At 50.8% G+C, this 42,288-nt stretch carries 59 protein-coding genes and 1 pseudogene; 28 read left to right on the top strand and 32 right to left on the bottom strand.

What is annotated here, in order from left to right; all coding sequences use genetic code 11:
- Nucleotides 1-238: 238 nt before the first annotated feature.
- The gene (locus tag NB069_RS22190) at nucleotides 239-1,120 is read right to left on the bottom strand and encodes a replication protein RepA (protein WP_139581395.1); all 882 of its coding nucleotides are present in this window, start codon (nucleotides 1,118-1,120) and stop codon (nucleotides 239-241) included.
- A 2-nt stretch (nucleotides 1,121-1,122) separates the two neighbouring features.
- The gene (locus NB069_RS22195) at nucleotides 1,123-1,722 is read right to left on the bottom strand and encodes a recombinase family protein (RefSeq protein ID WP_237833223.1); all 600 of its coding nucleotides are present in this window, start codon (nucleotides 1,720-1,722) and stop codon (nucleotides 1,123-1,125) included.
- Nucleotides 1,723-2,363: 641 nt separating this feature from the next.
- Here NB069_RS22195 and NB069_RS22200 point away from each other — a divergent pair.
- From NB069_RS22200 to NB069_RS22225, 6 genes and pseudogenes are all read left to right on the top strand, one after another.
- Entirely contained in the window at nucleotides 2,364-2,609 is a 246-nt protein-coding gene (locus NB069_RS22200) for an AbrB/MazE/SpoVT family DNA-binding domain-containing protein (protein WP_250589577.1), read from the top strand.
- Complete coding sequence (locus NB069_RS22205) at nucleotides 2,606-2,980, top strand: hypothetical protein (protein ID WP_250589578.1); 375 nt, start codon at nucleotides 2,606-2,608, stop codon at nucleotides 2,978-2,980. The genes NB069_RS22200 and NB069_RS22205 overlap by 4 nt, the downstream gene beginning before the upstream one ends.
- Before the next feature lie 9 nt (nucleotides 2,981-2,989).
- Entirely contained in the window at nucleotides 2,990-3,316 is a 327-nt protein-coding gene (mazF, locus tag NB069_RS22210; protein WP_250589579.1) for an endoribonuclease MazF, read from the top strand.
- Between the two features lies 1 nt (nucleotide 3,317).
- Nucleotides 3,318-3,656 (top strand): hypothetical protein, encoded by a 339-nt coding sequence (locus NB069_RS22215; RefSeq protein WP_250589580.1) that lies wholly within the window; start codon nucleotides 3,318-3,320, stop codon nucleotides 3,654-3,656.
- 91 nt (nucleotides 3,657-3,747) lie between these two features.
- A complete protein-coding gene (locus NB069_RS22220; RefSeq protein ID WP_250589581.1) occupies nucleotides 3,748-3,999 on the top strand; it encodes a hypothetical protein in 252 nt (83 codons plus the stop codon).
- A gap of 80 nt (nucleotides 4,000-4,079) precedes the next feature.
- Nucleotides 4,080-4,247 (top strand): annotated as a pseudogene (locus tag NB069_RS22225) (antirestriction protein ArdR); the annotation flags it as partial.
- 279 nt (nucleotides 4,248-4,526) lie between these two features.
- On the opposite strand, the gene NB069_RS22230 reads toward NB069_RS22225, so the two are convergent.
- Genes NB069_RS22230 through NB069_RS22250 form a run of 5 tightly spaced genes read right to left on the bottom strand, consistent with a single transcriptional unit; the run spans nucleotide 4,527 to nucleotide 6,482 of the window.
- The gene (locus NB069_RS22230; RefSeq protein WP_250589582.1) at nucleotides 4,527-5,099 is read right to left on the bottom strand and encodes a restriction endonuclease; all 573 of its coding nucleotides are present in this window, start codon (nucleotides 5,097-5,099) and stop codon (nucleotides 4,527-4,529) included.
- Nucleotides 5,100-5,148: 49 nt separating this feature from the next.
- Nucleotides 5,149-5,460, bottom strand: a complete 312-nt coding sequence (locus NB069_RS22235; RefSeq protein ID WP_113458006.1) for a hypothetical protein — start codon at nucleotides 5,458-5,460, stop codon at nucleotides 5,149-5,151.
- A gap of 45 nt (nucleotides 5,461-5,505) precedes the next feature.
- Nucleotides 5,506-5,820, bottom strand: a complete 315-nt coding sequence (locus NB069_RS22240) for a TrbM/KikA/MpfK family conjugal transfer protein (RefSeq protein WP_113458007.1) — start codon at nucleotides 5,818-5,820, stop codon at nucleotides 5,506-5,508.
- The gene (locus NB069_RS22245; protein ID WP_250589583.1) at nucleotides 5,817-6,161 is read right to left on the bottom strand and encodes a hypothetical protein; all 345 of its coding nucleotides are present in this window, start codon (nucleotides 6,159-6,161) and stop codon (nucleotides 5,817-5,819) included. The genes NB069_RS22240 and NB069_RS22245 overlap by 4 nt, the downstream gene beginning before the upstream one ends.
- A 15-nt stretch (nucleotides 6,162-6,176) precedes the next feature.
- A complete protein-coding gene (locus tag NB069_RS22250; protein ID WP_249541702.1) occupies nucleotides 6,177-6,482 on the bottom strand; it encodes an H-NS family nucleoid-associated regulatory protein in 306 nt (101 codons plus the stop codon).
- Nucleotides 6,483-6,590: 108 nt separating this feature from the next.
- Between NB069_RS22250 and NB069_RS22255 the strand changes: the two genes are divergently transcribed.
- The 15 genes from NB069_RS22255 (at nucleotide 6,591) to NB069_RS22320 (ending at nucleotide 17,762) form a co-directional block, all read left to right on the top strand.
- Nucleotides 6,591-7,325 carry a lytic transglycosylase domain-containing protein gene (locus NB069_RS22255; RefSeq protein ID WP_033558688.1) on the top strand — a complete coding sequence of 245 codons (735 nt, stop codon included), beginning with the start codon at nucleotides 6,591-6,593 and terminating at the stop codon, nucleotides 7,323-7,325.
- An 8-nt stretch (nucleotides 7,326-7,333) separates the two neighbouring features.
- Nucleotides 7,334-7,615, top strand: coding sequence for a transcriptional repressor KorA (gene korA, locus NB069_RS22260; protein WP_032734186.1), 282 nt, complete (start codon nucleotides 7,334-7,336; stop codon nucleotides 7,613-7,615).
- A 9-nt stretch (nucleotides 7,616-7,624) separates the two neighbouring features.
- Complete coding sequence (locus NB069_RS22265) at nucleotides 7,625-7,918, top strand: TrbC/VirB2 family protein (protein WP_033558690.1); 294 nt, start codon at nucleotides 7,625-7,627, stop codon at nucleotides 7,916-7,918.
- A 52-nt stretch (nucleotides 7,919-7,970) separates the two neighbouring features.
- The gene (locus NB069_RS22270; protein ID WP_115719271.1) at nucleotides 7,971-8,288 is read left to right on the top strand and encodes a VirB3 family type IV secretion system protein; all 318 of its coding nucleotides are present in this window, start codon (nucleotides 7,971-7,973) and stop codon (nucleotides 8,286-8,288) included.
- A complete protein-coding gene (locus NB069_RS22275; protein ID WP_129753800.1) occupies nucleotides 8,288-10,888 on the top strand; it encodes a VirB4 family type IV secretion/conjugal transfer ATPase in 2,601 nt (866 codons plus the stop codon). Before NB069_RS22270 ends, NB069_RS22275 begins: the two co-directional genes overlap by 1 nt.
- Before the next feature lie 17 nt (nucleotides 10,889-10,905).
- Entirely contained in the window at nucleotides 10,906-11,619 is a 714-nt protein-coding gene (locus tag NB069_RS22280) for a type IV secretion system protein (protein ID WP_250589584.1), read from the top strand.
- A 7-nt stretch (nucleotides 11,620-11,626) separates the two neighbouring features.
- Nucleotides 11,627-11,854, top strand: coding sequence for an IncN-type entry exclusion lipoprotein EexN (gene eexN, locus NB069_RS22285; protein WP_250589585.1), 228 nt, complete (start codon nucleotides 11,627-11,629; stop codon nucleotides 11,852-11,854).
- 15 nt (nucleotides 11,855-11,869) lie between these two features.
- Nucleotides 11,870-12,919, top strand: coding sequence for a type IV secretion system protein (locus NB069_RS22290; protein ID WP_113458009.1), 1,050 nt, complete (start codon nucleotides 11,870-11,872; stop codon nucleotides 12,917-12,919).
- A gap of 100 nt (nucleotides 12,920-13,019) precedes the next feature.
- Complete coding sequence (locus NB069_RS22590; RefSeq protein WP_071882546.1) at nucleotides 13,020-13,148, top strand: conjugal transfer protein TraN; 129 nt, start codon at nucleotides 13,020-13,022, stop codon at nucleotides 13,146-13,148.
- Entirely contained in the window at nucleotides 13,138-13,836 is a 699-nt protein-coding gene (locus NB069_RS22295) for a virB8 family protein (RefSeq protein ID WP_033558695.1), read from the top strand. Before NB069_RS22590 ends, NB069_RS22295 begins: the two co-directional genes overlap by 11 nt.
- Nucleotides 13,837-13,846: 10 nt before the next feature.
- Nucleotides 13,847-14,731 (top strand): TrbG/VirB9 family P-type conjugative transfer protein, encoded by an 885-nt coding sequence (locus tag NB069_RS22300; RefSeq protein WP_033558696.1) that lies wholly within the window; start codon nucleotides 13,847-13,849, stop codon nucleotides 14,729-14,731.
- Entirely contained in the window at nucleotides 14,731-15,891 is a 1,161-nt protein-coding gene (virB10, locus tag NB069_RS22305; RefSeq protein ID WP_033558697.1) for a type IV secretion system protein VirB10, read from the top strand. The genes NB069_RS22300 and virB10 overlap by 1 nt, the downstream gene beginning before the upstream one ends.
- A gap of 42 nt (nucleotides 15,892-15,933) precedes the next feature.
- Nucleotides 15,934-16,929 (top strand): P-type DNA transfer ATPase VirB11, encoded by a 996-nt coding sequence (gene virB11, locus NB069_RS22310; RefSeq protein ID WP_250589586.1) that lies wholly within the window; start codon nucleotides 15,934-15,936, stop codon nucleotides 16,927-16,929.
- A complete protein-coding gene (locus NB069_RS22315) occupies nucleotides 16,929-17,462 on the top strand; it encodes a phospholipase D family protein (protein ID WP_113458011.1) in 534 nt (177 codons plus the stop codon). Before virB11 ends, NB069_RS22315 begins: the two co-directional genes overlap by 1 nt.
- A 57-nt stretch (nucleotides 17,463-17,519) precedes the next feature.
- Nucleotides 17,520-17,762 carry a hypothetical protein gene (locus tag NB069_RS22320; protein ID WP_250589587.1) on the top strand — a complete coding sequence of 81 codons (243 nt, stop codon included), beginning with the start codon at nucleotides 17,520-17,522 and terminating at the stop codon, nucleotides 17,760-17,762.
- Between the two features lie 186 nt (nucleotides 17,763-17,948).
- Here the strand turns inward: NB069_RS22320 and vapB are convergent, their stop codons facing one another.
- From vapB to NB069_RS22345, 5 genes are read right to left on the bottom strand one after another with little or no spacing between them, the layout of a single operon-like run.
- Entirely contained in the window at nucleotides 17,949-18,179 is a 231-nt protein-coding gene (gene vapB / locus NB069_RS22325) for a type II toxin-antitoxin system VapB family antitoxin (protein ID WP_129753790.1), read from the bottom strand.
- 17 nt (nucleotides 18,180-18,196) lie between these two features.
- On the bottom strand, nucleotides 18,197-18,817 hold the full coding sequence (locus NB069_RS22330; RefSeq protein ID WP_250589588.1) for a DUF6710 family protein: 621 nt from the start codon (nucleotides 18,815-18,817) through the stop codon (nucleotides 18,197-18,199).
- Entirely contained in the window at nucleotides 18,817-22,053 is a 3,237-nt protein-coding gene (gene mobF / locus NB069_RS22335; RefSeq protein ID WP_129753792.1) for a MobF family relaxase, read from the bottom strand. The genes NB069_RS22330 and mobF overlap by 1 nt, the downstream gene beginning before the upstream one ends.
- The gene (locus NB069_RS22340; RefSeq protein WP_115719258.1) at nucleotides 22,053-23,582 is read right to left on the bottom strand and encodes a type IV secretion system DNA-binding domain-containing protein; all 1,530 of its coding nucleotides are present in this window, start codon (nucleotides 23,580-23,582) and stop codon (nucleotides 22,053-22,055) included. Before NB069_RS22340 ends, mobF begins: the two co-directional genes overlap by 1 nt.
- Nucleotide 23,583: 1 nt before the next feature.
- A complete protein-coding gene (locus NB069_RS22345) occupies nucleotides 23,584-24,000 on the bottom strand; it encodes a traK protein (RefSeq protein ID WP_115719256.1) in 417 nt (138 codons plus the stop codon).
- A 524-nt stretch (nucleotides 24,001-24,524) separates the two neighbouring features.
- On the opposite strand from NB069_RS22345, the gene stbA reads away from it, so the two are divergent.
- The 4 genes from stbA (at nucleotide 24,525) to NB069_RS22365 (ending at nucleotide 26,598) form a co-directional block, all read left to right on the top strand.
- Nucleotides 24,525-24,959, top strand: a complete 435-nt coding sequence (stbA, locus tag NB069_RS22350; protein WP_129753794.1) for a plasmid stabilization protein StbA — start codon at nucleotides 24,525-24,527, stop codon at nucleotides 24,957-24,959.
- A gap of 8 nt (nucleotides 24,960-24,967) precedes the next feature.
- Nucleotides 24,968-25,684 carry a StbB family protein gene (stbB, locus tag NB069_RS22355; protein ID WP_032734204.1) on the top strand — a complete coding sequence of 239 codons (717 nt, stop codon included), beginning with the start codon at nucleotides 24,968-24,970 and terminating at the stop codon, nucleotides 25,682-25,684.
- Nucleotide 25,685: 1 nt separating this feature from the next.
- Nucleotides 25,686-26,054: a plasmid stabilization protein StbC gene (gene stbC, locus NB069_RS22360; RefSeq protein ID WP_113458019.1), complete on the top strand. Its 369-nt coding sequence runs from the start codon at nucleotides 25,686-25,688 to the stop codon at nucleotides 26,052-26,054.
- 199 nt (nucleotides 26,055-26,253) lie between these two features.
- Nucleotides 26,254-26,598: a hypothetical protein gene (locus tag NB069_RS22365; RefSeq protein ID WP_250589567.1), complete on the top strand. Its 345-nt coding sequence runs from the start codon at nucleotides 26,254-26,256 to the stop codon at nucleotides 26,596-26,598.
- Nucleotides 26,599-26,710: 112 nt separating this feature from the next.
- Here NB069_RS22365 and NB069_RS22370 read toward each other — a convergent pair whose 3' ends face one another.
- From NB069_RS22370 to NB069_RS22455, 18 genes are all read right to left on the bottom strand, one after another.
- Nucleotides 26,711-27,028 (bottom strand): CcgAII protein, encoded by a 318-nt coding sequence (locus NB069_RS22370; protein WP_250589568.1) that lies wholly within the window; start codon nucleotides 27,026-27,028, stop codon nucleotides 26,711-26,713.
- A 54-nt stretch (nucleotides 27,029-27,082) separates the two neighbouring features.
- Nucleotides 27,083-27,262 carry a cobalamin biosynthesis protein CbiX gene (locus NB069_RS22375; RefSeq protein WP_115719248.1) on the bottom strand — a complete coding sequence of 60 codons (180 nt, stop codon included), beginning with the start codon at nucleotides 27,260-27,262 and terminating at the stop codon, nucleotides 27,083-27,085.
- 1,325 nt (nucleotides 27,263-28,587) lie between these two features.
- Nucleotides 28,588-28,788, bottom strand: a complete 201-nt coding sequence (locus tag NB069_RS22380) for a hypothetical protein (protein WP_250589569.1) — start codon at nucleotides 28,786-28,788, stop codon at nucleotides 28,588-28,590.
- 42 nt (nucleotides 28,789-28,830) lie between these two features.
- A complete protein-coding gene (locus NB069_RS22385) occupies nucleotides 28,831-29,163 on the bottom strand; it encodes a hypothetical protein (RefSeq protein WP_250589570.1) in 333 nt (110 codons plus the stop codon).
- Nucleotides 29,164-29,259: 96 nt separating this feature from the next.
- Nucleotides 29,260-29,769 carry an antirestriction protein ArdA gene (locus tag NB069_RS22390; protein WP_250589571.1) on the bottom strand — a complete coding sequence of 170 codons (510 nt, stop codon included), beginning with the start codon at nucleotides 29,767-29,769 and terminating at the stop codon, nucleotides 29,260-29,262.
- Nucleotides 29,770-30,323: 554 nt separating this feature from the next.
- Nucleotides 30,324-30,512: an Hha/YmoA family nucleoid-associated regulatory protein gene (locus tag NB069_RS22395; RefSeq protein WP_227502153.1), complete on the bottom strand. Its 189-nt coding sequence runs from the start codon at nucleotides 30,510-30,512 to the stop codon at nucleotides 30,324-30,326.
- A gap of 178 nt (nucleotides 30,513-30,690) precedes the next feature.
- On the bottom strand, nucleotides 30,691-30,975 hold the full coding sequence (locus tag NB069_RS22400; protein WP_033558639.1) for a cobalamin biosynthesis protein CbiX: 285 nt from the start codon (nucleotides 30,973-30,975) through the stop codon (nucleotides 30,691-30,693).
- 152 nt (nucleotides 30,976-31,127) lie between these two features.
- Entirely contained in the window at nucleotides 31,128-31,925 is a 798-nt protein-coding gene (locus NB069_RS22405; protein WP_250589572.1) for an LPD29 domain-containing protein, read from the bottom strand.
- A gap of 446 nt (nucleotides 31,926-32,371) precedes the next feature.
- Nucleotides 32,372-32,596 carry a hypothetical protein gene (locus tag NB069_RS22410; protein ID WP_250589573.1) on the bottom strand — a complete coding sequence of 75 codons (225 nt, stop codon included), beginning with the start codon at nucleotides 32,594-32,596 and terminating at the stop codon, nucleotides 32,372-32,374.
- Between the two features lie 54 nt (nucleotides 32,597-32,650).
- Entirely contained in the window at nucleotides 32,651-32,863 is a 213-nt protein-coding gene (locus NB069_RS22415; RefSeq protein ID WP_250589574.1) for a DUF905 family protein, read from the bottom strand.
- A 184-nt stretch (nucleotides 32,864-33,047) separates the two neighbouring features.
- Entirely contained in the window at nucleotides 33,048-33,389 is a 342-nt protein-coding gene (locus NB069_RS22420; protein ID WP_244446412.1) for a hypothetical protein, read from the bottom strand.
- 10 nt (nucleotides 33,390-33,399) lie between these two features.
- Complete coding sequence (gene ccgD, locus NB069_RS22425; RefSeq protein WP_113458038.1) at nucleotides 33,400-33,702, bottom strand: protein CcgD; 303 nt, start codon at nucleotides 33,700-33,702, stop codon at nucleotides 33,400-33,402.
- Nucleotides 33,703-34,319: 617 nt separating this feature from the next.
- A complete protein-coding gene (locus NB069_RS22430) occupies nucleotides 34,320-34,544 on the bottom strand; it encodes a hypothetical protein (protein WP_113458036.1) in 225 nt (74 codons plus the stop codon).
- A gap of 10 nt (nucleotides 34,545-34,554) precedes the next feature.
- Nucleotides 34,555-34,809, bottom strand: a complete 255-nt coding sequence (locus NB069_RS22435) for a cobalamin biosynthesis protein CbiX (protein WP_113458035.1) — start codon at nucleotides 34,807-34,809, stop codon at nucleotides 34,555-34,557.
- A 13-nt stretch (nucleotides 34,810-34,822) separates the two neighbouring features.
- Nucleotides 34,823-35,197 (bottom strand): antirestriction protein ArdR, encoded by a 375-nt coding sequence (locus tag NB069_RS22440; RefSeq protein WP_250379510.1) that lies wholly within the window; start codon nucleotides 35,195-35,197, stop codon nucleotides 34,823-34,825.
- Nucleotides 35,198-35,254: 57 nt separating this feature from the next.
- Nucleotides 35,255-35,680, bottom strand: a complete 426-nt coding sequence (gene ardB / locus NB069_RS22445) for an antirestriction protein ArdB (RefSeq protein WP_113458034.1) — start codon at nucleotides 35,678-35,680, stop codon at nucleotides 35,255-35,257.
- A gap of 152 nt (nucleotides 35,681-35,832) precedes the next feature.
- On the bottom strand, nucleotides 35,833-37,110 hold the full coding sequence (locus NB069_RS22450; protein ID WP_113458033.1) for a DGQHR domain-containing protein: 1,278 nt from the start codon (nucleotides 37,108-37,110) through the stop codon (nucleotides 35,833-35,835).
- Between the two features lie 51 nt (nucleotides 37,111-37,161).
- A complete protein-coding gene (locus tag NB069_RS22455) occupies nucleotides 37,162-37,539 on the bottom strand; it encodes a hypothetical protein (RefSeq protein WP_139581396.1) in 378 nt (125 codons plus the stop codon).
- Nucleotides 37,540-38,077: 538 nt separating this feature from the next.
- Between NB069_RS22455 and mucA the strand changes: the two genes are divergently transcribed.
- The 3 genes from mucA (at nucleotide 38,078) to NB069_RS22470 (ending at nucleotide 40,707) form a co-directional block, all read left to right on the top strand.
- The gene (mucA, locus tag NB069_RS22460) at nucleotides 38,078-38,518 is read left to right on the top strand and encodes a translesion error-prone DNA polymerase V autoproteolytic subunit MucA (protein ID WP_032734220.1); all 441 of its coding nucleotides are present in this window, start codon (nucleotides 38,078-38,080) and stop codon (nucleotides 38,516-38,518) included.
- Nucleotides 38,506-39,771, top strand: coding sequence for a translesion error-prone DNA polymerase V subunit MucB (gene mucB / locus NB069_RS22465; RefSeq protein WP_250589575.1), 1,266 nt, complete (start codon nucleotides 38,506-38,508; stop codon nucleotides 39,769-39,771). Before mucA ends, mucB begins: the two co-directional genes overlap by 13 nt.
- A gap of 150 nt (nucleotides 39,772-39,921) precedes the next feature.
- Nucleotides 39,922-40,707, top strand: a complete 786-nt coding sequence (locus NB069_RS22470; RefSeq protein ID WP_113458030.1) for a SprT-like domain-containing protein — start codon at nucleotides 39,922-39,924, stop codon at nucleotides 40,705-40,707.
- 15 nt (nucleotides 40,708-40,722) lie between these two features.
- Here NB069_RS22470 and NB069_RS22475 read toward each other — a convergent pair whose 3' ends face one another.
- Together NB069_RS22475 and NB069_RS22480 are read right to left on the bottom strand one after the other, a co-directional pair.
- Nucleotides 40,723-41,205: a hypothetical protein gene (locus tag NB069_RS22475; RefSeq protein WP_250589576.1), complete on the bottom strand. Its 483-nt coding sequence runs from the start codon at nucleotides 41,203-41,205 to the stop codon at nucleotides 40,723-40,725.
- A 16-nt stretch (nucleotides 41,206-41,221) separates the two neighbouring features.
- Nucleotides 41,222-41,551, bottom strand: coding sequence for a TrfB-related DNA-binding protein (locus NB069_RS22480; protein ID WP_033558753.1), 330 nt, complete (start codon nucleotides 41,549-41,551; stop codon nucleotides 41,222-41,224).
- Nucleotides 41,552-42,288 lie beyond the last annotated feature (737 nt).

Raw genomic sequence — 42,288 nt, forward strand, 5'->3', positions numbered from 1 at the left:
GCGCGGCGCCCACTGCGCACCCCCGTGGGGGACGTGCGGCAGCTGCGTGGCGGAAAGGGGGTTCTGGCTTAGCAGGGAGGGGGGTTGGCCGGGCGCGCCGGTCAGCGCCGCAGTTTCCGGCGATTTGCGGCCGGTGTCCGGTGGAGTCCGGCGCGGTCGCCTTCCATGCCCTGACGGGCATAAAAATTGTTTCCTGTGTGTCTATAGCAAGACGGGCCTGTAGAGGCCCGTTTGTCTTTTAAGGTATTTTGTACGGTATAGGGGGAGGTGACGAATAAAGTAAAATACCACCCTTAACCTGCTGAACTTTAGCGGCCGGATATACAGCCAGTACATCTTTCAATGCTGGAAGGAAACTTTTTTTGAAATCTTTATCGGGGTCTTTCCCTTTATATTCCTGAGCAAACTGATCGCGCAGGTTAGCCCAATAAAGTAAAACGGGGCGGCCTTCAATTCGGTGAAGCCGATGGGCCAGCCAGGCATAAATATCAAGCGCCAGGGCAGATCCCTTTAGTGCGCTAAGCGCGCGGTTATCCAGTGGCACAGCGCTTTCCAGCAGCCCTTTATAATAACCTTCAGAGAGTACCAGCAAGCCCGGCCATAGCGATTGTTGCCCGCTATCTTCGTTTCTTAACCACGCATCGAATTGCTCAACTGGCTGGCCGTTATACGTCCGGCCTCGAAAACCGAGCTGAAGCCTACAAGCGGCCAGGGCGTGCATTTGCGTTCTGAGAGTTTTATGCCTGGCGCCTTGCGGTTCCATTCCTAATATCTTCAGAAATTCATTAGCACTACTGCCAATTTTTATTTCACGGGTTTTATTCCGTAATGCGAATGACGACACCCAGGCCATAGCAAGGCGCGGCATAGGGCCGTATGGTAAGCACTGTTCTACTGGTCCGTTGCCTTCATCAAGCCAACCGGCTTGCACAACAAGCCAGGCATCCCCGGAGCGGCGCATAAATTCGCGGCCTTCTGGTTTTGAACGTGGTAAACCTACCTGGCACAAAATTGAATGGGTAAAGGCCAGGTCGTTCCCTTTTGGGGGGTCTTGCTTTATTAGTGCCGATGCTTCGACAGTTTTAAGTTGCTTCTTAGAAAGCGGTTTATCCTCTGCCATAGTTATTCCTTCCCGGCCTCTTTAGCTAAAGGCTTATTGCTATTTGCATAGCGATAAATAGTCATACGCGAAACGTTGAATCTTTTGGCAACAGCGTTAACTGTCATTTCAGGGTCGGCAAGCAAAATATTTATTTGCTTAATATCATCTTCTGAAAGCGCCGGTTTTCTTCCTCCAACGCGGCCCCTTGCGCGCGCAGCTGCCAATCCTGAGCGTGTTCGTTCTATATTTCGGTTACGCTCAAAAGCTGAAAATATAGCCATCAAGTGCGTATAGATTTCGCCTATTACGGGTGCGCTCGTATCTATTCTGTCTTTGATAGCAATAAACGTGATGCCGCGCTTTTTCAGATCGTCAAGCATTGTAATGACTTGGGCCAGTGAGCCGCCGAGCCTGTCCAGCGCCCATACAATGAGCGTATCGCCTTCACGCAATGCCTTCAGGCAGTTCTCCAGCTCCGGGGCGCCTTTGCTTTCACGCTTCGGGCCGCCGCGTGAAATCTGTTCCTGATAAATTTGCTCACACCCGGCTTTTTTTAGCTCATCAACCTGATGGGCTACATCTTGGAGATGCGTTGATTTTCGCGCATAACCAATTTTCATTTTTGGGATGCACCCTTACCGGCGTCAACAGCAACCGGTTGGACTGATTCGATAGGCGTACCGTCAGATACTAGATACAGCATTCCAACAAACCCCAGAACAACGATTATGAAACCAACCATTAAAGCTATTCTATTCATTAAGCCTCCGATTTTGTTACATGGTTATTGTTACATTGAAACTGTAACGAGTTTTGTGACGATTTGGAAGGAATTTTGGTACGAATTAACAGCTTTTGAGCTATGTCACAAAAACCATCGTTTATGTTACTTGTTTTGTATCAACAATGTTGACACGGTGCAGGAGGGGGTACTAAGATGATGTATCAACATTTGCGAAACAATAGAGATTGTGGATTTTATGTCTGACTTAAAGGTGTATGCGCAAAGAAATCAAGGATGGCTAAAACCCGTAGCATGGGGGGTAGGACTGTTTTTCTTTTATCTGGCCGTAAGAGGGATAGGCTCTGGAAACAGTATCTTTGGTCTTTGGATTCCTCAGGCGTGGGTCATTTTTAGTTTCATGGCCGCAAGTTTTAAAGCAATGAATGTAGATACTAACTCTGCGCGAATTATGAGATTCGCGGGCCACTCAATAGCCATAGGGTTATTGGTTCTCTTTGTAAATTCAGGAGCGTAATTATGGCGCAAGTAACCGTCAAAAAATGGGGTAATAGCCCTTCAGTAAGACTGCCAGCTGCAATAGTTCGCGCTGCATCGCTACACGTCGATGATGTGGTAGAGCTTTCAGTAGAGGATGGGAAAATTACGATTATTCCTGTAAGAACTAAAGAATATACGCTCGAAGCATTAATGGCAGCTGTATCGGGTGAGAATATTCATGATGAAGTTGATTTTGGTAAGCCTGTTGGTAGGGAGCTATTGTGATAACTGAAATTAAATACATTCAACTCATTGCATCTGAGAGTGGAACCTATTTATTTGCCCTAATGATGGTTGTTGGTATGGGTGCGGTATTCGGTTTCGCAATGACAAGACTGTTTAAGAACTTTTTTGCTAAAGCGGCAGTTGTTATATTTTCGCTGGCTGTGGCTGTTTTTATGTTCATAGGCTTCTTAAGCCCTAAATCCACTTATGAAGAAATGGTTAACAAAAAAAACAATATCGATTATGCCTTAAAAAATTGCAAAGTCGATGCTTTAGATGCTCAGCAGGGTGGGTTCTTAGGTGTTGATAAAGATGCCTGGTCTTGTCCAGACGGAGTAACCCGTTATCTTCCTACTAAGTACAGAAAATAAGGATCATAAATGACAAGGTGCGTTCCTGAAGCTGGCGACGTGGTATGGCTGGATTTTGACCCACAGGCAGGCCATGAGCAGGCGGGACACAGGCCAGCGTTGGTTATAAGTCCTGCAATTTATAACGGCAAAATAGGGCTGATGATTTGTTGTCCTATGACAACAAAAATCAAAGGGTATCCGTTTGAGGTTCTGGTTAGTGAAGATAGTGTGGTATTAGCTGATCAGATTAAAAGCCTGGACTGGAAGAAGCGAGGTGCCGTTAAGAAAGGGCGAGTGCCTGACAGTGTTCTGGCAGAGGTTCGCGCTAAAGCAAAAGCACTAATTGGAGGATAAAATGAAGGAATCAGAACAAAGCCAGCAGGAAAAAAAAGAAGTCAGAATGATTAAGTTGGTAATGGGTGGGCTTATCGCACTGGTTGTCATTGGGATACCTGCGCTTGGCTTCATGAAGTTCATTTTTCTGTTATGGTTTTTAGCTATTGTTTTATCAATGACTCTTGCCTTTCGGCGATTGCCTAAAAATAAAGACAATCAAATCCCCATGATGATGCTGGGTGGATTCATCGGTATAATCATTGGCGTATGCGTTGTTATATATTCCGTACACGAATTAAATGAAGCGTGTGACGTTCCTGATGATGGTATTACAAAAGCTCTTATTTGCTATCGTTAATACTTTGACTGGTGATATGTAAGGTTACGTGTTGTTAGATTTGACCTGGCCGCAAACGGCCAGGTGTAGTACGCAAGATCAGGAGTTTTATATGCGGATTAACGTTGATGTTTTTGCTAAGTTATTAAACGTTAAGCCTGGTGAGATAGTTTGGGCCGTAAACCACGGCAATAAGATTGATGGGATGGAACTGCCCCCTAGTCAGCGGGGTATTAAAAACGTTCGGTATAAAGGGCCAAATTCTCTTACTTTCGAAGTCACAGCCGCAATGAATTTTGCAAAAGAATTTAATGCACGTAAGGGAAAGGCTGGCAGTCGTAATTTAGGCACTCGCAAAGAGTGATTATTATAGCGAGGTAAATAATCGTGATCGAGGAAAGCAGGAACATCGCCACACAGTGGCGGCAAGCCAATCAGGAACACATGGGCGGTGTGGTGCTACTCTGGCAAGGTGCTGCCTATGGATGGAAAAATGAGCTGCGCGATCCGCAGCACGAACAGCCCGGCGCGGTTGCTGTCGATGAAACGGGATGCGTATTTGTGGCCGAGGGGGGTAACGAATACGATGGTGCGAGATGCTGGGTCGCAGCCCCGGCCAACGATCCTATCCAGATTGCCAGGATGATTGATGGCCTGAATGGTAAGGACTTCGCTATGCTGACCGAAAGCGAATTACTGCACTTCCGCCACCTTCAACGCGTGGGGCGTAAGTGGGGCGTTCGTGTATGGGTCGAGGTCTTGGATCATGATGGATTGATACAGGATGAACTTGCGGCCGCGTCACTGGAGCAGCGCGAGGTAATCTTTCGGCGGCTTCGCACTGAGGTTGGTGTGAGATGGCCGGATTGAGGGACAGGGCCGCATAGGTATTCATTGCCCCGCGAATGCTCTTAAACGACTCGCCAGCCTGGTATCGCCTTCGACCAGGCTTATTAACGCTTCTCCGCTGATGATCATCACCCGCTTATGTGCTTTGTATGCTTCAAGCGTCTGTTTTCTGGTTTTCCCTGTGTGGCAGAAAACAGCATAGCTGTTGTTCTTTTTCGCCAGCGCGTCCAGCTGCTGAATGTGTGCCGTCGAAACCCAGGATGAATAACGTTTGGCCTGAATGAGAAATTTGCGGCCGTCAATGTAAAACCGGCCATCAATGCCGCCATCGCCGGTGTATTTCGCATTCCTGGTGATCTCAAATCCGGCATCTTCAAACGCATGTAACAGCAGTTCTTCGAATACAAAGGGGTCTATTTTCCGCAGGTAGCTAATTTTTTGAGGGAAGCCCGGCAGTGTCTTTATACGCTCCAGCACTCGCCGCGCGCTTTGCTGTTTCCTTTTATGGCGCCGGTGCCGTACTGATCGCCTGAAGAATAGAGTGGCGAGCAGCACAATGGCGCCGCAAACCCAGAGAAAAAGGTTTTCTACAGTTGGGAAGGGGATCATGTTCATAGTGGGCTTTCTGAGGGTAAAGAAAAGGGCGGTTTAACCGCCCTGGTGATTAGCGACGGCTGTAAACCTGCCATGAAGCGCTACCTGACTGATTCTGGCAAATCCGCCCGTAAAGTACGGTGCCCGTCGAATAGCGGGCGCCGTTCAGATAGCAATAGCCGCTGGATTGCAGCAGTTCGTTGCGCAGCTTTTCTTCCTGCTTTGAGAGCCGGGACTCCGCAGACTGCAAACGAACGGATAATTCGTTAATCTGGCGTTGCTGGTTGTTCAGCTGACTTTGCATAGCATTACCCTTATCCTGGCTGACGCAGCCGGTTAAAAGGACTGTACAGGCTAATGCACCGAATATAATTTTTTTCACGTTGGCTCCTTATATTGAGATATTTCCTAATTAAATTCTGTTCGCTTATAAACGAACTTTTCCGTATTTGCTGATTATCTGACTAATCATTGACTGGTTGCTTCCACCTTCACCATTATCCGGGCATTCATTAAGAAAAGCCTTCCTGGCGTCCTTCGTGTGATTGGGTAAAAAACCATGCTTGTTCTTTTTCACAATGTTGAAGAATGCGGCTTCCGCACTATTACACTCACTTCCTCCGCTATCGCCGGTAAGTTTACCCGCCATGCACATAATAACTTTGCAGGGATCTTCAGCATGGCTTGCAGGCAGATAAAGCAGGCTGCCTGCGGCTATCAAAGGTATGATTAATTTCTTCATTGCTTTGTCCTTAACAGTTTCTTCAGATATACACTCGCCAGAATGTTAGTTGCGGTAAGTAACAATAATAATAACGCCGCGTTATATATAGATTTGTAACCTATATCGTCTGCGATATATTCGACAACAAAAACAATAATCGTTAAAATTGCGAAAAACTTGATTAACTTTCCAGTAATTTTCTTAACGATATAAACGACTGAATAAGAGCCGGATTTGATGATGCTGGCGAGTAACCTGATCGCATGGACACGGAATTTTCTTAAAATGGGCGGAATGGAAGATGCCTTTTTCTTCTTTCTGCCTTTTTGTCTTTCTGCAAAATCAATAACTTCGCCCATTTCAATATCCTCCGGTTATATCTTCAGATCATCCAGCGATATGCCACTGTCAAGCAGCTCTTTGAGCCAGGTTGGTCTGCGGCCAGTCCCGGACCAGGTATTTTCTGCGTTCCTGGGATCGCGGTATTTGGCCGGTCTGTTTTCTCTGGGATTGCCTGCGCCCTGCATCTTCATGGCTTCCAGGCTGATGCCAGAATCCAGTTTTGCGGTTAGCCAGGCCGGGCGCTTCCCTATACCAGTCCACGTATTAAAAGGGTTATCCGGGTCACGATACACGGGTTCGCCTTTGGGTCGTTTTTCTGATTTCAGGGGAACCAGCATCACCTTCCTTCCTTCAGCGGTTTTCTTTTCGTTTCTTCTTGACACGATCTCATTAGCCCTTATCATAAACAAAAGTCGTCGAAATTACAATTACGCGGTGAAACGTAAATGAGTAAACATCCAAAACTCCTGGTTCTCGCTCTGGCCTGCCTTGCTTGTTCTGGCAATGCCAGTGCTGCGCCTGCCTCTGATGAAGTTGCCAGGCTTGCGCAGAGATGTGCGCCTGATGTTTCACCATTAACGATGGCGTACATCGTCGGCCATGAGTCCTCAAATGGGCCGTACAGGATCAATATTAACGGTAGTACCCAGTTAAAACAGCAACCGCGTACTGAAGCCGAGGCTGTCAGCGTTGCGAAAGTTCTGCTGAAAGATAATAAGAGTTTTGACATGGGCCTTGCACAAATTAACTCAAATAATTTGGTGGGCCTGGGTCTTTCGGTTGACGATATTTTCAAGCCCTGCATCAACCTGCGCGCGAGTCAGACCGTTCTCAAGACCTGTTATAGTAGCGCCCTGAAATCCTACCCGGCCGGGCAGGTAGCGCTGAGACACGCGCTTTCCTGCTACAACACCGGCTCACTCACAAACGGGATTTCTAACGGGTATGTCACGAAAGTTATCAACGTGGCGCGGCTATCAACTGATTTGAAAATCCCTACGCTGCTACCTGACGGCCAGACCAGTGAGGACAGCACCGCGACTGAGCCACAGCAGGCAAAAAGTACGGCGCCGCAGTATGACGGTGAACAAGATGTTTTTGGTTCGGGTGATGGCGACGCCTTCAGCCGAAATAATACGGATGCGTTTTTAACCAAACAGGAAACAGCGAAGGGGGAGTGAGGTTATGGATGGAACGTTTGTACCTTGTGTTGCAATCACAGATCCTGGAGCTATTTGAAGCGGGAAAAGTGAAGGAGGTAACGATAGAACGGGTTTCATTAAAGAAGTGGTATCCCGTTTTTCAGATAGACGACGAGCAGCTGGGCCAGATCGCATGTTCCATTCGGGTTAATAAAGAGCATGAGCTACGAACCTGGGCTGATTTAAGGCTACTGGCAGAGTTTTTGAAAGATAAGTGTGGCGTTGAAGAATGCCGGTTAAATCTGAAATCAACAGAAGATGATGAGTAAGGAGAAAGTATGACCACGTTGTTTAAAAAGTATGGCCCTGCGGTAGTGATGGGCGTTCTGTCCATTGCCCTGCCGCAAATCGCGCTGGCCGCTGGCACAGATACTGGTGAATCCACCGCTACATCTATCCAGACATGGCTGAACACCTGGATTCCTATCGGTTGTGCTATTGCGATTATTGCAAGCTGCTTTATGTGGATGCTTCACGTAATTCCTGCCAGTTTCATGCCGCGCATCGTTATTGGCCTGATCGGTATCGGTTCTGCGTCTTACCTCGTTTCTTTAACCGGTGTAGGAAGCTGACCTGTCAATCAGTAGGGGGGCAAATTGCCCCCCATAGAGAGGAAAGCAAAAGATGTTTGTCGATGGTAAAAGACCGCTTTTCAAAGGTGCCACTCGCTTACCGCGAGCAATAGGCTTGCCGCGCGACGTCGCCATGTTGATTTTTATGGCTTCAGCGTCGCTTTTCATGATCATCCATTTATGGGCGATTCTGGTTTTTGTCTTTCTGTGGATTCCGTCTGCTGCACTGACAAAATATGACGACCGCATGTTTCGAATTATGGGCCTGTGGTTGAAAACCAAATTCAGTAATTGGTTTGATTCTCCGTTTAAACAGTGGGGAGGTTCTTCTTATTCCACTGCTGATTACAAACGTAAGGGTTTAAAATAATGAGAGCTGCCACCGCTACTAAGCCAAAAAAAATTGATGCCTTCCGTAAGGAGCCATCGGTAAATAAAAAGTATTTGCCCTATTCTTATCACCTCAATGATTACGTGATTTCGATGGAAAACGGCGATCTGATGGCTTTTTTCAAGCTGGATGGCCGCACACATGACTGCGCATCAGATCGTGAACTGGTAACGTGGCATAAAGACCTTAACACGCTGGTTAAAAGTTTTGGTACAGACCAGGTAGAGCTTTGGACGCATGAATACCACCATGAAGCCAAAGAGTACCCGGACGGTGAGTATGACCAGTTCTTTCCTGCGTATGTTGATAAATATAACCGTAAGCTGCACGGTGATTCAAAACAGCTGATTAACGATCTGTATCTGACCGTTATCTACAAACAGGTAGGCGATAAAACACAGAAATTTTTATCCAAATTTGAAAAGCCGACCCGTGAACAAATTCAGCAAATGCAGAATGAAGCGCTTGAAGGTCTGGAAGATGTTTCTGAACAAATTCTGGAAGCCATGAAGCCCTACGGTATTCAGCAGCTTGGCATTTATTATCGTGATAAGCGCGGTAATGAGATACCCGCGCCTGATAAAAAAGAGGTCGAAGAACTGGCGGAAGTCGATGAAGCAGATGTTTTCGACGAAGCTGTTGTTATTGAACGTAACGACCCTGAACCATCGCAGGCTCACGCATATTCTAAAGCGCTGGAGTTCCTTTATTTCCTCGCAAATATGGAATGGGCGATTGTGCCAGTCTGCCGCGAGCGTATTCGTGAATACATCATGGACAACCGCCCTGTTAGCTCTCTGTGGGGTGATGTTGTCCAGATCAGAACGGTAGATCACAACTTCTATACCACCGGCATTGAATTTCGTGATTACGAAGAAGAAACAGAGCCGGGCCAGCTAAATATGCTTAAAGAGGCGGATTTTGAATACCTGCTTACGCAGAGCTTTTCCTGCCTCTCTGAATCCTCCGCTAAAACGTTCCTGACGCATCAGGAAAAGTCATTGCAGGAAACCCGCGACCGTGCGCAAAGCCAGCTGGCGCAGCTGGGTACTGCGCTCGATATGCTGACGTCCAGAGAGTTCGTGATGGGCTACCATCATGGAACCGTGCATGTCTGGGATAAAGATCAACATGCGGTGCAGCGTAAAGCGCGTCGGGTGAAGGTTATGCTGACGGGGTGCGGTGTAGTTGGCGGTACTATCAGCCTGGCCTCTGAGGCCGCATATTATGCAAAACTGCCGGGAAACCAGAAATGGGCGCCGCGCCCGGTTCCGGTAAACTCATGGAACTTTTTACACTTTAGCTCGTTCCACAATTTTATGCGTGGCAAGCCTGATAATAACCCCTGGGGGCCAGCGCTTACCATGTTCCGCACGATCAGCGGTACACCTCTTTATTTCAATTTTCACGTGACCCCGCTTGAAGAAATTTCCTACGGGAAACGTCCATTGGGCCACGCGCTGATAACGGGTATGTCGGGGGAAGGTAAAACCACACTGCTTAACTTCCTTCTGGCGCAGTCAATGAAGTACAACCCGCGCCTTTTTGTTTATGACCGTGACCGCGGCATGGAGCCGTTCATTCGAAGCGTTGGCGGCTACTATAAAGTCCTGCAACAAGGTATGCCGTCCGGGTTCGCACCGCTTCAGATTGAGCCGACTAAACGCAATATCGCTCTCATTAAAAACCTGTTCCGCATTTGTGTGGAAACCACCAATAACGGGCCTATCAGCGCAACGATGGCAACCGAGCTGGCTGAAGGCGTGGATGCGGTTATGGGTGAAGGTTCACTCATTCCACGCAATGCGCGTACCGTGACTATCCTGGACGGGTACGTGAATGAAGTGGTGGAAAACGGGGTGTCACTGAAAGGGCTGCTGCGCGAATGGACGCGGGAAGGCCAGTATGGCTGGCTTTTTGATAATGACGAAGATAGCCTGGATCTCAGCACGAACGATATTTTTGGCTTTGATTTATCCGAGTTTATTGCAGCTAAAGAAGAAGTGTCCAGCCCGGCCCGTACACCGCTGATGATGTACCTGCTGTACCGGGTGCGTGATTCCATAGACGGTAAACGCCGCGTCATTCAGTGTTTTGACGAGTTCCACGCCTATCTTGACGATCCGGTTATCGAGCGCGAAGTTAAGCGCGGTATCAAGACTGACCGTAAGAAAGATGCCATCTATGTGTTTGCCACCCAGGAGCCGAACGATGCGCTGTCCAGCCGTATTGGCCGCACCATCATGTCGCAGACCGTTACGAAAATTTGCCTGCGCGATCCGGAAGCTATCCGCACGGATTACGCCTTCCTCACTGATGCGGAATACGATGCGCTGATGTCGATTACTGAACACTCCAGGCAGTTCCTGGTTAAACAGGGGCAACAGTCTGCTATTGCTTCTTTCAACCTCTATCCGCGCAACAGCGACGATATTGATGCGGATATTAAGACAATGGACAACATCCTTAGTGTGTTGTCCGGTGAACCACAAAACGCCGAAATCGCGCATGAGCTGGTACAACGGCTCGGTAATGAGCCTGAAGCATGGCTCAAAGAATACTGGCGTCTGACGGCTTAACAACGAGGCAAAACACCATGAAAAAATCACTTACGGCAGTGCTGCTGACCACCGGCTTGATTCTTGGGGGCGCGCAAAGCGCCTCCGCTGGCATCATCGTGACCAACCCTACCGAGCTGGCTAAACAGGTCGAGCAGCTTCAGCAAATGGCTCAACAGCTGGAGCAGCTTAAAAGCCAGCTGGAGACGCAGAAAAATATGTATGAGTCGATGGCTAAAACAACCAACCTGGGTGATCTGCTGGGGACGTCAACCAATACGCTGGCGAATAACCTGCCCGACAACTGGAAAGAGGTGTACAGCGACGCTATGAACTCCAGTTCGTCGGTCACGCCTTCTGTTAACAGCATGATGGGCCAGTTTAATGCTGAGGTTGACGACATGACGCCCAGCGAAGCAATCGCCTATATGAACAAAAAGCTGGCGGAAAAAGGTGCTTACGACCGTGTGATGGCCGAAAAAGCCTACAACAACCAGATGCAAGAGCTGAGCGATATGCAGGCGCTGACGCAGCAGATTAAATCGACGCCAGACCTGAAATCCATTGCCGACCTGCAAGCACGTATCCAAACGTCACAAGGCGCTATACAGGGTGAGCAGGCGAAGCTGAATTTGATGAATATGTTACAGCAATCGCAGGACAAACTTTTGCGCGCACAGAAGGATCGTGCGACCCGTAATTTTGTTTTTGGAACCGGTGGGGACGTTACCGCGTCACCTTCAATTAACTGAGGAAATTATGAAAAAACTACTGCTGCTTATCCCTTTCTTCCTGGCGGCCTGCGACGCTTCGCATGACGTTGATTGGTACAAAAAGCATGACAAAGAGCGCAAGGCAACGATCGAGGAGTGCAAGAAGAATGCTGATGAACTCCAGAAGCCAGACTGCAAAAACGCGCGTGAGGCTGATCGCCAGCTGTTTGTTCACGGTAAAGAGGACGGTGAAATTAACTCACCGAAAATTTAAGAGTAAGGAGGCAATATGGCATTCACCCTGGTACAAGACATTTTCGCAAAAGTAGACGGGGCGATTACGTCAATGGTGAGCGCCAACGTTGCCACCATTATCTCTGACGTTACGCCTCTGGTGGCAACCTGCCTGACCATAAAGCTGATGATGCAGGGTTTGTACTCGATGTTTAATCCGGGGGCAGGCGACAGCCTAAGCTCGCTGATTAAAGAGTATCTATCTATAGCCCTTATCCTGAGCTTTGCGACGGCAGGCGGCTGGTTTCAGCAGGATTTGGTTAATGTGGCGCTTCACATGCCAGATGATTTTGCTGGCATCTTATCTTCCCCCGATAAAGTCGAAGCCAGCGGCGTACCGGCGATCATTGATAGCGGTATTGAAAAAGGCGTCAGGATTGTAAATACAGCCTGGGATGCAGCGGATGTATTTTCGTCAAGCGGCCTGGCCGCATATGCCATTGGCGGAATTATGTTGGTTGCTACCGTTGTGCTGGGTGGCCTCGGTGCGGGCTTTGTGATCATGGCGAAAATCCTTCTTGCCGTTACGCTTTGTTTCGGCCCGATTGCCATTTTCTGCCTACTGTGGGGGCCAACAAAAAACATCTTCGCGCGCTGGCTTGGATCGGTAATCAACTACGGGCTGGTCGTTGTCGTGCTGGCTCTCGTGTTTGGTTTCATCATGCAGATGTTCGACAACCTTCTGTCCTCGATGAACTCCGATGCGGCCTATTCATCTATCACTGGCTCTATGGCCGCGCTGCTGCTGACCATTATCTCTATCTTTGTTCTGTTTCAGATCCCACAGGTCGCCCAGAGCTGGGGTAGCGGTATCAGTGCCGGTGTCGCAGATGCTGCACGTTCTACCGGTTCTTCAATGCAGGCGCTTGGCAACATGGGCAGTCATGGCATGTTTGGCGGTAATGCGTTCCGGGGCGGTAATACCGGCGGCGGCAGCGGCGGTAATAGTGGCGGTGGACAATCGCAGGGTGGCGCCAGTGGAGGAAAAAGTGGCTCTAATCTGAGTGGCAAAGCAAGGGGCAGTCGCGGGAAGCGGGCTGCATAAAATTAAAACAAAAGTCGTTGAAATTGCAATTTCGACGACTTATTATAATTAGTACGTTCAACAACCGATAATGGATGCCGTAATGCGCAGCTTATTACTCATGGGAGTTCTTCTGATTAGCGCCTGTTCCAGCGGGCATAAACCGCCACCGGAGCCGGACTGGAGCAACACCGTTCCAGTAAACAAAACAATCCCGGTTGATACGCAAGGTGGTGCAAATGAGAGCTAATAAAAAAACAGGGCTTACACGCGAAGCCATTAAAGAGTTCAACGAAAGCCGTAAAGGGCTTGAGGTTGATCTGATGGATGAAGTGCTGAAGTCCCGGCGTACCGCCTGGATGGTTGCCACCGGTTCAGCGGTGGTAACTGTTTTTGCACTGTCTCTGGTTGGATACGTGGTGCATAAGTACAGCCAGCCAATCCCCGCACACCTGCTGACGCTTAACGAGGCCACTCACGAAGTGCAGCAGGTCAAACTGACCCGCGATCAGGCTTCTTACGGTGATGAAATTGATAAGTTCTGGCTGACGCAATATGTCATTCACCGCGAGAGCTATGACTTCTATTCAGTTCAGGTCGATTATACGGCCGTAGGCTTAATGTCCACGCCGAACGTGGCTGAGTCTTACCAGAGCAAGTTTAAAGGCCGCAACGGTCTGGATAAGGTTCTGGGCGACAGTGAAACGACACGCGTGAAAATTAACTCTGTGATCCTCGATAAACCGCATGGCGTTGCAACGATACGCTTTACTACGGTTCGCCGTGTGCGCAGCAACCCGGTTGATGATCAGCCCCAGCGCTGGATTGCCATTATGGGGTATGAATATAAATCGCTGGCGATGAACGCTGAGCAGCGCTATGTCAACCCGCTGGGTTTCCGAGTGACGAGCTACCGCGTCAACCCGGAAGTTAACTGAGGGCCGCGCCATGAAAAAACTACTTCTTTCAGCAGTCGTTTTGTCAGTCCTGGGGGGCGCGGCTACTAACGTGATGGCGCTTGAAGTTGGCCGTAATTCTCCTTACGACTACCGCATTAAAAGCGTTGTATACAACCCTGTTAACGTGGTCAAAATTGACGCTATCGCCGGTGTGGCTACCCATATTGTCGTCGCACCCGACGAAACCTATATCACTCATGCTTTTGGTGACTCTGAGAGCTGGACGTTCGCGCACAAAATGAACCATTTTTTTGTGAAGCCGAAACAGGCAATGAGTGATACCAACCTGGTGATCGTCACGGATAAACGTACCTATAACATCGTCCTTCATTTCATCGGTGAAGAAACGAAGAAAAATGCAGACGGTACGGTTACAAAATCCTTTATTGAAACGCCGTGGGCCGTGCGCCAGGCCGTTCTTCAGCTGACCTATGAATACCCGTTTGAGAAACAGGAAAAAGCCAAAAGCGCAGCTGATAAAAAACGCATTACGCAGAAGCTGAAGCAGACGGCTTTTGCTGGGGCGAAAAACTATCAGTACGTTATGAGCGAACAGCCGGAAATGCGCAGTATCCAGCCGGTTCACGTCTGGGATAACTACCGCTTTACCCGGTTTGAGTTTCCGGCCAATGCAGAGTTGCCGCAGGTCTACATGATCTCGGCAAGCGGCAAAGAAACACTGCCGAACTCGCATATTGTGGGCGAAAACCGCAACATCATCGAGGTGGAAACCGTCGCTAAAGAGTGGCGTATTCGTCTGGGCGATAAGGTTGTTGGCGTTCGCAATAATAACTTCGCTCCGGGCGCCGGTGCGGTAGCAACCGGTACGGCTTCCCCGGATGTGCGCAGGGTTCAGATTGGGGAGGATAACTGATGGCCCGTAAAAGTGTCGATGTAGATCAGGAACTCGATGACAACACCGCAGACGGTGAATTTGAAAGCGAGCGCGGCGGGTTTAAAGGTAGTAACCGCCGTTCTGCCCCTGGTATGAAAGCCTTTGTCATACTGATGGCTCTGCTTGCTCTGATATTCATTGGGATCACGGTCATGGGTAAAATCCGCGCCCCGGCTAAAGCTGAAGCGGATAAAGACGAGGGGAAAGCGCAGCAGGCCAATACGCTGCCGAACTACAGCTTTAACAGCGATCCCGAAGTCAATAAGCCCGCAGCAGCGCAGAAAAGCGCTACTGATGCCCGTGCGGTACAGGCTGCCGCCCAGGCAGATGCCGATGCGGGAAACAGCAACACCGGCGCGCGTACCTCTAATAAGCGCAAAGAACCCTCGCCTGAAGAACTGGCTATGCAGCGTCGCCTGGGCGGCGAGTTGGCACAGACTAATGAGGCGGCCACAAGTAATAAGCCCGGCGTACAGGCCCAGGACAATGAAACGAGTGAAGGTAGCTCGTCATTAGCTAAAAATCTGACACCGGCAAGGCTGAAAGCAAGCCGCGCCGGTGTTATGGCAAATCCCAGCCTGACCGTTCCTAAAGGTAAGATGATCCCCTGCGGCACGGGCACGGAGCTGGACACTACTGTACCGGGTCAGGTTTCCTGCCGGGTTTCGCAGGACGTGTACTCAGCTGACGGACTCGTAAGGCTGATTGATAAAGGCTCATGGGTTGACGGGCAGATTACCGGCGGCATAAAAGACGGCCAGGCGCGCGTGTTTGTTCTCTGGGAGCGCATCCGCAATGACCAGGACGGGACAATCGTTAATATCGACAGCGCCGGAACAAACTCACTCGGCAGCGCAGGGATTCCGGGCCAGGTTGATACCCATATGTGGGAGCGTCTGCGTGGTGCGATCATGATTTCGTTGTTCTCTGACACGCTAACAGCGCTGGTTAACCAGACGCAGAGTAATAACATTCAGTACAACAGCACAGAAAACAGCGGCGAGCAGCTGGCGTCTGAAGCGCTTCGCTCTTATATGTCCATCCCCCCTACCCTCTACGATCAGCAGGGTGATGCGGTGAGCATTTTTGTTGCCCGTGACCTCGATTTCAGCGGCGTTTATACGCTCGCAGACAATTAAAAAAAGCGGGCGCCTGGCGCCCGTTTTTCTTCAGGAGTAATCATGACCAATGCAGCTTTCTATCAACTTGGCCCACTGCGCGAGTATTTAGAAGATCCTACCGTTTTTGAGATTCGCATTAATCGCTTTCAGGAAGTTATCTGCGACACGTTCAGCGGCCGCAGGGTCGTGGAGAACGCGGCGATTACCGCAGATTTTATTCGTAACCTTGCTAAATCGCTGGTAAGCAGCAACAAGCTGACGATGCAGCCAATTAATGACGTAGTGCTGCCTGGCGGGATCAGGGGCGTTATCTGTCTGCCCCCTGCGGTGATTGAGGGTACTACGGCCGTAGCGTTTCGTAAGGATTTGGCGGTAGATAAAGATTTGGAGCAGCTGACGAGTGAGGGAATATTTAGTGACTGCCGGATGATAACTGGCAGCCAACAGACCCTTACTGAAGATGATTTCCTCCTAAAAGAGCTGCACAGCAGCGAAAAATGGCCCACGTTCTTGAGAACGGCGGTTGAGAAAAAACGCACCATTGTGATTTGCGGTGAAACCGGGTCGGGGAAAACGGTACTCACGCGCGCGCTGTTAAAAGCAGTAAATAAAAACGAACGTATCATTATTTTGGAGGACGTCCATGAAGTAACGCTCGCTCATGTTGTCGAGGCCGTTTATATGATGTACGGAAATGAGAAGCAGATAGGTCGGGTTAGAGCCACTGATGCCCTGCGAGCCTGTATGCGTCTGACGCCGGGCCGTATCATCATGACCGAGCTTAGGGATGATGCTGCCTGGGATTATCTTCAGGCACTTAATACCGGCCATCCGGGCGGTGTTATGTCAACACACGCTAACTCCGCGCGTGATGCCTTCAACCGTATTGGCCTGCTTATCAAAGCGACCCCTATCGGCCGAATGCTCGATATGAGCGATATTATGCGAATGCTCTACTCCACCATTGACGTAGTGGTGCATATGGAAAAATTCAAAATTAAAGAAATCTACTTCGATCCTGAATATAAAATGCAGTGTGTGAACGGGAGCCTGTAATGAAAAATTTAGCTACCTGGCTTCTGGCCGCAACTTTTACAACTGCTGTGCTGCCCGCCTTTGCCGTGGAACCATCTGTTCAGGTCGGCTACTCGCCTGAAGGGAGCGCCCGCGTTCTCGTGCTGAGCGCCATAGATTCCGCAAAAACCTCTATACGGATGATGGCCTACTCCTTTACGGCCCCGGATATTATGAAAGCGCTGGTAGCAGCAAAAAAGCGTGGGGTTGATGTGAAAATCGTGGTTGATGAAAGGGGCAATAAAGGCCGTGCCAGCGTTGCGGCCATGAACTACATAGCCAACAGCGGTATTCCTTTGCGTACAGACAGTGATTTTCCTATCCAGCATGACAAGGTGATCATCGTAGACAATGTGACCGTTGAAACCGGCAGCTTTAATTTCAGCAAAGCGGCCGAAACGAAAAACTCAGAGAACGCGGTGGTGATCTGGAACATGCCTAAGCTGGCTGAATCATTCCTCGAACACTGGCAAGACCGCTGGAATCGCGGGCGCGATTACCGTTCTTCTTACTAACAGACAGCTGAACGCTGCGGAAACCGGCTAAATGAAAGCTTAATACGGAGAAACCTGATGAAACCGAAAACATTAACTTTATCTTTTGGCAGTGCTTTTTTGATAGTCGGTCTGATTGTATTAGTCAGTGCCGGTGCTGCTGAAGATGGCAATATGCTGCAAGAGGCTTTAAACGCTCTCTTAGTAGAAACGAGTCCTTTTCATAGCATTGCAATGATTGGTTTTGTTATTAGCTTGATAGGCGCAATTTTAGCAGGCTATTGGATGCTGTTTGGTAGCTCCAGTAGCAACGTTGATTAATGCAATTTGCAATGCCCCGAAAGGGGCTTTTTTTATGGGTAATCCTGTTCAGGATAATTGATGGTAGTGAAGCGAAAATTGGAGTTGGCCAGCTGCGCCGGCGCGGCGCCGGCAAGATGAAGAATTTATTTATTACAGTCACTTAATCAAAGTTGGCAGTGTGAAAAGTTATTGAGGAAATTTGATTTAATTTTGGCCTTCGGGTGTACTACCCAGCACATCATCACGATCCGTCAGGTAATCTGAATCGGCTTTATCTACTTCAGCAAACGAACTCCAGCTGGGCCTCACGGGCTTGAGGATAAGTGACTCCCCTTCCCTCTGGATTTCCAGCTCGCTAACGCCCTCAAAGTCCATATCGCGGGGTATTCTGATCGCACGATTATTACCATTAACAAAAATAGAAACTTTACGCATAATAATTTTCCACATTTCTAAAGAAGGCGGCCGATTTCGAAAAAGGCGGCTGTACGATAGTCAGTAACTCTCTCGCAGATCTTTCCGCTCATGTACCAGTAGTACCCGTCAGTGCTGATAATATCGAGCAGATACCGCATATCATAAACTGTATCCGGTATCACGTCGCCCTCACCAGCCAGAATGCCGCTGGCAATAGAATGGTTCCCTCCATGTACAAAGCCTATCCGCCAGGGCATCCACAAAATAACACTGTGATTAATGTCCTGTACCCACGGATTGCCCTTAGCGCTGCCTATATCGGCTAAAGCACTCCTGTACCGTGATTCGCTCCACGGCCACGGAAGGATCTTGGCCGTCGCAAGCGCCAGGGGGAAATCTTCAGCAGCAAGCCTGAGTGATTTCATGTGCGTGTAATCCATCGCCCAGATGATTTTACTAAAGAAGAACTCGCGTTCGTTCATGTCCGGGCGCGCGTCCTGGCCTTCCGTGCCAACGGCCAGCAAATAATCGGCCTGAATAGGCAGTATCAGCGCGCGCAGTAAGTCATGGATCGCCGGGTGCGGCAGTCTGCGCGCCAGATTAATTACCTGGTCGAACTTCAGCTTATCCAGCTTTCGTTTATCTGCCTGCACCATCAGATTTCATGGCCCCCTTCTTCATGCTCATGCTCATGATTATGTCCTTTACCGGCATGGCTCTGTTCAGCCTGCGACGCCTGCGGCATGGCGTAATCCTCGTAAATGCTGCTGTCAAAGTCATATTCTGCTGCTTCGGCATAATGCTCGTAATCCGCATAATCCTGCTCGCTCCACTGCTGATCGTCGGCGGCCGCATAATCATGCGCCAGCTCGGCATCGTTGTGATGCGCTTCATGACGCCGCAGACCAACGGAATCATCCATTGGGTTCTGTTTAAGATGAAAGGCGTCCTCTGCGTTGTTCACTGGCTGATAATCAGATCCGCTCGTCATGTTGTGTTCATCTGGTTTCTGGTTAAACGCCATGCTCTCCCCCGTAACTCCTGTCAGACCTTTTTCAACTGATCGGGTTTCTAAACTTGTGTCGCGGCCAATATCCTTGAATCTCGCCTCAAGCCCAAAGAAGCGGTCGATTTCTGCGGCCGTGGTTTTGGGACTGTCGCGGCTCACGCTCGATGCCAGCGATTTTTTATCGTCGGTAAAAATTTCCACTTCATGACGCGCGCGCGAAATCCCCACATAAAAAACGTCCTTAGATGTGGTAAGTGATTTGGTATCTATGTTGAACAACACGCGATCACAGGTAAGCCCCTGGGATTTGTGGACGGTGGTTGCATAGGCATAGGACAGATAAGAGGCCTGGCTTTTGTCCAGCTCGACCGTGCGCCCTTTTTTGTCCTCAAGGGTCAGTTTTTCGCCTTCCACCGTTTTCACCGTGAAGCGGTCGCCGTTGGCAACGTCCAGCGTTTTATCGTTACGCGTTACCATGACCTTATCACCCGGCGCCAGCTCGGCGCTGACGGCCTGGTATACAGACAGCTTGGTGTGTGTGCGCGGGCTGAAAGCAATCTGCTCACCGCTGCTGCTTTCAACCGTTAATTTATTGCCCGGCCCGGTATCAAGAACGCGGTATGACTCGCCACGCTTCATACCATTTTTGTAATCCTGTTCGGGGATAATGATTTGACCTTTACTGAAATAACGGCTGTCGCGGCGCTCCGCCTGTGTCGAGTCTACGCGATCCAGTAGCGTGAAGGTTGCGCCGGTTCCGGCAAGCCCCAGGTTGCCCCGGATGTAGTCATTCAGGGTCTTGCGTGAGGCGTTCGTGCCGGAGATTATCAGTGTGGCATCCTGCTGTTCTGAGGACAGAGCCAGGTAGCGATCGGCAAGTTTAGCGAGCCGGGGCGCTTCTTCCTTCAGCTCATTCACGCCGGTAATATTTTTCAGGGCGCGCGCCGCATTGCCTTCAGCGGCATACTTAACCGCTTCAAGCAAAACCTCATTCTTCTGGCGCTGAATGTCTTTCATGTAGCTGGTCTGCATACCTGCTTTGATCAGCTGTTCAAAGGGCTTACCGGCTTCTACTGCTTTCGTCTGTGACGTATCCCCCAGGAATACCGCGCGCGCGTTATGCTTCTCGATAACTTCCATCAGCTGCTTCATCTGCCGGGCGGGAATAACCCCCGCTTCATCAATAAACACAACTGATTTTTCATCCAGCTTTTTATCCTTTGCTTTCAGGAACGCGGCAACGGTGCGGGCCGGTAATCCATCATCTTCAAGCGCTTTTTTCTGTGTCCCATAGGGGGCCAGCGCCGTGACCTTCTGCCCTTGTGACTCCAGCAGCTCCTTTGCTGCCATTGTCATATAACTTTTACCTGTACCGGCGTAACCATGTGCGGCAACAAAGCGATCTTTACTGGTCACAATTTCTGTAACCGCGCGCATCTGTTCCTGTTTGAGGGTTTTCCCGGCGAGCAGCTGGCCTGCAATCTCTGCGGTCAGCAGGCGCGGCATCTGTCCCCGGCCGCGTGATTCGATAGTCAGAATGGTACGCTCAAGGCGGATACCCTCCACGGTAGTGACGCGATGGCTGGTTTTTTTAAGCCTGCCGTTTTTGATTCCTTCATCTACCGCAAAACGGGCTTTATCTGCGCGCATCCCGCTATTTGTCAGCGAGTCGATCCACTCTTTACGCGTCAGAGTCTCGGCCATAACTGAAGCACCAACCTTCAGCGTTGATTGATACCGGGCTTCGCCCTCGATGATGGCGCCCTTCTGTACCGCCTTCAGGTACGCTTTTTCTACATCGACCATTGAGGCATGGCCCAGCACCTGTTTATTAGCGATCTGAATCAGCTTCTGGCGTTCAAAGCTGGCATCGCGCTCCGACAGCGACTTAACTGCAAACTGAATAGCCCGGTCAGCTTTAACCTGCGGGCTGGTAAAATCCGGGGCCGTGTTACGCGCAATATCAGCTTCATGGGGTTTTCCATGCCCCTGCCATTCCCGGTTATCAAAATCAATGCCGAGCGTTTTGGCGCGGCTGGCCCATTCCTGGTGAATTTCTTCACGGGAATGCTCTGTTTTCTTTTCACGCGTTGCCATCGAGACGCGGCTTTTCGTCTGCGCATCGGCGGTTTCCCGCGTAAGTCCCATTTCAGCAAGTCCCTTTTCAATTTGCTCTGACCGGCGAGAGAATGCGCGGATCTGCTCGTCTGAAAAATGAGCCATATCGAACGTGTTATTTTTGCTGTTATAACGCAGCTCATAACCGGCTTTAGTCAGCTCAAGCGCCAGCTCCTGTTTGTAAACATCGCCCAGGTGCATTTTGTTACGCATCAGCTCGTCGTTTTTGAGCGCGCGCCACTGGCCGTCCTCGCGCTGGGTCATGTTCATGACAAAAGCATGGGTGTGCAGATCCGGGTCAAGCGCCCTGGACGTTTCGTGACGAAACGTTGCCACTACAAGATTGTTGGTGTTCTGCGTAACGGATTTACCCTTGTGAGTCGTCCGGGCCTGAGCAAGTTTTTCAGCTTCGCGCACGGCGGCAGCTACGGCTTTTTCATGCGCCTCGATAATGGTTTTATCACCGTGGATCAGCGCCTGCATGGATACCCCTTTAGGCGCTGAAAACGTCAGGTCATAGCCCAGACGCTCTTTTTTGGCATCGCCAACGTGCCGTTGCATCTGTGTGAAGGTATCAATTTCCCCGACAAGCAGCTCTTTAAACCGCGCTGATTCAACGTCCCCGGATAAGCCGAGCGCTTCAGCTCCGGTTCCCTGCCAGGACGTAAATGATGAATCCTTGCTGTAGTAATCATCCTTTGCATCAGAGTAGTAGCCGACAACGCTAGTGACGTTCTGACGTGTAATGGTGGTTATATCAAGCATCAGATTTCCCTCAGTTCAATGCCAGGAACGGGATTTTTACGCTGGTATTTAATGTACTTAGCCTTGAACTTAGCGACGGGCATATCACCAGGTAACGCCAGATAGCCAGTGAGGTTTGGCAACATGGAGATTTCGGTAGGCGTTACTGCGCGAACTACCTTAACGTCGCGGCGTTTTCGGATAATCCAGGGTTTTTGCGGATCGGATTCTTTACGCTCAACTTCGCCTTCAATTTCACCGAGTGAGCGAGACATATGATCCAGCGTATCTTCACCGAGACGGCTGCCGCCCAGCACAATGTTAGAACGCAGGTTAGCCAGAATGGTTTGGGCCATATCACGGCCGTAAACTTTAACCAGCTGGGAAAAGGTCTGATAGCCTGCAAAAACACACAGACCGCTTTTGCGCCCTTTGGTCAGGGCATCATTGAGGTTTGGCAGATACTGGAGTGATTCCAGTTCGTCTATAAATACATTAATGCGACCTTCTTTTTCCCCCATACCCAGGACGATAGAAAAAATCGAATCCAGCCAGCAGGAAATTAGCGGATTAAGCGACTTTTTCATTTCCTCCTGCCAGGTGATAAATAAGGTTCCCGGCTTTCCATCATCAAGCCAGTCACGCAGGGAAAAATTACCTTCCGGCATTTTCAAATGAGGTGCAAGATTCTTACTGAGAACGAAACGCGCGCTTCCTACAGCTTTTTCTGAGCCTGAAAAAATAGCTTCAGCAGGTGTGCCGGTTAGAAATTCCTTTAGCTTTTTCTGGTCAACGTTACAGGCCCAGTGAATTACTTCTTCCATTGTTACTGTATTGTAGAGGCTGTGAAGTTTCTTGGATACTTCACTAAAAATAAGGCGACCATACCCGAACCATTCTTCAGTAGCCATATCAGGACTTTCCTGAACAATAGAGTTTACGAGTCGCTCATAATCATAGGAACGACGAATCTCATTAAAGAAAACCCAGCCTTTCGTGCGTTTATCATAGGCGTTTAGAATAGCGTCTCCGGGTCGATAAAAGTTCTTCAGGAAGCCACCGTTTGGGTCTAGTACGATATTTTTGCCGCCTCTCTTTATACTCTTAAACAACAGCTCGTTGAAAATTGTGGTTTTACCTGTACCAGTTGTACCGGCAATTGAAAAATGCAGATTCTCCGCTTCAACAGGAATTGGGATATTGGCAACAGTTAATTGATCAACACCTCTTTGACGGGTTTTGTCTGCGAGAGTTCTGGCACGAACAAGCTCTGTCCCGCGAAAAATCTTTTTAAACCTCTCGCCCTTAAACACGCGAGTTTTATCATAAAGAATAAAGGCGACAAGCCCGGCAATTCCAATAACCCAACCAGCTATTAAAGCAGACCACAAGGGCCATAATGAAAAGGTATTCTTGACTAAATAGGGGACAAGATATTTAGCAGTTGAAGGGTCAATGCCATAGGTAAATTTTGCGACTAAAAACCACACCAGTACCGGCGGCAGGGTAATGGCAAATAAAAAAGCTAATCCTCTTTCTCTTTCGTCCATTTTAGCGCTCCTTTTTTGGTTCCCAGATTTTGTAGCCGTTACGCTCCAGTTCCGCTTTGGCCGCTTTGTTTTTACCCGGTTCAGCTATCGAACGAAGAAGGATCAGCGTTTCAATGGCAAGCGACTCATGCAACATCATCTGGCCTGCCGGTGGGAATTTCACGCTGGATAGCGTTTCGGTTATCGCCTTCAACTCGTCACGTAGTGATCCAAAATCAGCATCTGAAGCACGGTCAAAAAGGTAATCAAGTTTTCGATTCACGTCGCCCAGCTGGTCGGCCACGATTTTCAAACCTGACTCTCGATCACCCGGCCCGGCTTCAAGGCAGCGGCGCAGATATTCTGACCGATTCCCACCAGAAACCCGGTCTATATAGGCCAAAAGTTCATCTGATACTTTTGCTGTAATTGTTGGCATCAAGCCCTCACTTTGTGCAATTTTTAAACGAAAATTGGAGTATCCAATACGGTGCAATCATAGTATTACCAAAGTAATAAATCAAATAAGCATATTATCAATAACTTATATGGTAATTGTAATACCTAGATATTACGGCTATAAACTTAGATTTCTCTTTTTTGGTTTTAAATCATTGGGATAGCGTGATTTATCACGCTGCGTTAGGTGTATAGCAGGTTAAGGGATAAAAAATCATCTTTTTTGGTAGGAGCGATCTCCGTAGGTTAAGGGCTATCTGGCTAAAAAGCGTCCTATTCTTTGATGGTCATGCTCGCATGACCATCTGAGTAGCCAGAAACTACGGAGAAACTACAGATAGACTACAGAAACCGACTGTATCACCTGGTTGATAACTACAAATCGACTACAACTAAACTACAGAATTACGTGACAGACTACTCAAAAACTACAGGTAAACTACAAAATATCGTTGACCCCTGCATATCGGTGCTGTAGAGTCAGCTTCATACAACGGAGGGGTTATGAATAAAGCTGCTGATCTGAAACCCCGCAACTTATCGGCTGCTGTCAGATTGCGCCTGGATGAAATCGAGAACTGGCTGGACAGGGGAATTACACGGCAGGAAATTGCTGAAATCCTCGGCAGCGAATACAGCTTTTCGGTGACGGCCAAAGGGCTTGAGATGGCACTGTATAGAGCGCGGCAAAACCGGAAAAGTGTATTGCACAATACACATGATAGTAAGCCGGGTGATGATGATAGTGTATTGCACAATACACAAGTTAAGAGTAGCGCGAAGGGTACAGAGGAAAATGTATTGCACAATACACAAAAACCCTCTGACCCTGAACCGCATGAAAGTGAAAAGGTAGATAGTCCCGGCATTATTGATAAAGAGTTCTTCAATAAAATCGGTGAGGATTTCGACCCTAAGAAGTTCAACAAAAAATTCTGAGGTGATTTATGAAAGTAGCGGTAATCAATTACAGTGGCAGCGTTGGTAAAACCTTAATTTCATCCTACCTGTTAGCCCCGCGTCTGACTGGTGCAAAGTTCTATGCGGTAGAAACTATCAACCAGTCTGCTTCCGATCTGGGTATTGAGGATGTTACCAGTTTTAAAGGTGATGACTTTTCACGGTTGATTGAAGATATTGTTTTTGAAGATGCAGGGATTATTGATATTGGCGCGTCAAACGTCGAAGCGTTCCTGATGGCAATGTCTCGCTTTGACAGTGGCGCAAATGAATTTGATAAATATGTAATCCCGGTTACGCCTGATAATAAGGCTATTGATGAAAGCCTGAAAACAGCTCACACGTTAAGTAAGGCAGGTGTGAGCAGCAAGAAAATTATCTTTGTTCCAAACCGCATTAGCCCAGACAGTGAAGTAGAAGATGTACTGGCGCCGGTATTTGAATTTGTCAAAGAAACCAAAATTGGCAAAATCAGCAAGAAGGCTGTGATTTACAACAGTGAGGTTTTCGAATATCTGGCGTTTCATCGTATCTCATTCGAAGCATTGACCGCTGAAGATCCTGAAGAATTTAAATCCCGTGCAAAACAAACAACGGATGCTGACGAGCGCAAAAAACTGGCCCGCCGTTATACATACATGAAACAGGCGATTCCGGTAAAAGCTAATCTCGATAAAGCATATGCGGCTTTAATGGGAGAATAAAATGGAAAAGCAGCCGGATAAATTTGAAGTTCTGATGGACTGGTTTTTAGGTGACGCGAAGGAAATCACCGCAACTCAGAAAGAAATGACTCTGCAACTTTCTGAGCTTTCGGAAAAGCTGGCAAAAGACACCGTTAGTTTAGGAGAGACGGCAGACTCTCTTAAACGGGCTTTAGTAGAAAACCAGCGTTCAATTAGCCTGGCAATTAGTGATGATGCTAAAGCGCGTGAGGAATTTCTTGCTAAATTCCGCCGTGCGCAGGCGTCCAGTGCTGAGACGTTTACCCGTCAGATCCTTTTTATTACTGCTGGCTGCACTATCGTGGGCGCCGCTGTGGGCGCTGCGATAGCAATAATCCTACTGAGGTAATGCAAACCGGGCGTGTCCCGGTTTTTTTTCAAGCGGAGCGCGGAGGCCGCAGGCCGGAGGCATTAGTGGCCGCCGCCCGCGTAAGCGGGGCGAGACGCGCAGCGGCTCGATGCGCAGCACGGCAGAACGGCCCCGCAGGGGTAATGCCCGGTTTTATTCTGCGTGACTGTCACGCGTGACGGTCACAAGGAGGAAAGTGATGAATGATCGAAAGCGGGAACAAGCCCGTATACGCCAGGCCCGCCGCCGCGCGCGCCTGAAAGAAGAAGGCGCAAGCGTGACTGTCACGCTAACAAAACAGGAAGAAGCTATGCTGCATGAGCTTTGCCGTGTGCGCCGACCCGGACGAACAGCCTATTCCACGAATGAGTTTTTCCAGCTGCTGCTAATCCGAAACTGGCAACAGTGGCAGGAGCAAAAGGCGCAGCTGGGGAAATGCCAGGCTTGCGGAAAGCTGAAGGCGGAGGGAGGTTGCGGGGGCGAACGGCAGAGCGAAACCTTTAACTGCTGGCTGGCCGTCGAAGCAAACGAGCTTAATTTGTAGTGTATTGTGCAATACAGAAATTGCTAAAAGCAGTCGGTGTAATAACTGAAACGGCCGCGCAGCGGAAAGAAAAAAGCCCGGTCAATCCGGGCTTGTTTCTTTCGGCGGCACCTTAATCGTCTAGATCGCCGCAGCCCAGCGGGCAACAATTCCGGTCAATACCGTGGCTGCAATAACCGTTCTCACGGTCCTGGCGGATTTCTTCCGCGATCTCGTCCTGGGTCAGGTAATCAAATTCACGCCGCGCTACTGCGATCAGTTCATCCCGAAACTCGGCCGGAACGTCAGCAAGATAGCCATCAATATCTGCGCTCAGGCGGCGCTGATACAATTCATAAATCAGGCCGCAGCGTGGCTGCTGTTCGCGCGAAAAAATTTCACACTGGCGACGAAAATCTTCCATGATTTGCTCAACGGTTTGTGTCGTCATGTCGTTTGTCCTCGATGTTTCGGTTAAAGACCCGGCAATGCCGGGTCGCCAGTGTTATTTTGTATGTTGCAGCAGCTGGTCTAATTTAGCCGCCAGCGCATACGTCGACGGGAAAGCGCCTTGCAGTCGCTGATTTGGCAGCTGGTTAAATGCTTCAAGGCAGGCGCGCAGCATCATTGCTTGCTGGGATTCGACTTCTTTTTTCAGCTGGGAAGGGGTGGTAACAGTGGTCATGCTTACTCCTTAGTGATCCGATACCGGCAATTTATCGGGCGGCGGTATTGCCTCCCGATGATTTAATTATCGGTGATTATGCCTTTAAAGTCAATACAAGTACGGAATATATTTACCTGTTTTTTTTATGCCCGTCAGGGCATGGAAGGCGACCGCGCCGGACTCCACCGGACACCGGGGGCAAATCGCCGGAAACTGCGGCGCTGACCGGCGCGCCCGGCCAACCCCCCTCCCTGCTAAGCCATAACCCCCTCACCGCCACGCAGCTGCCGCACGTCCCCCACGGGGGTGCGCAGTGGGCGCCGCGCGCCTGCGCGCGGGAACGGCGGCCCGCCTGCGGGTCGCGGCGCCGTACTGCGAGTTACCGGACGCCACGCGGCCGGTTACGGGGGACACCGCACCGCACGGCCAGCGCCCCGCTGAGCTGCACAATCCACGGATAACACAATCGCGCTCTGGCAAAGGATGCCGACGCCTGAAGGGCGTTGGCACCCCGAAGGGGCGGGGCGGCCGCTTGCGGCCGGGCGAGTCCGGCGCAGGGTGTGGCCTGCCAAGCGGAGCGCGGAGGCCGCAGGCCGGAGGCGTTAGCGGCAGCTGCCCGCAGGGGCGAGACGCGTAGCGGCTCGATGCGCAGCACAGCAGAGCGGCCCCGCAGGGGCAACGCCCGGTGTGGCATCAGGGTTAATCACGATGGCAGAACATGAGCTGGAGAGATCGCCGGCAAGCGACAGCGAAGGGGCGGCGCAGCCGCCCCGATGGCTGTTACTTGTCTTTGTCGCGTAGCGCTTTGATTAGGCCGGTTACGGCCGTAATCAGGGCGGCCAGAGAGGTGAGGATTTGCGGGAGGTTTTCGAGGATGGTAGAGGTCATGTAGCACCTGTAGTGAAGTTGGCGGGGTGTCGTTTCCGACGGCCGCTTTGTAACCGGGCGGATAAGGCAGGTTGTCAACAGCTTGAGCGAAGCGTCTGTTGACAACCTGCCGCGCCCGGTTACATTGCGGACATAGGCGGAACGACCCTCGCCAACGGAACGGTTTCATGACCGGGCAGCGGAGACACCGGCGAACCTGGCTGGCGCTGACGCCAGCCGCCAAGCGCCAGCGCGGAGGGCAACGCCCGGAGGTCAAGCGGAGCGCGGAGGGCAACGCCCGGAGGCGTTAGCGGCCGCTGCCCGCAGGGGCGAGACGCGCAGCGGCTCGATGCGCAGCACAGCAGAGCGGCCCCGCAGGGGTAACGCCCGGCGTTTGCTGCTGTTCCTCTCTCGTCCATCTGAAATCGGCGGTAGGGCCATAAAATAATGGCGCCCGTCTGGGCGCCATATTCGAATCAGGGGTTTTGCTTCTGTGTCCATAACCGGCCAGCCAGCGCAGCTTCTGCCTGCTGCTCGGTATCAAAATACTCGTTAGATTCACGTGATACCGGCTCACCGTATTCTGTTTGCGTTCCAATGTAAAAGCCGCGGGCTGACTCCATCACTTCCAGTTTCAGGCGCATCCCGATTTGAGCGGCCAGTTTTCCATATTCCATTTTCACTCCTTCAGGGGGCTTTAGCCCCCGTACTGTTAGCCGTCAGGCAATATCGTTTTTGTAGCAGGCATAACCGAAGCTAAGCTCTGTTTTCATATGATGGCGGGCATAGTCCCAGGCAGCGTGGCCGAAGTCCTCATAATCTGCCATGACGATTTCACGGGCTTTATGCCATTGCTGCACTGATGAAAGCGGTAGAACAGGGCAGGGAAGTGACCAGTCTGTCACAGTGTTGCAGATCATATCTGCCAGGCGCACCAAAGTGCCGTAAACAAGCTCTGTGCGCAGATCCGCCACCATGCGCTTTTCGCGTAGTGATGCCAGATAATCAATCTCTTTGGTAATGTCAGAATTTAAGCGGGTCTGGTAATCCATGATGTACTCCTTTGCGCGCCGATACCGGCAATTTTGATAGGGGCCGAAACCCCTATGCCTTATATGTACAGCCCCCGCATGGCAGGGGCTTGCCCGTCAGAACGTCATGTTAAATACATGCCCGTCATAGAATCTGAATTCGCCCATAAACAGATCACGCGCATAAGCCTCAAGGTCAAAATAACGCGCTACGCAATCAGGTATACCATTCAGCAAGCCGCTAATATCCAGATATTCCTGTGCGTACGTTTCCTCATCCTTAGCCTCGCCCATGTAGGCATTATCAAACTGGTCATAATCAGTGCTGCTGAACAGTTCGACAAACGCCAGAAACGCCGCCTCCCGGCCTTCCTCGCTGGCTTGTTTAAAGCCGTCGATGAATTCCCATTTAATGTGACCCTCTGACGCCATATCTGCCGGAAAACCCTCCCAGTCTTGAAACATAAACTCAGGATCAGCTTCATTGGCGTGCAGCTCGCGGCAGCGCTCATAAAATTCCTCAGAACTGTCAAATTCAGTCAGATCGAGCCAGGCTCCGGCAATGCTTCCGCAGTTGTATTTATGGTAGGTGCCAACATAAACAGCAGGGGTAGTTACAGTAGACATGGTTTACTCCTTTAAGCGCCGATACCGGCAATTTTTCGGGCGGCGGTGTTGCCTCCCGATGATTTAATTATCGGTGATTATGCCTTTAAAGTCAATACAAGTACGGAATATATTTACCTGTTTTTTTTATGCCCGTCAGGGCATGGAAGGCGACCGCGCCGGACTCCACCGGACACCGGGGGCAAATCGCCGGAAACTGCGGCGCTGACCGGCGCGCCCGGCCAACCCCCCTCCCTGCTAAGCCATAACCCCCTCACCGCCACGCAGCTGCCGCACGTCCCCCACGGGGGTGCGCAGTGGGCGCCGCGCGCCTGCGCGCGGGAACGGCGGCCCGCCTGCGGGTCGCGGCGCCGTACTGCGAGTTACCGGGCGCCACGCGGCCGGTTACGGGGGACACCGCACCGCACGGCCAGCTGATGGGTTGCCAAGCGGAGCGCGGAGGCCGCAGGCCGGAGGCGTCAGTGACAGCTGCCCGCAGGGGCGAGACGCGTAGCGGCTCGATGCGCAGCACAGCAGAACGGCCCCGGAGGGGTGACGTCCGGGGTAAGGTTTTGTTAATCAACGTAGCGCCAGACATGCGAAGGCACTTTGTCCCACAGCTTGCCTGAAACAATTTCAGCGCGCCGGTGATCAGCAGCAGACTCAAAAGCGCCATAATCGCACTCTGGCACCTGGTCACGATCCAACATCGACTGATAGACCTTTTCCAGCGTATCGCGCTGGCGGCAAGCCCTGAAGCGCATCAGATAGTATGAGCGACGGGCTTTGTATTCGAAGTTTGACAAGGGAAGCATCCATTTCGGTAAGCGGCAGGCGAAGCCTGGCACATTTAGAGGTTTTGAGTTTATCACGGCCAGAGAACGCCTAAATCGCCCTCTGAGCGCTTCAACTAAAAAAGGCGGGGATTACCCGCCTTTTTCCTTACAGCTGCTTACGAGGCTTTTTGCGCGTCATATACAGCGGTAACGCGCAGTCAATGGCGTATAAAAAGCACGCCAGCGCAGCACATCCAAACAACAACGCCAGCGGGCCATTATCGGCATTGCTAAAAATACCCGTAGCAGCACACAGACCTAATACAGCAGCGATGGCGCATGAGAGCTGAACCATTTCACGCATACCGGCACGAACCATAAACCAGGGCAGGGCGAGAGCGGCAGCGCTGGCAAACAGCGCGAGGGGGATTAAAACGAAAAGATAGTGCATGTGATATTCCTCATTGAATGCCGATACCGGCGATTAATCGGGGGCGGTGTTGCCTCCCGATGATTTAATTATCGGTGATTATGCCTTTAAAGTCAATATAAGTACGGAATATATTTATATATATTTACCCCCCGTTTAGGGGGGTATCCAGTTTATTTTTTACTGATCGCGGCGGCTGCCTGGTGAATCGCTGATTGCAGGCCGTGGCTAAAATACTCGTTACCAACGTTCCACAGCTTGCCGGAACGAAAAGCCGCAACGGTGCAATCATCCCCAATCACCGTTTTATAACGGCTTTTAACGCTTGCGATCGCTTCCTCGATCAGAGCATCGGAGCATTCACGCGAGGTGAAAAGGTAGTTAACGCCGCCATAAACTTTATTGAATGGGTCGTTACCGTACTCATACATATCCGTCATACCGTCAAAACGGCCTTCCTGAAAACGGCTGATTATGGCGTCCACTTCTTCGGTTGTCGGGCCGTCTGTCCAGCCCACATTGATGCAGGAATAATCACGCATACGCACCGAAAATTTAATACCTTTGAAATGCTTTTTCAGCAGCAGGCGGATATTTTTTGCCGCCAGTTTCGCCGTGCTGGGTTCGTCTTTCTTGGTCAGTAAATCCTGATAGTCTGGATTCGTTGATACCTGCTCACGGCTGCGCTGTTCTTCCTCTGCCTTGCGCGCGGCTTCTTCTTCGCGGCGCTGCTTACACACGCGAACGATTTCGCGGCGGCGGCGGATTTCATCAAGTGACAGTGTTTTATCTGTTAGCGTCCAGCCAAAGCGCGCATTGATCCGGGCTTGCGCAACGGTGAACGCGGTCGGTAATTCGAGGTTTAAGAGGGTGTAGGAGATTTCGCCATCAGAGAGAGTTACTTCACTGACTGCAACCTCATCATTGAGATGTTTCAGGCACTGACCAACTTTCAGTAATTGAGTGTTCATGTAGGACTCCTTTAGCGCCGATACCGGCAATTTTTCAGGCGGCGGTATTGCCTCCCGATGATTTAATTATCGGTGATTACGCCCTTAAAGTCAATACAAGTACGGGATATATTTACCTGTTTTTATGCCCGTCAGGGCATGGAAGGCGACCGCGCCGGACTCCACCGGACACCGGGGCCAAATCGCCGGAAACTGCGGCGCTGACCGGCGCGACAGGCCAAACCCCCTCCCTGCTAAGCCAAAACCCCCTCACCGCCACGCAGCTGCCGCACGTCCCCCACGGGGGTGCGCAGTGGGCGCCGCGCGCCTGCGCGCGGGAACGGCGGCCCGCCTGCGGGTCGCGGCGCCGTACTGCGAGTTACCGGGCGCCACGCGGCCGGTTACGGGGGACACCGCTCCGAACGAAAAAAGGCACCCCATTGGGTGCCTTAATCTGTTTATCAGCTTCAGATTTCTGTTGAGCCGATCCATTGATTTTCCAGGTAAGCATTAGCGCCGTCCTGTATACCTTCCGGCTGTACTTTGCTTAAAAGCTCATGAGTCCATCCGCCATCTGGCGCTTTTTGACTGTAAATTTCATTTCCTTCCAGACTCTTGATAATGAGCCTGCTGTGTTTTACGGGGGTCAGAATGTCTGGTTCGCCCGCCCGCTGGTCTGTTATGTAATGCAAACGCAGCTCCTGTAGTGTGGCTAATTTTATGCCCGGCTATTGCCGGGCAGGGGATTAAAGCGGGGCGTAACGCATGAGTTCACGCTCCAGATCTTCTTTAAAATCCTTCTCAAAATCCCAGGCACGCCAGATAAGCAGGCCTGTTTCTTTGCAACGGATTTCAACCTGGTGATCGTCATATTTGGATACTGCCGCAATTTTAACGTTAACCTGCGTCACCGGACGCTCAGCCAGCATTTGCTCTATTGCCTTTCTTTCCATTTCCATACTCCTTAAATACTGCCGATACCGGCAATTTTTCGGGCGGCGGTATTGCCTCCCGATGTTTTAATTATCGGTTATCGCGCCTTTAAAGTCAATACAAGTACGGAATATATTTACCTTTACTTATATCCGTCAGGGCATGGAAGGCGACCGCGCCGGACTCTACCGGACACCGGCCGCAGGGGAATTAAAGGCTTTGCGCGTCCAGGAGATTCACCTGGGCCGGGGTAACGTGAAATTTTTCCCCTTTGTGGATCACGTTATCTGGCGCGGTTATTTCATCACTGATAAAGCTCACCGGATAACGTTTTTTTCCGCAAATCCGCTCGCTAAACCATGCCACTTTTGCCGCTGGCCTATCGAGTGGATGAACAATCATACCCGCCATGCTGCAACCCGTGGCGGGTTCGTCCAGCGTGATGCTTACCGGGACTGTATCCCGGTAAAAGAACTTAACCGGCGGCGCTGCTGCCTGCGTAGCGGCTGAGAGCAACGCCAGCCCGATAACCGCTATCCGATTAATAAGCATTTTATTCCCCTTACTCATGCTGGCTTATCACCTTGCCAGCTGTTACCAGTTTACGAAAGTCGCTTTCATGAATTTCACGCCCATGCTCAAGCGCTGAATACACGTTGCCGATTAGCCAGTTACCAGGCGTTTTTGTCTCGGTATACCACCATGCTTCCGTCAGAATAAGCAGCGGCTCGCTATCCTCGCCCTTTTCATAAATCCAGATTTTAGTGACGTCTTTACCCGTTTCGTTACTGCCCTGGATAGTCGGGTCAAAGGTATGATCGATTTCTATATCGAAGTAACGCTGAAGGAAGTTGGTAAAGTGCATGACGACTCCTGTTTGCGCCGATACCGGCAATTTTTCGGGCAGCGGTATTGCCTCCCGATGATTTAATTATCGGTGATTATGCCTTCAAAGTCAATATAAGTACGGAATATATTTACCTGTTTTTATGCCCGTCAGGGCATGGAAGGCGACCGCGCCGGACTCCACCGGACACCGGCCGCAAATCGCCGGAAACTGCGGCGCTGACCGGCGCGCCCGGCCAACCCCCCTCCCTGCTAAGCCATAGCCCAGCTCGCCGCCACGCAGCTGCCGCACGTCCCCCACGGGGGTGCGCAGTGGGCGCCGCGCGCCTGCGCGCGGGAACGGCGGCCCGCCTGCGGGTCGCGGCGCCGTACTGCGAGTTACCGGGCGCCACGCGGCCGGTTACGGGGGACACCGCACCGCACGGCCAGCGCCCCGCTGAGCTGCACGATCCACGGATAATGCAAAGTAGGTTGTAGGGGAAGTGGCCGTCAGCTGGGGAAGGGGTTGTCAAGCGCAGCGCGGAGGCCGCAGGCCGGAGGCGTCAGTGACAGCTGCCCGCAGGGGCGAGACGCGTAGCGGCTCGATGCGCAGCACAGCAGAACGGCCCCGGAGGGGTGACGTCCGGGGTTCCGCTTTTAAGCATTTTTGAATGCTCTGGCGATACCGCTGATGCAGAATAAAATCACACCTGTGCCGCCTGTAACACCGAAAGTGGAAACCCAGGCATTCCACGCGTGTTTCATGCTTGCGCCGTCTCCCGGCTGAAAATAGTTCCAGTACACCATGCCAGCGATCACTGATATAGCTATGCAGACAACCGCCCAGGCTAACTTTAGATTTTCCTTCGTTGATGCTTTCATACCTGCCACCTTATTCAGATACGTTAATGCTCAGCTTTTCTGCCAGCTTTTCGCCAGATAAAAAAACGCATATCCATTTCCCGGTCACTAAGAAAACGGACGTCGCCGCTCGTCCTTCAATATCTGACCTGTCCTCAGTGTGGGATATTAACTCGCGCTGGATGATGTGCGTCTCGCCTCTATCATCCTTTACGGCGATTAAACCCCCTATAGAACAGGGATTGCTACTACTAATGTTGGTGCTGTTTTCGATTTTGTTCAGCATAGTTTTCCCTCAACTATTGCGATGTAAGCGACTTAAAGAAATCAGACGCCTTGAGAATATCGCTATCCTGGAAGGCGGGGAACGTCGCTTCTGTCAGCTCCTGCGCGCTATCTGCCCGTATAACGGTTTCATCGCGGATCATCGTTCGCTTAACGCCATCAGCCTGTTTTTTGCTGAATGAATGGCGAAAAACAACCGTATACTTGCCGCCATTATCCTGATGAACAGCAGTATCCCAGCGATGATTACCCTGTTTGCGAAAGTGGTGATAGATTTGCTGGCCGTAGCGCTCCTGATCGGAATTACGGTAATCGAACATTAACAGTTCCAAAAGCATTAACCGGGCTGGCAATTGCCAGGCGGTTGGTTGTTGAAGTGTCGCTAACATAGTTCCTCCTGAGCGTGACGGTCACGATAAGGCGGGCATTGCCCGCCTGGTTATCAGTTAATCAATGGCACGATAAATGCGGTTCTGGCTTTCTATCTCCAGCGTATTCACGTACTCACGCAACAGGTGATACCGGTTAGCCATCGTTTCGTTCAGCTCGGCTTTGCCTTCTTCATATGCCAGCCCGCAAAAGTAGCTGTAGGCGTACAGGCAAACAATAATCCCCACTTCGCGCGGGCTGCATTCATCTTCAAAATAGTTAGGCAACGAGAGCCAAAGAGAGTGGGGCGCTTCGATAAAAAATGCGCCATTACTGGCCTGTAGATACTCCCAATAGCCACCCTGGTAGTCTTTAGCGTAACGATTAAGAAAGGACTGAATGAAGTGATCAGCGCTGAAAAAGGCGTTGTGAAAGGCTGCTGGCATGAAGTTCATGCGGGCGTTTTCAGAAATGTAGCGAGCGGTGATTTCGATAGTTTCCATGATACTTCCTCTTTAAGCCGATACCGGCAATGGTTAAGTGGCAGGCACATCACCTGCCACGTTTTAAATTATCGAATAAAGGTGCGCATAAGTCAATATTTGTACGAATTATATTTACACATATTGCTTAATTGTCTTGCGTGGCCATCACGTTATACCCCTTCTGCAATGAACTTTTTAAAGGCCCGCAGCGTCCCCACAATACGCGACCGGGTTTGCTCGTCGCCGTCGCGCAGCTGCTCCAGTTTCTCAACGACCGCTATTTGTGGCAGGCCGGTTTCCTCTTTGAGCTTCACGATCCCCGCATTGAATTTCAGCAACGTTGTATCCGGGACTTCATCGCCCAGGTAAGGGCGCAGCCACGCGCATTCTGCGAACGGGTCAACCAGCCGCTGTAACTCAATAGCCGTTGCTTCCAGCGCGCGGCGGTCGGTTCTGATGGTGCCGGTTTGCGGATCTACACAAATGTCATGCCAGTTTTCATGCACAAAGCTGTCTCTGTAGTGAAAACCGTTCTCGCCCTGTTCGGCGCAGGCCAGGAGACTGACAATTGAATCCAGCGGCCGCGTTTGCAGCATCCGGGCCGTCGCCATCCCCATAGCATTAACCATGATCCCATGAAGCCCCAGCGCTTCCTGGCGGTATTCGGCGGCAATATCATCCTGCGCTATATCCAGCCAGCGCATGGCGCCTGACCAGGCAGACCATAGCTTTTCGGCCGCGTCGCGCTGCTGAAGCGTAGGCTCGCTACTGGCGCGCAGGCTGAGCATCTTTTTGGTGGCATCATTAAGCGCCTTAAAACTGATAAGGCGTGAGCTTTTCGCGGGAACGGCGTTATGTTCAAAATCGACCGCCCCTGCAAGGCCGGAAACATTTTGCGCCAGGTACATCGCCAGCTGGTTAACCGGGTCGTTGTTGTTGTAAGCCATGCTGATCGCTGCTGCTGGTTTGCTGGCGTTGTTGTTAATGTCAGCAAAAAACTGCTGGCGCATTTCAAGCGGCAGGCCAACCGTCAACAACAGGCTGATAGTGTCGCCGGTGTTTGCGTAGTCCCGGACAAAATCCATGATGCCCAGCGCCCTGTGCTGTCCGTCGAATAACTTCAGATCGGCTTCCATTGGGATTTTCAGGATACCCACAGATGGCGACAGTTCGCTGGGAAGGAAATCTACGGCAATATCAATATTTCCGGTGATCGAGGGCAGAATATACGGCTTTCCGCTGCCGGTGGCATCGGCAACATAATTTCTGATTTTACGCGCGCGCGTTCTGTTTGCTTCGCGCTGGCTGCGGGCCATTACATCGCCCTGATCATCCATTGCCAGAAGGCGGCGTAAAACAGCCATTGGCACTGTCAGCATGTACTGTTCAACGCCACCCTGGACGCCGCGTGTTGCCGGTAATTCGAAAAAATAGTTATCAGTATTCATTTCAGGTTCCTTCACATTTAGTTGATGCCCGGCCTTAACCGGGCGAAAAGGTTAGCGATCGAGAAGCATTTTTTTGACGTCGGCGCGCCAGTTAAGCGAATCGAAATAAACGAGAAATTCTTCATGTGAAGGAACAGCATCACGCGCAAACATAAACTGATGCGCGGAAAGCCAGCAATCGTCCTGCTCGGTGAATACCTGAATGTCCGGTGCGCCATCGGTTGAAGTGATCTCAGCGTACCAGGGGAAAACAGCACACATCATGTCCTCGTCCGGCTCGCCGCCATTCACTTCATCCTGGACGTGGAACCATACATAACCAATTGCCAGGGCAGGTTCGCCATTTTGGGCCGGTTTCAGTGAGGTCAATTCCGGGTTACTGACAAACCAGTTGAGATTAAAAAACTGGTGGGGGGTTAATAAACGCATATATCTCCTTAGCTGCCGATACCGGCAATTTTTCGGGCGGCGGTGTTGCCTCCCGATGATTTAATTATCGGTGATTATGCCTTTAAAGTCAATACAAGTACGGAATATATTTACCTGTTTTTATGCCCGTCAGGGCATGGAAGGCGACCGCGCCGGACTCCACCGGACACCGGCCGCAAATCGCCGGAAACTGCGGCGCTGACCGGCGCGCCCGGCCAACCCCCCTCCCTGCTAAGCCATAGCCCAGCTCGCCGCCACGCAGCTGCCGCACGTCCCCCACGGGGGTGCGCAGTGGGCGCCGCGCGCCTGCGCGCGGGAACGGCGGCCCGCCTGCGGGTCGCGGCGCCGTACTGCGAGTTACCGGGCGCCACGCGGCCGGTTACGGGGGACATTAAGTAAGCAGGAAGCCATCTAAACACTATATATAGCGTTCGCCGGCAGCTGAAAAAGCACTACATATAGTAGCGAAGCGGTAAAACTTGCCAACCTGACCATAACAGCGATACTGTATAAATAAACAGTGATTTGGAAGATCGCTATGAAGGTCGAAATTTTTGAAAACTCCGGCGCCTGCCGGGTACACAGCATCCCGTTTTATCTGCAAAGAATTTCTGCCGGGTTCCCCAGCCCGGCGCAGGGCTACGAAAAGCAAGAGCTAAACCTGCATGAATATTGCGTTCGCCACCCTTCGGCAACTTACTTTCTGCGGGTTTCCGGCTCGTCGATGGAAGATGGCCGTATCCACGATGGTGACGTACTGGTTGTGGATCGCTCGCTGACGGCCAGCCACGGCTCAATCGTAGTCGCCTGCATCCACAATGAATTTACCGTGAAGCGGTTATTGCTGAAGCCCAGACCCTGCCTGATGCCGATGAACAAGGATTTCCCTGTCTATTACATCGACCCGGAGAATGAGAGCGTCGAAATCTGGGGAGTGGTTACGCATTCCCTTATCGAGCATCCGGTATGTTTGCGCTGATTGATGTAAATGGCATGTACGCCAGCTGTGAGCAGGCATTTCGGCCCGATCTGGCAAACCGCGCGGTGGCCGTTTTATCCAACAACGATGGCAACATTGTGGCCCGCAATTATCTGGCGAAGAAAGCGGGCCTGAAAATGGGCGATCCGTACTTTAAAGTCAGGCCCATAATCGAGCGTCATAACGTCGCTATTTTCAGCTCGAATTACACGCTCTACGCTTCCATGTCGGCCCGGTTCGCGGCTGTGGTTGAGTCCCTTGCTACCCGCGTCGAACAATATTCTATTGACGAACTATTTGTTGACTGCAAAGGGATAGCGGCCGCAATGAGCCTTGACGCGTTCGGGCGCCAGCTGCGCGAGGAAGTCAGGCGACACACCACGCTGGTATGCGGAGTCGGTATTGCCCGCACTAAGACGCTGGCGAAGCTGTGTAACCACGCGGCAAAAACATGGCCCGCTACTGGCGGGGTGGTTGCTCTGGATGATGGCGCCAGACTGAAAAAATTAATGAGCATCCTGCCGGTGGCAGAAGTCTGGGGAGTCGGCCATCGTACAGAAAAGGCGCTCGCTACTATGGGGATCAAAACGGTGCTGGATTTAGCCAGGGCAGATACACGCCTAATCCGTAAAACGTTCGGCGTTGTGCTTGAAAGAACGGTACGGGAGCTGCGCGGCGAGGCTTGCTTCAGCTTGGAAGAAAGCCCTCCGGCGAAGCAACAGATCGTTGTTTCACGTTCATTCGGCCAACGCGTTGAAGCCCTGGCGGATATGCAGCAGGCTATCACCGGATTTGCTGCGCGCGCAGCTGAAAAACTGCGTGGTGAGCGACAATACTGCCGTGTCATAAACGTCTTTATCCGCACCAGTCCTTATTCGGTGCGTGATACACAATATGCCAACCAGGCAACCGAAAAACTGACGGTGGCAACCCAGGACAGCCGCACGATAATTCAGGCGGCACAAACCGCACTGGCGCGAATCTGGCGGGATGATATTGCGTATGCAAAAGCAGGGATCATGCTGGCAGATTTCAGCGGGAAGGAGGCCCAGCTGGATTTATTCGACTCGGCTACGCCTTCAGCTGGCAGTGAGGCGTTAATGGCTGTTCTTGACGGTATAAACCAGCGTGGAAAGAGCCAGCTGTTTTTTGCAGGCCAGGGCATAGATAACACCTTTGCTATGCGGCGTCAGATGTTGTCACCTGATTACACGACAGACTGGCGCTCGATACCGACAGCAACCATCAAATAATTACCGGCGCCGCGCGCGGGCCGGTCAACCCCTCAACCGGCCGAAACGAGTTTCGGCACGGTATCGCGGTTTTCGCTTAAAGCCGTTTCCTCTGTATAAAAGATCAGCTAAATTATGTGTATTGCACAATACATATATGGGAGGTTAACAGTGACTTTGCCTACGCCCGAAACCTACGATGAACTTCAGAAAGCCTACGATTTTTTTAATGAGAAGCTGTTCAGCAACGAGCTGCCGCCATGCCTGATAACGTTGCAGCGTGAGAAGCGAACGTATGGCTATTGTTCCTTCAAGCGCTTCGTCGGCCGCGAAAGTGGGGAAACAGTAGACGAGATCGCCATGAACCCGGTGTATTTCTCGATCAGAACGATAAAGGCCACGCTTTCAACTCTGGTGCATGAAATGGTTCACCAGTGGCAATTCCATTTTGGCGAGCCTGGCCGCCGTGGCTACCACAACAAAGAGTGGGCTGCACGGATGGAAAGAGTAGGGTTGATGCCTTCAGATACCGGCGAACCAGGAGGCAAGAAAGTGGGCCAAAGCATGACCCATTATATTATCGCCGGTGGGCCTTTCGATATGGCCTGTGATGAACTGCTGACGGGCCATTTCCGGCTTTCCTGGATGGACAGATTTCCACCTTACCAGCCTAAGCCCGGCGCTGTGTTGAGTCCCACGGGGAAAGGCTATGTTGACGACGACGAAGATGATAGCGAACACGAACTGGAGGAAGGCCGCGACCCGGTTGAACTCGACGACGAGATCATAGAAGCAATGCGATTTGTGGCGCCACCGCCAGAAGCACCAGTGAATAAAACTAACCGGGAAAAGTACAGCTGCCCGGTGTGTCATATCAACCTTTGGGGGAAACCGGGTATTGTGGTGTACTGCGGCGGGGAGCATTGCGAAAAGGCACAGCTGGTAGTTATAAAGTAAAAGCCCGTAAGGGCTTTACTTTCTTACACGTTTCTTAGCCGACTTTAAATTAGACTCTTTATAGGCTATTTCATGTTTTAGGCGATCAGCCTGAAATTTGATTAATTCCCGTATATGCAATTCGCTACTTACTCTGGGATTGTTCTTTTTGAACTCCAGTACAGTTAAATCATCAGCGGCTTTAAGCCGGGAATAAGTTTCTTTAAGCCCGGATAACTCTTTTTCTAATACCTGTATCTCATGTGGAGTATAAGAAGGGCGATATTTTGAGTAACGCGGTTCCGCCTTCTTTTTTTCCTCGTTATTAGGTAGCAGATAGGTAGCTATCAGAATAAATACTGCGCCACAAAAAACGAGTGTGGGCGCTGTAGGTAGGGAAAGCAAATAGTTTAATAATCCTGACTCTGGATTATCAGAAACGTTATTGCTGACTTGGTAAGCTGCGCTTAATGCAACAACAGCCATAAAATAGCAGAAGCTGGATAAAACACTTTTCATACTTACCTCGCTTCGTTTAATCAGGTACAGAACTAGAATTAACGCTATATTTTGCGGCTTCAGCTAAAACCTTTTTAGCCAGCTTCTCTGGTATCCAGACCTGGACTAATTGCAGAGCTTCGCCATCTTCAGTATGAAGCGTGGTGCTTTGATAAAGATCCCAGATACGTTTTGCTGTACTTGAAATATTCTGTTTGGAACGACCTACACGAGCGGCGACGTCTGTAGCCTTTTCACCTTTGACTAAAACTGAATAGCCAATATCGGTAGTAATATGCGCCAGCGATGCCATCTTAGGTAACAGCTGTTTCCATTCTGCTTCAGTAATTCTGTTTTTCTGTGCCATCTGGTTTGTCTCCAAATCGAATCGTTATAAAGAGACTACCGGTAAAAGGTGATTAAGTCAATATAAGTACGATTATTTTATACTTTAGTTTATAGGTGAGGCCCGGTGCGGCAGCAGCGCGGGCCTCGATGGAGCCGCGAAGGTGCTGGCGCCATACACGGATTAAACCATGAACCGTGAAGAACTGCGAAACTTGTTTTCGCGGTTCTGAGGGGTTGACCGAGCCGCGTAGCGGCGCTGGTAAGCAAAGACGAATCCTGACTTATTCACTGCCTGTATTGGGTAATTACAGGATATATATATACAGGAGATCGTACAGGGAAAAACTACAGGATCACCTTACAGGTTTAGGGGGGGGGTAATTTATCCTGGTTTAGGGGGGGTGATTTATCTCAGTCAGGGGGGGGGATTTATCTCAGTTAGGGGGGGGTGATTTATCTTGATGGGGGGGGGCGATTTATCTTGGATAACTTGCTGAATTAACAGGGTTATTCACAGAATAGGCAAAATGTGGATAATATTTACTTCCCGCCTGTGGACTATCTGAGGATACCTTTCTGAAAGCTGCGTACAGCTTGATGCTGAATAACTTGCCCTTTGTGTTATCCGTGGATTGTGCAGCTCCACGGGGCGCTGGCCGTGCGGTGCGGTGTCCCCCGTAACCGGCCGCGTGGCGCCCGGTAACTCGCAGTACGGCGCCGCGACCCGCAGGCGGGCCGCCGTTCCCGCGCGCAGGC

It is taken from the genome of Leclercia adecarboxylata (assembly GCF_023639785.1).
Taxonomy (GTDB): Bacteria; Pseudomonadota; Gammaproteobacteria; order Enterobacterales; family Enterobacteriaceae; genus Enterobacter; species Enterobacter adecarboxylatus_D.

What these genes read in the sequence shown, in the direction of transcription:
- NB069_RS22190 (WP_139581395.1), bottom strand. Translation starts at nt 1,120, where the DNA reads ATGGCAGAGGATAAACCGCTTTCTAAGAAGCAACTTAAAACTGTCGAA.
- NB069_RS22195 (WP_237833223.1), bottom strand. Translation starts at nt 1,722, where the DNA reads ATGAAAATTGGTTATGCGCGAAAATCAACGCATCTCCAAGATGTAGCC.
- NB069_RS22200 (WP_250589577.1), top strand. Translation starts at nt 2,364, where the DNA reads ATGGCGCAAGTAACCGTCAAAAAATGGGGTAATAGCCCTTCAGTAAGA.
- mazF (WP_250589579.1), top strand. Translation starts at nt 2,990, where the DNA reads ATGACAAGGTGCGTTCCTGAAGCTGGCGACGTGGTATGGCTGGATTTT.
- NB069_RS22215 (WP_250589580.1), top strand. Translation starts at nt 3,318, where the DNA reads ATGAAGGAATCAGAACAAAGCCAGCAGGAAAAAAAAGAAGTCAGAATG.
- NB069_RS22220 (WP_250589581.1), top strand. Translation starts at nt 3,748, where the DNA reads ATGCGGATTAACGTTGATGTTTTTGCTAAGTTATTAAACGTTAAGCCT.
- NB069_RS22230 (WP_250589582.1), bottom strand. Translation starts at nt 5,099, where the DNA reads ATGAACATGATCCCCTTCCCAACTGTAGAAAACCTTTTTCTCTGGGTT.
- NB069_RS22240 (WP_113458007.1), bottom strand. Translation starts at nt 5,820, where the DNA reads ATGAAGAAATTAATCATACCTTTGATAGCCGCAGGCAGCCTGCTTTAT.
- NB069_RS22245 (WP_250589583.1), bottom strand. Translation starts at nt 6,161, where the DNA reads ATGGGCGAAGTTATTGATTTTGCAGAAAGACAAAAAGGCAGAAAGAAG.
- NB069_RS22250 (WP_249541702.1), bottom strand. Translation starts at nt 6,482, where the DNA reads ATGCTGGTTCCCCTGAAATCAGAAAAACGACCCAAAGGCGAACCCGTG.
- NB069_RS22255 (WP_033558688.1), top strand. Translation starts at nt 6,591, where the DNA reads ATGAGTAAACATCCAAAACTCCTGGTTCTCGCTCTGGCCTGCCTTGCT.
- korA (WP_032734186.1), top strand. Translation starts at nt 7,334, where the DNA reads ATGGAACGTTTGTACCTTGTGTTGCAATCACAGATCCTGGAGCTATTT.
- NB069_RS22265 (WP_033558690.1), top strand. Translation starts at nt 7,625, where the DNA reads ATGACCACGTTGTTTAAAAAGTATGGCCCTGCGGTAGTGATGGGCGTT.
- NB069_RS22270 (WP_115719271.1), top strand. Translation starts at nt 7,971, where the DNA reads ATGTTTGTCGATGGTAAAAGACCGCTTTTCAAAGGTGCCACTCGCTTA.
- NB069_RS22275 (WP_129753800.1), top strand. Translation starts at nt 8,288, where the DNA reads ATGAGAGCTGCCACCGCTACTAAGCCAAAAAAAATTGATGCCTTCCGT.
- NB069_RS22280 (WP_250589584.1), top strand. Translation starts at nt 10,906, where the DNA reads ATGAAAAAATCACTTACGGCAGTGCTGCTGACCACCGGCTTGATTCTT.
- eexN (WP_250589585.1), top strand. Translation starts at nt 11,627, where the DNA reads ATGAAAAAACTACTGCTGCTTATCCCTTTCTTCCTGGCGGCCTGCGAC.
- NB069_RS22290 (WP_113458009.1), top strand. Translation starts at nt 11,870, where the DNA reads ATGGCATTCACCCTGGTACAAGACATTTTCGCAAAAGTAGACGGGGCG.
- NB069_RS22590 (WP_071882546.1), top strand. Translation starts at nt 13,020, where the DNA reads ATGGGAGTTCTTCTGATTAGCGCCTGTTCCAGCGGGCATAAACCGCCA.
- NB069_RS22295 (WP_033558695.1), top strand. Translation starts at nt 13,138, where the DNA reads ATGAGAGCTAATAAAAAAACAGGGCTTACACGCGAAGCCATTAAAGAG.
- NB069_RS22300 (WP_033558696.1), top strand. Translation starts at nt 13,847, where the DNA reads ATGAAAAAACTACTTCTTTCAGCAGTCGTTTTGTCAGTCCTGGGGGGC.
- virB10 (WP_033558697.1), top strand. Translation starts at nt 14,731, where the DNA reads ATGGCCCGTAAAAGTGTCGATGTAGATCAGGAACTCGATGACAACACC.
- virB11 (WP_250589586.1), top strand. Translation starts at nt 15,934, where the DNA reads ATGACCAATGCAGCTTTCTATCAACTTGGCCCACTGCGCGAGTATTTA.
- NB069_RS22315 (WP_113458011.1), top strand. Translation starts at nt 16,929, where the DNA reads ATGAAAAATTTAGCTACCTGGCTTCTGGCCGCAACTTTTACAACTGCT.
- NB069_RS22320 (WP_250589587.1), top strand. Translation starts at nt 17,520, where the DNA reads ATGAAACCGAAAACATTAACTTTATCTTTTGGCAGTGCTTTTTTGATA.
- vapB (WP_129753790.1), bottom strand. Translation starts at nt 18,179, where the DNA reads ATGCGTAAAGTTTCTATTTTTGTTAATGGTAATAATCGTGCGATCAGA.
- NB069_RS22330 (WP_250589588.1), bottom strand. Translation starts at nt 18,817, where the DNA reads ATGGTGCAGGCAGATAAACGAAAGCTGGATAAGCTGAAGTTCGACCAG.
- mobF (WP_129753792.1), bottom strand. Translation starts at nt 22,053, where the DNA reads ATGCTTGATATAACCACCATTACACGTCAGAACGTCACTAGCGTTGTC.
- NB069_RS22340 (WP_115719258.1), bottom strand. Translation starts at nt 23,582, where the DNA reads ATGGACGAAAGAGAAAGAGGATTAGCTTTTTTATTTGCCATTACCCTG.
- NB069_RS22345 (WP_115719256.1), bottom strand. Translation starts at nt 24,000, where the DNA reads ATGCCAACAATTACAGCAAAAGTATCAGATGAACTTTTGGCCTATATA.
- stbA (WP_129753794.1), top strand. Translation starts at nt 24,525, where the DNA reads ATGAATAAAGCTGCTGATCTGAAACCCCGCAACTTATCGGCTGCTGTC.
- stbB (WP_032734204.1), top strand. Translation starts at nt 24,968, where the DNA reads ATGAAAGTAGCGGTAATCAATTACAGTGGCAGCGTTGGTAAAACCTTA.
- stbC (WP_113458019.1), top strand. Translation starts at nt 25,686, where the DNA reads ATGGAAAAGCAGCCGGATAAATTTGAAGTTCTGATGGACTGGTTTTTA.
- NB069_RS22365 (WP_250589567.1), top strand. Translation starts at nt 26,254, where the DNA reads ATGAATGATCGAAAGCGGGAACAAGCCCGTATACGCCAGGCCCGCCGC.
- NB069_RS22370 (WP_250589568.1), bottom strand. Translation starts at nt 27,028, where the DNA reads ATGACGACACAAACCGTTGAGCAAATCATGGAAGATTTTCGTCGCCAG.
- NB069_RS22375 (WP_115719248.1), bottom strand. Translation starts at nt 27,262, where the DNA reads ATGACCACTGTTACCACCCCTTCCCAGCTGAAAAAAGAAGTCGAATCC.
- NB069_RS22380 (WP_250589569.1), bottom strand. Translation starts at nt 28,788, where the DNA reads ATGGAATATGGAAAACTGGCCGCTCAAATCGGGATGCGCCTGAAACTG.
- NB069_RS22385 (WP_250589570.1), bottom strand. Translation starts at nt 29,163, where the DNA reads ATGGATTACCAGACCCGCTTAAATTCTGACATTACCAAAGAGATTGAT.
- NB069_RS22390 (WP_250589571.1), bottom strand. Translation starts at nt 29,769, where the DNA reads ATGTCTACTGTAACTACCCCTGCTGTTTATGTTGGCACCTACCATAAA.
- NB069_RS22395 (WP_227502153.1), bottom strand. Translation starts at nt 30,512, where the DNA reads ATGCGCTTCAGGGCTTGCCGCCAGCGCGATACGCTGGAAAAGGTCTAT.
- NB069_RS22400 (WP_033558639.1), bottom strand. Translation starts at nt 30,975, where the DNA reads ATGCACTATCTTTTCGTTTTAATCCCCCTCGCGCTGTTTGCCAGCGCT.
- NB069_RS22405 (WP_250589572.1), bottom strand. Translation starts at nt 31,925, where the DNA reads ATGAACACTCAATTACTGAAAGTTGGTCAGTGCCTGAAACATCTCAAT.
- NB069_RS22415 (WP_250589574.1), bottom strand. Translation starts at nt 32,863, where the DNA reads ATGGAAATGGAAAGAAAGGCAATAGAGCAAATGCTGGCTGAGCGTCCG.
- NB069_RS22420 (WP_244446412.1), bottom strand. Translation starts at nt 33,389, where the DNA reads ATGCTTATTAATCGGATAGCGGTTATCGGGCTGGCGTTGCTCTCAGCC.
- ccgD (WP_113458038.1), bottom strand. Translation starts at nt 33,702, where the DNA reads ATGCACTTTACCAACTTCCTTCAGCGTTACTTCGATATAGAAATCGAT.
- NB069_RS22430 (WP_113458036.1), bottom strand. Translation starts at nt 34,544, where the DNA reads ATGAAAGCATCAACGAAGGAAAATCTAAAGTTAGCCTGGGCGGTTGTC.
- NB069_RS22435 (WP_113458035.1), bottom strand. Translation starts at nt 34,809, where the DNA reads ATGCTGAACAAAATCGAAAACAGCACCAACATTAGTAGTAGCAATCCC.
- NB069_RS22440 (WP_250379510.1), bottom strand. Translation starts at nt 35,197, where the DNA reads ATGTTAGCGACACTTCAACAACCAACCGCCTGGCAATTGCCAGCCCGG.
- ardB (WP_113458034.1), bottom strand. Translation starts at nt 35,680, where the DNA reads ATGGAAACTATCGAAATCACCGCTCGCTACATTTCTGAAAACGCCCGC.
- NB069_RS22450 (WP_113458033.1), bottom strand. Translation starts at nt 37,110, where the DNA reads ATGAATACTGATAACTATTTTTTCGAATTACCGGCAACACGCGGCGTC.
- NB069_RS22455 (WP_139581396.1), bottom strand. Translation starts at nt 37,539, where the DNA reads ATGCGTTTATTAACCCCCCACCAGTTTTTTAATCTCAACTGGTTTGTC.
- mucA (WP_032734220.1), top strand. Translation starts at nt 38,078, where the DNA reads ATGAAGGTCGAAATTTTTGAAAACTCCGGCGCCTGCCGGGTACACAGC.
- mucB (WP_250589575.1), top strand. Translation starts at nt 38,506, where the DNA reads ATGTTTGCGCTGATTGATGTAAATGGCATGTACGCCAGCTGTGAGCAG.
- NB069_RS22475 (WP_250589576.1), bottom strand. Translation starts at nt 41,205, where the DNA reads ATGAAAAGTGTTTTATCCAGCTTCTGCTATTTTATGGCTGTTGTTGCA.
- NB069_RS22480 (WP_033558753.1), bottom strand. Translation starts at nt 41,551, where the DNA reads ATGGCACAGAAAAACAGAATTACTGAAGCAGAATGGAAACAGCTGTTA.